Raw genomic sequence first — 56,251 nt, forward strand, 5'->3', positions numbered from 1 at the left:
GCGGACCCAGGAGACGGACTCGTCGGTGGGGAGCAACGCGAGCAGGTCGCCGTTGGCCGGGAGGTCAGCCAGGTCGATCGGCACCGTGCGGATCGTGAGGTCCGCGGCCGGCGCCTCGTCGCGTCCGGCCGGCGGCGCACTGGTGCTCATGAGGGCCCAGCCTACGCCCGGGTGGTCCGGGCGTAGGTCCAGAGGGCGTACGTCGGGTCGCGGCCGAGCGCGACTCCCACGCCGCCGTGGAGAGGCACGCCTCGGGAGACCTCAGGTTCCAGCTGCGCAGATGGCCAGGCGCGCCGCGTCAGCTCCAGTAGACGATCACCTTGTCGCCGACCCGCACCTGGTCGAAGAGCCACTTGATGCCCTCGTAGTCGCGCACGTTGACGCATCCGTGGGAGGCGCCGTTGTAGCCCCGGGCCGCGAAGTCCGACGAGTAGTGCACTGCCTGTCCGCCGGAGAAGAACATCGCAAACGGCATCTCCGAGTCGTAGAGCGACGACACGTGATCACGTGACATCCGATCCACCGAGAAGGTGCCTTCGCGCGTCGGGGTGGAGGTGGAGCCGAAACGCACCTCGAGAGTGGTGGTCACCTTCCCGTCCACGACCCAACGCACGGTCCGGCTGGTCTTGTCGATGCACAGTGCGCGGCCGGTGGTGCAGCGGGAGTCGAGAGCCGCATCCGTCGTGGCCGACGGGGAGCGATGTTGTGCTTCGCCTCGTGGGTCGGCGCGTTGGTCATCGCATGCAGCCGGTTGAGGGTGCGCTGGTCGACCTCGCCGGTCACTGGGATCTCCCGCTTGGCCTGGAAGCCGCGCACGGCGGTCTCCGTCGCCTCGTCATAGACCCCGGTGACGGTGCCCGAGAGCCAGGCGATCTGCTTCAGCCGCGCCTGCAGGTCGCGGATCCCCTCGCCCTTGTCGCCGCTCGAGTGGAGGGCGGGACCGGGGTGAGTTCCGGCTTCTCCGGCTTCTCCGGTGCCGTCGGCTCATCGGCTCGACCGTCGCCCGGTTCCCCGCTCGGGGTGCCCTCCGCGTCGGAGTCGTCGGTGCCATCGGGTGACCCGGTCTCCCCGGGGTCCTCCGAAGCCTCACTCGCCGGGTCGTCCTCCGGTGCCGCGGTCGGCTCCGGCGTGCGCGAGGCGGTGGTGTGCGACGGAGTCCTGTCTGATTCGCCGTGGTCGAGATGCTGCACGGCATAGCCCGCACCGTAGGCGGTGGCGCTGAGCAACGCACCGACCAACATCGTCATGAGCACGATCCGCAAAGCGCGCATGGTTCCCCTCCTGCTGTCCTTGCCCGAGAAGCCCTCCACGAGGGCCAGACACCATGTAGACGCTCCACCGGCAGATTGGGTTGCATCCGGGTTTTCGCAAACCTGACCGGCCGCCCGCCGGCTCGCGCGTGCGTCGTAGGGTTGACCGCGTGACCCGAGCCGACCTCGACAAGGATCCCCGCGACGTACGTCGGATGTTCGACGCCGTGGCACGGCGCTACGACATCACCAACGACGTGCTCTCGCTCGGTCAGGACCGGCGCTGGCGCAAGGACGTGATCGAGGCGGTCGCCCCGAAGCCCGGCGAGCGGATCCTCGACCTCGCTGCCGGCACGGGTACGTCGAGCCAGCCGTTTGCCGACGCCGGTGCGGTCGTCGTCCCCTGCGACTTCTCCCTCGGCATGCTGCAGGTGGGCAAGAAGGCCAAGCCGGCACTGCCCTTCACGGCTGGTGACGGAACCAAGCTTCCGTTCGCCGACGCCACCTTCGACGCCGTCACGATCTCCTTCGGTCTGCGCAACATCGTCGACACCCTCGCCGGACTGCGCGAACTGCGCCGGGTCACCAAGCCGGGCGGCCGGATCGTGGTGTGCGAGTTCAGCCATCCGACCAACCGCGCCTTCCGTACCGTCTACATCGAGTACCTCATGAAAGCGCTGCCGGCAGTCGCCCGCGCCGTCTCCTCGAGTCCGGACGCCTATGTCTATCTGGCCGAGTCGATCCGTGCCTGGCCCGACCAGCAAGGGCTGGCCCGCCAGATCCACACGGCCGGCTGGGCCAACTGCGAGATCCGCAACCTCACCGGCGGCATCGTCGCCCTGCACCGCGCCTGGGCCTGATCGCGCCCGAGTGCCGGACGTGATCGGCGAGGTGCTTGCCTCGCGGTCGTCCGCGCACCTTCGCGCGCCCTCGGGTGCGATCCGGGCGCTCTCGTCATCCATCGGGGCGCTCTCGTCGCCCATCGGGGGCTCTCGACGTCCCGCGACATTTTCGGCACATCGGTGTGTGCTAAATCCGCAGGTCAGCGCGGGAATTGTCGACACGACACGTCGATGGAACCCCCTTCATTTCTGTGATCCACAACTCATACACTGTGAGGAGCGCCACTCGTGAATACATTCACAAGCCCACAATCGGAAGGACGGACCGCCTCCATGACGACCTCCGCGCAGAGTCCCCGGGAGGACTTCGACGCGCAGGTGATCGTGGTCGGAGCGGGTCCCGCCGGAGCGGCCACTGCGCACCACCTCGCCACGGCCGGTGTCGACGTGCTGCTGTTGGAGAAGGGCACCTTCCCCCGCGACAAGATCTGTGGTGACGGGCTCACTCCCCGTGCGGTGCGCCAACTGCTCGCCATGGGCTTCGACCTCGATCAGCCCGGATGGCAGAAGAACAAGGGTCTGCGCATCGTCGGGGCCGGTCACCGGATCGAGCTTCCCTGGCCGGAGCTCTCCGACTTCCCGTCGTTCGGCATGGCCCGGGCGCGCATGGAGCTCGACGAGATGCTCGCGCGGCACGCACAGAAGTCCGGCGCTCGCCTGCAGGAGCAGATCTCGGTCACCGGCCCGGTGATCGACGACCGCTCCGGCCGGGTGGTCGGCGTGACCGCCCGTCGCACCGACGAGCGCGGACGCAAGGTCGGTGACGAGCTCACCTACCGGGCGCCGCTGGTGGTCGCCTGTGACGGCGTCAGTGCCCGCATCGCGACCGCACTCGGCCTCACCCGGCGCGAGGACCGGCCGATGGCCGTCGCCTGCCGCGCCTACTACAACACCCCGATGCACGACGACCCGTGGATGGAGTCGTGGCTGGAGCTGTGGGACGGCAAGCCGGGGAGAGCAACAAGCTTCCCGGCTACGGCTGGATCTTCCCCTTGGGCGACGGCACCGCCAACGTCGGGCTGGGCATCCTCAACTCGAGCTCCTTCTTCCAGCAGATGGACTACAAGGAGTCGATGAAGACGTGGCTCGGCCAGCTCGATCCCCAGCTCGGCTTCCACGACGGCAACCTGACGGCCCCGATCCGGTCGGCCGCGCTGCCGATGGGCTTCAACCGCAAGCCTCACTACACCCGCGGGACCCTGCTGGTCGGTGACTCGGGCGGCATGGTCAACCCGTTCAACGGTGAGGGCATCGACTATGCCCTCGAAGCCGGCCACATGGCTGCCGACGTGATCGTCCAGGCCCTGGCGCGGCCCGAAGGCCCCGCCCGCGAGCGGGTGCTGCACAGCTACCAGGCCCAGCTCGACGACGCTTACGGCGGTTACTTCACCCTGGGTCGGTGGTTCGCCAAGCTCGTCGGCAACCCGACCTTCATGAAGCTCGCGACGACCTACGGGCTGCCTCGCAAGCACCTCATGGCGTTCACGCTCAAGCTGATGGCCAATCTCACCGACGCCCGCGACGGTGACGCGCACGACCGGATCATCAACGCGCTGGCGAAGGCGGTTCCGGATGCCTGACGCAGAGGAGAAGGAGATCTAGATGGAGCTCTACACCCCCGTCCTGGCGCTGGCCCTGCTGGCGGCCGGGTTCGCCGTGTTCTCGGTCGTGATGAGCACGGCGGTCGGACCTCGCCGCTACAACCGGGCGCAGTCGGACGCCTACGAGTGCGGCATCGAGCCGACACCGCGGGCAATCGGGGGTGGGCGCTTCCCGGTGAAGTACTACACGATCGCGATGACGTTCATCATCTTCGACGTCGAGATCATGTTCCTGGTGCCGTGGGCCGTGCACTTCGACGCCCTCGGCTGGTTCGGCCTGTTGGCCGTCTTCCTCTTCCTCTTCAACATCACGCTCGCCTACGCCTACGAATGGCGTCGCGGCGGCCTGGACTGGGACTGAGCGCCGCCATGCACGCACATCGTCAGCACGCTCAGATGGGAGACGCAGATGGGTCTTGAGGAGAAGTTGCCCTCCGGGGTGCTGTTGACCACGGTCGAGGGGGTCGCCGGCTACATGCGCAAGGCGTCCTTCTGGCCGGCCACCTTCGGTCTGGCCTGTTGCGCCATCGAGATGATGACGTCGGGTGGTCCCAAGTACGACCTCTCCCGGTTCGGCATGGAGGTCTTCCGGGCCAGCCCGCGCCAGGCCGACCTGATGATCGTCGCGGGTCGGGTCAGCCAGAAGATGGCGCCGGTCCTGCGCCAGATCTACGACCAGATGGCCGAGCCGAAGTGGGTGCTCGCCATGGGGGTGTGCGCCAGCTCCGGGGGCATGTTCAACAACTACGCGATCGTGCAGGGCGTCGACCACGTGGTGCCGGTCGACATGTATCTGCCCGGCTGTCCGCCGCGTCCGGAGATGCTGATCGACGCGATCTTGAAGCTCCACGACGAGGTGCAGCACACCAAGCTCGGGAAGAACCGCCGCGACCAGATCCTCGAGCTCGAGAGTGCCGGCCTCAACGCGTTGCCGACCTCTGAGCAGAAGGGCATGTTGCGGTGAGTGAGAAGGAGAAGCCCGGCGGCGAGCAGCAGGACCGGGCGACGGGTGAACCCACCGACAGGGGAACCGAGGAGAGTCAGAACACGGCTGTCGTCCGCGCCGGTGGCCCTGCCGGGGCTCGCGCGATCGGACAACGCACCGGCATGTTCGGCGTGCAGGGCTCCGGAGACACCAGCGGGTACGGCGGCCTCGTGCGGCCGACGGTCTACCCCGGTGCCGCGCAACGTCCCTACGGCGGTTGGTTCGACTCCGTCGCCGACGGCCTCGACGGTCTGATCGAGAAGGTGGTCATCCACCGCGGAGAGATCACCTTCCACATCCACCGCGACAACCTCGTCGAGGCGATGACCCGGTTGCGCGACGACGAGCACCTGCGCTTCGAGTTCTCCTCCGGAGTGAGCGGGGTCCATTATCCCGACGACACCGATCGCGAACTGCACGCGGTCTACAGCCTGCTGTCGATGACGTGGAACCGGCGGATCCGGGTGGAGACCAGCTGCCCCGACTCCGACCCGCACCTGCCCAGCACGGTGGGGCTCTATCCGACCCACGACTGGCACGAGCGCGAGGTCTGGGACTTCTTCGGCGTGATCTTCGACGGCCACCCGGCCCTGGTCCGGATCCAGATGCCCGACGACTGGCCCGGTCACCCGCAGCGCAAGGACTACCCGCTGGGTGGCATCCCCGTGGAATACAAGGGCGCCACCGTGCCGCCGCCCGACCAGCGCAGGAGTTACAGCTGATGGATGTCTCGACAGGCTCGACCACCGGGGGCGGCTCGACCACCGGGGGCGGCTCGACCACCGGGGGCGGCTCGACCACCGACCCGTACGCCGGTACTGCAGAGACGACGTCGGGTCGGGTCTACACGGTCACCGGCCAGGACTGGGACACCCTCGTCCAAGGCGTCGAGGAGCATGCCGACGAGCGGGTCGTGGTCAACATGGGGCCGCAGCACCCCTCGACCCACGGCGTACTCCGACTGATCCTCGAGCTCGAGGGGGAGACGGTCAACGAGGCCCGGTGCGGCATCGGCTACCTCCACACCGGCATCGAGAAGAACATGGAGTTCCGCACCTGGACGCAGGGCGTCACGTTCTGCACCCGGATGGACTACCTCTCGCCGTTCTTCAACGAGGCCACCTACGTGCTCGGCGTGGAGCGACTCCTCGACATCGAGGACGACATCCCCGAGAAGGCACAGGTCATGCGGGTGCTCCTCATGGAGCTCAACCGCATCTCCAGCCACCTCGTCGCCATCGCCACCGGCGGCATGGAGATCGGTGCCCTCACCGTGATGACGGTCGGCTTCCGGGAGCGCGAGCTGGTGCTCGACCTCTTCGAGTTGATCACCGGGCTGCGCATGAACCATGCGTTCTTCCGCCCCGGTGGTGTCGCGCAGGACCTCCCGGCTGGATCCCTCGACGAGGTCCGTGACTTCGTGAAGCTGATGAAGAAGCGGCTTCCGGAGTACGCCGCCCTCTGCAACGCCAACCCGATCTTCAAGGCGCGTCTCGAGGGCGTCGGGCACCTCGACCTCGCCGGCTGCCTGTCGCTCGGCATCACCGGCCCGGTGCTCCGCTCGACCGGCTATGGCTGGGACCTCCGCAAGACGGAGCCCTACTGCGGCTACGAGGACTACGAGTTCGACGTGCAGACGTGGGACACCTCCGACTCCTACGGCCGTTTCCGGATCCGGCTCAACGAGATGTGGGAGTCGTTGCGCATCGTCGAGCAGGCGGTCGACCGTCTGGCGGGCCTCGAGGGAGCGCCCGTGATGGTGGCCGACAAGAAGATCGCCTGGCCCAGCCAGCTGTCGATCGGCCACGACGGCCTGGGCAACAGCCCCGATCACATCAAGCACATCATGGGCGAGTCGATGGAAGCCCTGATCCACCACTTCAAGCTGGTGACCGAAGGATTCCGGGTGCCGCCCGGCCAGGCCTTCGTGCCGGTGGAGTCACCCCGTGGCGAGCTCGGTGCCCACGTCGTCTCCGACGGCGGCACCAAGCCCTTCCGGGTGCACTTCCGCGACCCTTCCTTCACCAACCTGCAGGCCACGAGTGTGATGAGCGAGGGCGGCATGGTGGCGGACGTGATCGTGGCGATCGCCTCCATCGACCCGGTGATGGGAGGCGTTGACCGGTGAGTCTCGAAGCGAAGACGATCGACGAGCTCAAGCAGATCGCGGCCCGCTATCCGCAGCCGCGCTCGGGCCTGCTGCCGATGCTTCACCTCGTGCAGAGTGAGGAGGGCCGGATCACGCCCGAGGGCATCGAGACCTGCGCGGAGATCCTCGACCTCAGCCCCGCCGAGGTCTCGGGCGTCGCGACCTTCTACACGATGTACAAGCGCCGGCCGGTGGGCGACTTCCACGTCGGGGTCTGCACCAACACGCTGTGCGCCGTGATGGGCGGCGACGCCATCTTCGAGCGGCTCAAGCAGCACCTCGACGTCGGCAACGACGAGGTCGCCCAGACCCGTGAGGGTGACCGGGCAACGGTCTCCCTCGAGCACGTCGAGTGCAACGCGGCCTGCGACTTCGCGCCGGTCGTGATGGTCAACTGGGAGTTCATGGACAACCAGACCCCGGAGTCGGCCACGGAGCTGGTCGACGACCTGAGGGCCGGCGTACCCGTGGAGTCCACGCGCGGCCCGAGGTTGTGCACCTGGCGTGAGGCCGAGCGGGTGCTGGCCGGCTTCGAGGACGGCCTCGCCGACGAGGGCCCGGCTGCCGGACCGGCGTCGCTGGCCGGACTCGAGATCGCGCGCGAGAAGCAGTGGACGGCTCCGAGCACCGGTGTGGGAGAGGGTGAGTGAGATGGTCTCGACAGGCTCGACCAACGGGGCAGGCTCGACCAACGGGGCAGGCTCGACCAACGGGGCAGGCTCGACCAACGGGGCAGGCTCGACCAACGGGGCAGGCTCGACCAACGGGGCAGGCTCGACCGGCAGCGTGTTGACTCCGGTCCTCACCGACAACTGGGACGTCGAGCGCTCCTGGACGCTGCCGGCATACGAGGGCACCGGTGGTTACGCAGCGCTGCGCAAGGCACTCGCCTCGCTGCAGCCCGACGAGATCATCACGATGGTGAAGGACGCCGGACTCCGCGGTCGTGGCGGCGCCGGGTTCCCGACGGGGATGAAGTGGAGCTTCATCCCCCAGGACCTGCCCAAGCCCAAGTACCTGGTGGTCAACGCCGACGAGTCGGAGCCGGGGACCTGCAAGGACATCCCGTTGATGATGGCCAGTCCGCACACGCTCGTCGAAGGCGTCATCCTCAGCTCCTACGCGATCCGCGCCAACCACGCCTTCATCTATGTGCGCGGCGAGGTCCTCCACGTGGTCCGTCGGTTGCGGGCGGCGGTGCGGGAGGCCTACGACGCGGGTCACCTCGGCAAGGACATCCATGGCTCCGGCTACGACCTCGACCTGGTGATCCATGCCGGTGCCGGTGCCTACATCTGCGGTGAGGAGACCGCGCTGCTCGACTCTCTCGAGGGCCGTCGCGGCCAACCACGCCTGCGTCCGCCCTTCCCTTCGCAGTCGCTGGCCTCTATGCGAGCCCGACGGTGATCAACAACGTCGAGTCGATCGCCTCCGTGACTTCAGGGAACAAACCAAGTTACGTCGTTTTTCGTGCGCCGCTTCATCCGGGCTTCTTCACGTGCCCCGAAAGGCTGTAGATCACGTAGCCCTTGGACTTCTCGGTGCCCATCGAGGCGAACCAGTCTGCGCCGTGGGCGACGATGCTGGGCACGGAGGCGATCGACTCGACGTTGTTGATCACCGTCGGGCTCGCATAGAGGCCGGCGACTGCGGGGAAGGGCGGACGCAGGCGTGGTTGGCCGCGACGGCCCTCGAGAGAGTCGAGCAGCGCGGTCTCCTCACCGCAGATGTAGGCACCGGCACCGGCATGGATCACCAGGTCGAGGTCGTAGCCGGAGCCATGGATGTCCTTGCCGAGGTGACCCGCGTCGTAGGCCTCCCGCACCGCCGCCCGCAACCGACGGACCACGTGGAGGACCTCGCCGCGCACATAGATGAAGGCGTGGTTGGCGCGGATCGCGTAGGAGCTGAGGATGACGCCTTCGACGAGCGTGTGCGGACTGGCCATCATCAACGGGATGTCCTTGCAGGTCCCCGGCTCCGACTCGTCGGCGTTGACCACCAGGTACTTGGGCTTGGGCAGGTCCTGGGGGATGAAGCTCCACTTCATCCCCGTCGGGAACCCGGCGCCGCCACGACCGCGGAGTCCGGCGTCCTTCACCATCGTGATGATCTCGTCGGGCTGCAGCGAGGCGAGTGCCTTGCGCAGCGCTGCGTAACCACCGGTGCCCTCGTATGCCGGCAGCGTCCAGGAGCGCTCGACGTCCCAGTTGTCGGTGAGGACCGGAGTCAACACGCTGCCGGTCGAGCCTGCCCCGTTGGTCGAGCCTGCCCCGTTGGTCGAGCCTGCCCCGTTGGTCGAGCCTGCCCCGTTGGTCGAGCCTGCCCCGTTGGTCGAGCCTGCCCCGTTGGTCGAGCCTGTCGAGACCATCTCACTCACCCTCTCCCACACCGGTGCTCGGAGCCGTCCACTGCTTCTCGCGCGCGATCTCGAGTCCGGCCAGCGACGCCGGTCCGGCAGCCGGGCCCTCGTCGGCGAGGCCGTCCTCGAAGCCGGCCAGCACCCGCTCGGCCTCACGCCAGGTGCACAACCTCGGGCCGCGCGTGGACTCCACGGGTACGCCGGCCCTCAGGTCGTCGACCAGCTCCGTGGCCGACTCCGGGGTCTGGTTGTCCATGAACTCCCAGTTGACCATCACGACCGGCGCGAAGTCGCAGGCCGCGTTGCACTCGACGTGCTCGAGGGAGACCGTTGCCCGGTCACCCTCACGGGTCTGGGCGACCTCGTCGTTGCCGACGTCGAGGTGCTGCTTGAGCCGCTCGAAGATGGCGTCGCCGCCCATCACGGCGCACAGCGTGTTGGTGCAGACCCCGACGTGGAAGTCGCCCACCGGCCGGCGCTTGTACATCGTGTAGAAGGTCGCGACGCCCGAGACCTCGGCGGGGCTGAGGTCGAGGATCTCCGCGCAGGTCTCGATGCCCTCGGGCGTGATCCGGCCCTCCTCACTCTGCACGAGGTGAAGCATCGGCAGCAGGCCCGAGCGCGGCTGCGGATAGCGGGCCGCGATCTGCTTGAGCTCGTCGATCGTCTTCGCTTCGAGACTCACCGGTCAACGCCTCCCATCACCGGGTCGATGGAGGCGATCGCCACGATCACGTCCGCCACCATGCCGCCCTCGCTCATCACACTCGTGGCCTGCAGGTTGGTGAAGGAAGGGTCGCGGAAGTGCACCCGGAAGGGCTTGGTGCCGCCGTCGGAGACGACGTGGGCACCGAGCTCGCCACGGGGTGACTCCACCGGCACGAAGGCCTGGCCGGGCGGCACCCGGAATCCTTCGGTCACCAGCTTGAAGTGGTGGATCAGGGCTTCCATCGACTCGCCCATGATGTGCTTGATGTGATCGGGGCTGTTGCCCAGGCCGTCGTGGCCGATCGACAGCTGGCTGGGCCAGGCGATCTTCTTGTCGGCCACCATCACGGGCGCTCCCTCGAGGCCCGCCAGACGGTCGACCGCCTGCTCGACGATGCGCAACGACTCCCACATCTCGTTGAGCCGGATCCGGAAACGGCCGTAGGAGTCGGAGGTGTCCCACGTCTGCACGTCGAACTCGTAGTCCTCGTAGCCGCAGTAGGGCTCCGTCTTGCGGAGGTCCCAGCCATAGCCGGTCGAGCGGAGCACCGGGCCGGTGATGCCGAGCGACAGGCAGCCGGCGAGGTCGAGGTGCCCGACGCCCTCGAGACGCGCCTTGAAGATCGGGTTGGCGTTGCAGAGGGCGGCGTACTCCGGAAGCCGCTTCTTCATCAGCTTCACGAAGTCACGGACCTCGTCGAGGGATCCAGCCGGGAGGTCCTGCGCGACACCACCGGGGCGGAAGAACGCATGGTTCATGCGCAGCCCGGTGATCAACTCGAAGAGGTCGAGCACCAGCTCGCGCTCCCGGAAGCCGACCGTCATCACGGTGAGGGCACCGATCTCCATGCCGCCGGTGGCGATGGCGACGAGGTGGCTGGAGATGCGGTTGAGCTCCATGAGGAGCACCCGCATGACCTGTGCCTTCTCGGGGATGTCGTCCTCGATGTCGAGGAGTCGCTCCACGCCGAGCACGTAGGTGGCCTCGTTGAAGAACGGCGAGAGGTAGTCCATCCGGGTGCAGAACGTGACGCCCTGCGTCCAGGTGCGGAACTCCATGTTCTTCTCGATGCCGGTGTGGAGGTAGCCGATGCCGCACCGGGCCTCGTTGACCGTCTCCCCCTCGAGCTCGAGGATCAGTCGGAGTACGCCGTGGGTCGAGGGGTGCTGCGGCCCCATGTTGACCACGACCCGCTCGTCGGCATGCTCCTCGACGCCTTGGACGAGGGTGTCCCAGTCCTGGCCGGTGACCGTGTAGACCCGACCCGACGTCGTCTCTGCAGTACCGGCGTACGGGTCGGTGGTCGAGCCGCCCCCGGTGGTCGAGCCGCCCCCGGTGGTCGAGCCGCCCCCGGTGGTCGAGCCTGTCGAGACATCCATCAGCTGTAACTCCTGCGCTGGTCGGGCGGCGGCACGGTGGCGCCCTTGTATTCCACGGGGATGCCACCCAGCGGGTAGTCCTTGCGCTGCGGGTGACCGGGCCAGTCGTCGGGCATCTGGATCCGGACCAGGGCCGGGTGGCCGTCGAAGATCACGCCGAAGAAGTCCCAGACCTCGCGCTCGTGCCAGTCGTGGGTCGGATAGAGCCCCACCGTGCTGGGCAGGTGCGGGTCGGAGTCGGGGCAGCTGGTCTCCACCCGGATCCGCCGGTTCCACGTCATCGACAGCAGGCTGTAGACCGCGTGCAGTTCGCGATCGGTGTCGTCGGGATAATGGACCCCGCTCACTCCGGAGGAGAACTCGAAGCGCAGGTGCTCGTCGTCGCGCAACCGGGTCATCGCCTCGACGAGGTTGTCGCGGTGGATGTGGAAGGTGATCTCTCCGCGGTGGATGACCACCTTCTCGATCAGACCGTCGAGGCCGTCGGCGACGGAGTCGAACCAACCGCCGTAGGGACGTTGCGCGGCACCGGGGTAGACCGTCGGCCGCACGAGGCCGCCGTACCCGCTGGTGTCTCCGGAGCCCTGCACGCCGAACATGCCGGTGCGTTGTCCGATCGCGCGAGCCCCGGCAGGGCCACCGGCGCGGACGACAGCCGTGTTCTGACTCTCCTCGGTTCCCCTGTCGGTGGGTTCACCCGTCGCCCGGTCCTGCTGCTCGCCGCCGGGCTTCTCCTTCTCACTCACCGCAACATGCCCTTCTGCTCAGAGGTCGGCAACGCGTTGAGGCCGGCACTCTCGAGCTCGAGGATCTGGTCGCGGCGGTTCTTCCCGAGCTTGGTGTGCTGCACCTCGTCGTGGAGCTTCAAGATCGCGTCGATCAGCATCTCCGGACGCGGCGGACAGCCGGGCAGATACATGTCGACCGGCACCACGTGGTCGACGCCCTGCACGATCGCGTAGTTGTTGAACATGCCCCCGGAGCTGGCGCACACCCCCATGGCGAGCACCCACTTCGGCTCGGCCATCTGGTCGTAGATCTGGCGCAGGACCGGCGCCATCTTCTGGCTGACCCGACCCGCGACGATCATCAGGTCGGCCTGGCGCGGGCTGGCCCGGAAGACCTCCATGCCGAACCGGGAGAGGTCGTACTTGGGACCACCCGACGTCATCATCTCGATGGCGCAACAGGCCAGACCGAAGGTGGCCGGCCAGAAGGACGCCTTGCGCATGTAGCCGGCGACCCCCTCGACCGTGGTCAACAGCACCCCGGAGGGCAACTTCTCCTCAAGACCCATCTGCGTCTCCCATCTGAGCGTGCTGACGATGTGCGTGCATGGCGGCGCTCAGTCCCAGTCCAGGCCGCCGCGACGCCATTCGTAGGCGTAGGCGAGCGTGATGTTGAAGAGGAAGAGGAAGACGGCCAACAGGCCGAACCAGCCGAGGGCGTCGAAGTGCACGGCCCACGGCACCAGGAACATGATCTCGACGTCGAAGATGATGAACGTCATCGCGATCGTGTAGTACTTCACCGGGAAGCGCCCACCCCCGATTGCCCGCGGTGTCGGCTCGATGCCGCACTCGTAGGCGTCCGACTGCGCCCGGTTGTAGCGGCGAGGTCCGACCGCCGTGCTCATCACGACCGAGAACACGGCGAACCCGGCCGCCAGCAGGGCCAGCGCCAGGACGGGGGTGTAGAGCTCCATCTAGATCTCCTTCTCCTCTGCGTCAGGCATCCGGAACCGCCTTCGCCAGCGCGTTGATGATCCGGTCGTGCGCGTCACCGTCGCGGGCGTCGGTGAGATTGGCCATCAGCTTGAGCGTGAACGCCATGAGGTGCTTGCGAGGCAGCCCGTAGGTCGTCGCGAGCTTCATGAAGGTCGGGTTGCCGACGAGCTTGGCGAACCACCGACCCAGGGTGAAGTAACCGCCGTAAGCGTCGTCGAGCTGGGCCTGGTAGCTGTGCAGCACCCGCTCGCGGGCGGGGCCTTCGGGCCGCGCCAGGGCCTGGACGATCACGTCGGCAGCCATGTGGCCGGCTTCGAGGGCATAGTCGATGCCCTCACCGTTGAACGGGTTGACCATGCCGCCCGAGTCACCGACCAGCAGGGTCCCGCGGGTGTAGTGAGGCTTGCGGTTGAAGCCCATCGGCAGCGCGGCCGACCGGATCGGGGCCGTCAGGTTGCCGTCGTGGAAGCCGAGCTGGGGATCGAGCTGGCCGAGCCACGTCTTCATCGACTCCTTGTAGTCCATCTGCTGGAAGAAGGAGCTCGAGTTGAGGATGCCCAGCCCGACGTTGGCGGTGCCGTCGCCCAAGGGGAAGATCCAGCCGTAGCCGGGAAGCTTGTTGCTCTCCCCGGCTTGCCGTCCCACAGCTCCAGCCACGACTCCATCCACGGGTCGTCGTGCATCGGGGTGTTGTAGTAGGCGCGGCAGGCGACGGCCATCGGCCGGTCCTCGCGCCGGGTGAGGCCGAGTGCGGTCGCGATGCGGGCACTGACGCCGTCACAGGCGACCACCAGCGGCGCCCGGTAGGTGAGCTCGTCACCGACCTTGCGTCCGCGCTCGTCGGTGCGACGGGCGGTCACGCCGACCACCCGGCCGGAGCGGTCGTCGATCACCGGGCCGGTGACCGAGATCTGCTCCTGCAGGCGAGCGCCGGACTTCTGTGCGTGCCGCGCGAGCATCTCGTCGAGCTCCATGCGCGCCCGGGCCATGCCGAACGACGGGAAGTCGGAGAGCTCCGGCCAGGGAAGCTCGATCCGGTGACCGGCCCCGACGATGCGCAGACCCTTGTTCTTCTGCCATCCGGGCTGATCGAGGTCGAAGCCCATGGCGAGCAGTTGGCGCACCGCACGGGGAGTGAGCCCGTCACCACAGATCTTGTCGCGGGGGAAGGTGCCCTTCTCCAACAGCAGCACGTCGACACCGGCCGTGGCGAGGTGGTGCGCAGTGGCCGCTCCGGCGGGACCCGCTCCGACCACGATCACCTGCGCGTCGAAGTCCTCCCGGGGACTCTGCGCGGAGGTCGTCATGGAGGCGGTCCGTCCTTCCGATTGTGGGCTTGTGAATGTATTCACGAGTGGCGCTCCTCACAGTGTATGAGTTGTGGATCACAGAAATGAAGGGGGTTCCATCGACGTGTCGTGTCGACAATTCCCGCGCTGACCTGCGGATTTAGCACACACCGATGTGCCGAAAATGTCGCGGGACGTCGAGAGCCCCCGATGGGCGACGAGAGCGCCCCGATGGATGACGAGAGCGCCCGGATCGCACCCGAGGGCGCGCGAAGGTGCGCGGACGACCGCGAGGCAAGCACCTCGCCGATCACGTCCGGCACTCGGGCGCGATCAGGCCCAGGCGCGGTGCAGGGCGACGATGCCGCCGGTGAGGTTGCGGATCTCGCAGTTGGCCCAGCCGGCCGTGTGGATCTGGCGGGCCAGCCCTTGCTGGTCGGGCCAGGCACGGATCGACTCGGCCAGATAGACATAGGCGTCCGGACTCGAGGAGACGGCGCGGGCGACTGCCGGCAGCGCTTTCATGAGGTACTCGATGTAGACGGTACGGAAGGCGCGGTTGGTCGGATGGCTGAACTCGCACACCACGATCCGGCCGCCCGGCTTGGTGACCCGGCGCAGTTCGCGCAGTCCGGCGAGGGTGTCGACGATGTTGCGCAGACCGAAGGAGATCGTGACGGCGTCGAAGGTGGCGTCGGCGAACGGAAGCTTGGTTCCGTCACCAGCCGTGAAGGGCAGTGCCGGCTTGGCCTTCTTGCCCACCTGCAGCATGCCGAGGGAGAAGTCGCAGGGGACGACGACCGCACCGGCGTCGGCAAACGGCTGGCTCGACGTACCCGTGCCGGCAGCGAGGTCGAGGATCCGCTCGCCGGGCTTCGGGGCGACCGCCTCGATCACGTCCTTGCGCCAGCGCCGGTCCTGACCGAGCGAGAGCACGTCGTTGGTGATGTCGTAGCGCCGTGCCACGGCGTCGAACATCCGACGTACGTCGCGGGGATCCTTGTCGAGGTCGGCTCGGGTCACGCGGTCAACCCTACGACGCACGCGCGAGCCGGCGGGCGGCCGGTCAGGTTTGCGAAAACCCGGATGCAACCCAATCTGCCGGTGGAGCGTCTACATGGTGTCTGGCCCTCGTGGAGGGCTTCTCGGGCAAGGACAGCAGGAGGGGAACCATGCGCGCTTTGCGGATCGTGCTCATGACGATGTTGGTCGGTGCGTTGCTCAGCGCCACCGCCTACGGTGCGGGCTATGCCGTGCAGCATCTCGACCACGGCGAATCAGACAGGACTCCGTCGCACACCACCGCCTCGCGCACGCCGGAGCCGACCGCGGCACCGGAGGACGACCCGGCGAGTGAGGCTTCGGAGGACCCCGGGGAGACCGGGTCACCCGATGGCACCGACGACTCCGACGCGGAGGGCACCCCGAGCGGGGAACCGGGCGACGGTCGAGCCGATGAGCCGACGGCACCGGAGAAGCCGGAGAAGCCGGAACTCACCCCGGTCCCGCCCTCCACTCGAGCGGCGACAAGGGCGAGGGGATCCGCGACCTGCAGGCGCGGCTGAAGCAGATCGCCTGGCTCTCGGGCACCGTCACCGGGGTCTATGACGAGGCGACGGAGACCGCCGTGCGCGGCTTCCAGGCCAAGCGGGAGATCCCAGTGACCGGCGAGGTCGACCAGCGCACCCTCAACCGGCTGCATGCGATGACCAACGCGCCGACCCACGAGGCGAAGCACAACATCGCTCCCCGTCGGCCACGACGGATGCGGCTCTCGACTCCCGCTGCACCACCGGCCGCGCACTGTGCATCGACAAGACCAGCCGGACCGTGCGTTGGGTCGTGGACGGGAAGGTGACCACCACTCTCGAGGTGCGTTTCGGCTCCACCTCCACCCCGACGCGCGAAGGCACCTTCTCGGTGGATCGGATGTCACGTGATCACGTGTCGTCGCTCTACGACTCGGAGATGCCGTTTGCGATGTTCTTCTCCGGCGGACAGGCAGTGCACTACTCGTCGGACTTCGCGGCCCGGGGCTACAACGGCGCCTCCCACGGATGCGTCAACGTGCGCGACTACGAGGGCATCAAGTGGCTCTTCGACCAGGTGCGGGTCGGCGACAAGGTGATCGTCTACTGGAGCTGACGCGGCGCGCCTGGCCATCTGCGCAGCTGGAACCTGAGGTCTCCCGAGGCGTGCCTCTCCACGGCGGCGTGGGAGTCGCGCTCGGCCGCGACCCGACGTACGCCCTCTGGACCTACGCCCGGACCACCCGGGCGTAGGCTGGGCCCTCATGAGCACCAGTGCGCCGCCGGCCGGACGCGACGAGGCGCCGGCCGCGGACCTCACGATCCGCACGGTGCCGATCGACCTGGCTGACCTCCCGGCCAACGGCGACCTGCTCGCGTTGCTCCCCACCGACGAGTCCGTCTCCTGGGTCCGCCAGGGCGAGGGCTTGGTCGGCTGGGGCGTCGCCGCCCAGGTGCACACTGCCGGCCCGACCCGGTTCGCGGACGCCGCCAAGTGGTGGAGCGAGCTGATCTTGCGAGCCGCGATCGACGATCAGGTGGACGAACCCGGCACCGGCCCCGTCTGCTTCGGCAGCTTCGGCTTCGCCGACGAGCCCGGCCACTCCACGCTCGTGCTCCCCGGGTCGTCGTCGGGCGCCGCGGCCAGCAGGCCTGGCTCACGACCGTGGGGGAAGAGGCGCCGACGCTGACTGCCGCCGCTCCTGCCGTCGCGCCGGTGGTGACCTTCGCCGATGGCGCCCGCAACGGTGACGAGTGGATGGGCGTCGTTGCCGAAGGCGTGGCCCGGATCAACCGCGGTGACCTCGAGAAGGTGGTGCTGGCCCGTGACCTGATCGCGACGGCGCAGACCGATGTCGACGTGCGGTGGCCGTTGCAACGCCTTGCCGCCGACTATCCGATGTGCTGGACCTTCCACGTCGACGGCATGTTCGGCGCCACCCCGGAGATGTTGGTACGGCGCGAACGTGGCTTGGTCACCTCGCGCGTCCTCGCCGGCACGATCCGACGGACCGGCGACGACGAGCACGACCTCGCCCTGGCCGCTGCCCTGGCCCGGTCGTCGAAGGACCTCGAGGAGCACGAGTACGCCGTGCGCTCGGTTGCCGAGGCCTTGGAGCCGCACTGCTCGGGGATGAACGTGCCCGAGACGCCCTTCGTCCTCCACCTGCCCAACGTGATGCACCTGGCCACCGACGTGGCTGGTGTCGCGCATGACGGCCCCGCCGACACCGTGTCCGCCCTGCGCCTGGCCGAGGCGCTGCACCCGTCAGCCGCCGTCGGCGGCACCCCGACGCCGGCCGCCGTGGCGTTGATCGCCGAGATCGAGGGCATGGACCGCGGTCGCTACGCAGGCCCCGTCGGCTGGATGGATGCCGACGGCGACGGCGAGTGGGGCATCGCCCTGCGCTCGGGCGAGGTGGCGGGCAACGCCGTACGCCTCTTCGCCGGCTGCGGCATCGTCGGTGACTCCGACCCCCAGGCCGAGCTCGCGGAGTCGCAGGCGAAGTTCGTGCCGGTCCGCGACGCGCTCAGCTGAGACAGGCGCCCACGGGCACGGCACAAGTCTCAGAGGTCGAGATCGCTGCCGTCCGGGATCCGCTGCCAGCTCTGTCCGCGGGCCAGCAACGCATCCATCTGCGACTGCAGCACGCCGTGAGCGGCATCGGTGTAGATGCGGTCATGGATGGCGAGGTTGCGCGGGGCCGCGACAGCGCGATGCGAAGTCGACGGCCTCGCTGGACTTCAGCCACGGCGCGCTGGAGGGCGCGAGCAGCACGTCGACGCGGGTGCCGGGCAGGGTGAGCGCATCGCCCGGGTGGTAGACGACCGTCGTCGCCGAGCCCGAAGAGGAACCCGCTGTTGGTGATCCGCGGGAGGTCGGGGTGGATGATCGCGTGCATCTCACCGACGACGGTGACCGGGAAGCCGAGGTCGAGCTGCTCGTCGGGGGTGACCACGCGCACCCGCTCGACCAGGTCGGGGGCGTCCTTGGCGATCTGCTGGGCGACGCCGTCGATCGTGATGATCGGGGCATCGGTCGCGCGCAGCTGGTCGGACGAGTAGTGGTCGAAGTGCTCATGGGTGATGAGCACCGCGTCGGCGCCCGCGGCCACGGCGGCCTCGGTGAAACCGCCCGGGTCGACGACCAACCGGACCCCGTCGTGCTCCAGCGCCACGCAGGCATGACCGAACTTGGTGATCCTCATGGTGCCATGATGGCTGATCGCCGGTCAGCAGCCGCTGCAGTGGATGACCGCGCCCGACGTGGTTGCGGACAGGGTGCGGCTCTGTCCGCTGCCGTTGACGACCACCACGATCGTCGGTGCGTCCTCCCCGGGGTTCCTGACGTACGACGACATAGCGCGTCTCGACGTCGGCGATCCCCTTGCTGGCCTTCCTGAGGAGAACCCGGACGGTCTTCAGCTCGATGTTCTCCAGGGCGACGGGCTGCTCGGAGCCGAGCGTCTCGGTCAACTCCGGCCAGCTCCCCGTCGTAGCGATGAACCACCGAACGACCCTTGCCGGCCGGCACGAAGAAGAGCGCGTAGTCGTCGTAGATCGTCGCCATCCGCACCTTGGTCGATCCGGTCTGCGCAGCCAGGTCGGCCAGCATGGACTCCCATCCTGCGGGGTGAGGAGCTCCACCGACTCCGGCCCCGCCTCCTCCCCGAAGAGCGTCGTACCGCTGTCGCTGTCACCCGTGAAGACCGACGTGAACCCGATCAGGCCCACGATCGGGAGGAAGCTCATCGCCGCGAGGAGTACGAGGACCCCGACGATGCAGCCCGCCCTGTTCCCCGCAGCGGGGGCAGGCCGAGCGTGCGGCTGTTCCTGGAAGACCGGCAGGTTCTTGTACCAGTCGGGAGCGTTCGCCGGTGGTTGCGGGATCGGCGGGGGCTCCCACCCGGCGTCGCCGTGCGGAGCGCCGGAGGCCGCCGACGCGGGGCGGGCTCGTCGTACTCCCGCTGGCTCGTGTGCGGGGAGTCCTCGGACCGGTCGGCCGGCGACGGCGCCCAGGCCGGTGCTGCGGCCTGGCCAGGAGCCGTCCCAGGGTGGCGGAGGTCGCGGACGAAGCTCTCGATCTCCTCGGGGCTGCCGGCATACTCGAGCTCCTGCAGGCGACGGTCCCGGTCGAGGGTGGTGATGCGTCCCTCCGCCGCCGCGTTGCGCACCAACACCCTGGCGTTGTCGCGTTCTGCCTGGTGCTTTCGTCCACCGAAGATCACCCGGTCACGCTACCTGCATCATGGCCCGCAGATCGGTGCGTCTCTCCTGTGCGAGGGCCATCGTCGCCCTCGGCATGAGAGGGGGAACCGTGTCAGCACAGTTCGCGCACGAGCCGGTGGCGTCATCGAGCCGGCTGCGCGCTGGCCACCCCGGCGTCACCGGCTACCGAGCGCCGGCCGTTGCCCTGAAGTCGGCGCAGCGGTTCGACGCTCGACGCACCGGCATCAGTGCCCAAGCGATGGCGCTCGTCGACGAGCAGTTGCGCAGCGAGCTCGAGACCGTGCTGCGCCACGTCGTGGACCTCACCGGCTTCCACGTGGCGGCCGTGTCCCGGCTGCGTGAGGACGCGCACCTGCAGATGATCGCGCAGGTGGGCGCTGACATCTCGCCGCGGCAGATGGAGGAGTCCGCCATCCCCCGCGACATGTGGCTCGCCACCGTCGGGCAGACGTCGGACTGGGGTGTGTGGCAGTACTCCTCCGCCCACGATGCCACCGGCGAGATCCTCGCCCACACCTGGATCCCGGACCTCCCCATGCGGTCGCCGAGGACGACTGGGATCCTCGTGCCGAGTTGGACTGCCCGATCCACGACGCTCGCGGCCGGCTCATCGGCTGTCTGCAGATCGACGCGCCCGGAGACGGCAAGGTCCCGGGACCGGAACGCCACGCCTTCCTCAACCTCGTGGCCTCACTGGCCTCCGCCGCCATCTTGGCCATCATCGAGCGGGGCGAGGCGCGCCGGCGTCTACGGCTGCTCGACGCCGTACGCGCCGCGGGAACGCCGAGCACCGGAGCACTCTTCGCCGACACGGTCCGCGCCGCGACCGCAGCGCTGCGGGACGGGGTCGTTGCCGACCGGGTCGCCGTGGCCTGGTTCGAACCCGGGCTGGAACCCGAACGGGCGGTGTCCACGCCGGGCGAGCAGCATGCGCCGACCTGGCCCGACTCGGTGATCGACCGGAGCCAGGTGAGCGACCTGTGGTGCCATGACGAGGCTTGGCGGGTGCCGCCATACCAGGGCGCCGACGGCGCCGTCCACGACGGGCTGCTGGTCGTGCCGATCGGCACCGATCGCAGCTGCTTGGGTGCCGTCGTCCTCGAGCGCAGCAGCATCCGCGCCCCGTGGGTTCGTGCCGAGGTACGGGGAGCTCGCGAGTTCGCGGCCGCGCTGGCCCGGGCCGCCCAGGGTCACCTGGAGCGGCGCGAGGAGCAGGAACTGGTCGACGAGCTGCGTGAGACGGTCGCCGAGCATTCGAGGGTCGCTGCCGGCGTACGCCACGACCTCGCCGCTCCGTTGGGCGCGATCCGCAACTATCTCGACCTGCTCACCACCGCCGAGGACAACCCGCAGCTCCACCAGCGGATCCTGCAGGGGCTGCGAGTGGGCGCCTCCGAGGTGCAGGAGGTCGCACAGGTGTTGAGCGTCTTCCGCAACCACAGCGAGCAGGAGGAGGTCATCGACATCGTGACCCTGCTCCGGGAGACGGTCGAGCTGTACACCGCCCAGGCAGAGAACGCCGGCGTCGGGTTCACCCTCGACGTCGAGCCGGGTACGGTCGCGCTGGTCGCCGGCCCCAGCACCAGCCTGCGCCGGATCCTGAGCAACCTCACCTCCAACGCGGTGAAGTACACCCTCGCCGGAGGCCGGGTCACGATCATCGCGCGGCACGCGAGCAGCGGTGCGGTGACCCTCGAATGGCGTGACACCGGCATCGGCATGGCCGAGGAGGACCTGGCCCGGTTGTGGGACGACTTCTACCGAAGTCCCGACCCGCGCGTTCGGGCCCGCCCCGGCGCTGGGATCGGGCTGCCCATCGTCGCGCAGCTCCTGGACGAGGTCGGGGGGCAGATCGAGATCACCTCCACGCTGGATGCGGGCACCACGGCGCGCGTCGAGCTGCCCACGGTCTGACCGAACCCGGCTCAGCTCTCGACGGCGTCCCCGTGCGCCAGGGCGCGGATCCGGGCGTCGAGGTCGCGACGGTTGTCGCGGCGAACCCGCACCTCGACGACCTCGATGCCACCGTTCGGCGAGGCGAGTGCCTGCTCGAGCTCGGCGCGGGACTCGACCCGCCAGTGCGGCGTCCGCGTGGCTGCGCAGAGCGAGCCGATGTCGACACCGTGCGGGGTGCCGAAGACCCGGTCGAAGCTGTCGGCGAAGCCCTCGTCGCCCTGCTCGAGCACCGCGAAGATCGAACCGCCGTCGTCGTTGACCACCACGATCGTGAGGTCGGGGCGGACCTCGTCCGGGCCGAGCACGAGGCCGCCCGAGTCGTGGAGGAACGTGACGTCGCCCATGAGCGCGAAGCTGCGAGTGGAGTCGCGACCAATGGCTGCGCCGATCGCCGACGAGACCGTGCCGTCGATGCCGGCGAGGCCGCGATTGGCGAGATACATCCGGCGTTCCCCGACGGGGTGCGGCCGCGCGACGAGCTCGAGGTCGCGGATCGGGCTGGAGGCGCCGACGAAGAGCAGACCGCCCGGGGGCACGGCATCATTGACGGTGGCCGCGACCTGGTAGGGCGTGAGCTCCTCCTCATCCGCCAGGAGCTTCGCGATGCGCAACGAGAGCTTGCGGTCGGCCTCCTTCCAGCTGGCCAACCAGGCCGGGTCGGCGACGCCGACAGGGGTGAGGGCTTCGGCGTGCCTGGCCACCGAGAAGGGCCGCTCGGTCCAGATGCCCTGCGCCGGCAAGGAGACGACCTCGACGTCGTCGCGGGCCATCAGCGCCATCACCGGCCGCGACAGCGTCGGGTGACCGCCGACGACGACGCGCTGCACCTGCTCGCCGAGTTGGGTCGCGAGCAACGGCCGATAGCTGCGGATGGCGTTGTCGCCCGTGCGGGATCCACTGGTGGGTTCGGCCAGGAGCGGCCAACCAGCCTTCTCGGCGAGGCCGCGCACCGCTGGGCCGGCGTCGTCACCGGCCACCACGACGGTGCGCAGCGCCGTGTCGATCTCCTCGGGCTCCGCGGTCGGCCACGACATGCGACGCCGCGGGAGCGCCGGTTGGAAACGAGACTCCCAGGGACCGTCCGGCACGAGCGGCGGGGCGAACTGGGCGTTGACGTGCACCGGCCGGTCGGCCGACGAGAGCGCTTCCCGCAGGTCGTCCCGATCAGTCCCGGCCGCGATGTCGAAACAGAGTGCGGCCTCCGCGAAGATGCCGACCTGGCCGGTCGTCTGGGCCGCACCGGTGCCACGCAGGGATGCGGGACGGTCGGCGGTGATCAGCACCAGGGGGACGCCGGCGTGGGCGGCCTCGAGTACGGCGGGATGCAGGTTGGCGACGGCGGTGCCGGAGGTGCAGACCACCGCCGTCGGGTGGCCGACCTTGCCCAGGCCGACCGCCAGGAAGCCGGCGGAGCGTTCGTCGATGCGGGTGTGCAGCCGCAGCCTGCCGTCGCGGTCGGCCTGCCAGACGGCGAAGGCCAGCGGGGCGTTGCGGGAGCCCGGCGCGAGCACCACATCGGTGATCCCCGCGGCCACGATCTCCTCGACGAGCTCCCGAGCGAGACGGGTGGACGGGTTCACGGGCGGCGGGATCATCGGGGTGGATTCTCCCCGATCGACGCGGCGGCACGGTAGTCGAGGACGTCCCGCAGGCGCCGCTGCCACCAGTCCTGGCGCTCCTGCGGGGCTCGGGCACCCTCGAGCAGCGCGCCGTCGGGGGTGATCCGACCGGGTCGGGTGACCCGCAGGAAGCCGTCCTCGGGGAGCACCCGGGTGGGGGTGATGTCGCTCCGCATCAGTTGCGCGGTGGCCAGGCCGCAGGCATGGGGCAACTCCGGCAGCGCCGCCGCGAGGGCGACGCCGGCAGCCAGGCCGAGGCTCGACTCGAGCGCGCTGGAGACCACGACGGGGAGTCCGATCTCCTCGGCGATGCGCAGGCACGCACGCACCTCGCCGAGCGGCTGCACCTTGAGCACAGCGATGTCAGCGGCCTCGAGCTCACGTACCCGATAGGGGTCGGCGGCGCGGCGGATCGACTCGTCGGCGGCGATCGGCACGTCCACCCGCTTGCGCACGGCTGCCAAGGACTCGACGTCGGGGACGGGCTGCTCGACGTACTCCAGGCCGCCGGCGGCGCGGTCGAGGACCGCGATGGAGGCGACGGCCACGTCGACGTCCCATCCGCCGTTGGCGTCGATGCGGATGATGCCGCCGGGGCCGAGCGCGTCGCGGACGGCCTCGATGCGGGCGATGTCATCGGCGATCCCCTGGCCGCGTTCGGCCACCTTGACCTTGGCGGTGCGGCAGCCACCACCGGTGGCAATGGCGTGTGCGCGCTCGGGATCGGTTGCGGGCACGGTGACGTTGACCGGGACCACGTCGCGGACCGGCTCGGGCCAGTCTCCAGCGGCTGCCTCCTCCGCGCAGCGCAGCCACGGCTCGACCTCGGCGACGTCGTACTCCACGAATGGGCTCCACTCACCCCAGCCGTGCTCGCCGCGGACGAGCGCCCCTCGCGGACCGTGAGGCCGCGGAAGCGGGTGTGGAGTGGGAGCTGCCAGGCGACGAGATCGATCATGCGTCCGCCTCGGCGAGCCGACGCAGGGCCAGCCGGTCGACCTTTCCGTTGTCGAGCAGCGGAAACGTCTCGACCACGACCACCTGCCGCGGCGCCCAGCGGTGGTCGAGACCCGCACCTCCGGCAACCCACTCCCGCCACATCGAGGCCTCGCTCCCTCCGCCGCCGGGACCGGCTGCGTCCTCGACCAGCCGCACGAAGGCGACCACCCGGTGTCCCCACTCGTCGTCGGGCACACCGAGCACGTGGCACTCGGCAACCGCCGGGTGCTCGCGCAGGCGGGCGGCCACGGCGGGCGTCGGCACGTTGAGGCCTCCGCTGATGACCACGTCGTCCACTCGGCCCAGCACCTGCAACCGACCGTCGGTGAACCTGCCCAGGTCGCTGGTGACGAACCAGCCGTCGACGAGGGTCTCGGCGGTCAGCGCGGGGTCGCCGTCATAGCCGTCGAAGAGGGTCGGGCCGCCGATCCGGATCCGGCCGTCGGCATCGATCGCGATCTCCACCGCGTCGAGCGGGACGCCGTCATAGACGCAACCGCCACTGGTCTCGCTGGAGCCGTACGTCGCCACGACGTTGAGGCCCTCGGCCTCGGCGCGGGCGCGCAGCTCCAGGTCGACGGGGCCACCGCCGAGCAGCACGGTGTCGACGCCTCGCAGCGCCTCGAGGGACGCGGGATCGTCGAGGAGACGGTGCAGTTGGGTGGGGACGAGGGAGGTGTGGAGCCGCTCGGCGGTCGCCTGCTCGATCGCCGCCCGCCAGTCGCCGCCGACGACCTCGATGGGCGGCTGGCCGGCTCGCAGCGAGCGGACCGCAACCTGGAGACCTGCGACATAGGTGATCGGGAGCGCCAGCAGCCACTGGCCGGGCCCGGTCAGGCGCCGGTGGGTGGCGTCGGCCGAGGCCAGGAGTGCTGCCCTCGAGAGCAGCACCCGCTTGGGCCGGCCGGTCGATCCGGAGGTCTCCACGATGAGGGGGCGGGCTCGGCGTGCTGCGCCAACCACGGGGTGAGGGCAGCGACGACAGCGGGGGTCGACCCGCTCAGCGGCCTCAAGTTGCTCACCGGTCAACGCTATCCCTCACCCCTCGGTGCCGGGCGGCGGGCTGCCGAGGCGTTGCTCGAACGGCTGGTCGGGACCGCTTGGTTGAATGGACCGATGCACACCTGGTCCGACCTCGCCGCCGCGGAGCTCAGCGCTCCCCAACTGCACGACCTGCTCCAACTGCGCAACCGAGTCTTCGTCGTGGAGCAGGAGTGCGCCTATCTCGACATCGACGGACTCGACCTGCTCCCCACCACGCGCCACGTCCTGGCATCGAGCGCCGACGGCCTGGTCGGATGCGCCCGGTTGCTGGTCGACGACGGGTTCGTGCGGGTCGGGCGCATCGTGGTGGCACCGGGCGCGCGCGGCACCGGAGTGGGCCGGGAGGTCGTCCGCCGCAGCCTCGCCGCCTGCTCGGCGCACTGGCCCGGGCAACCGATACGGATCGCGGCCCAGGCACACCTGGAGCGGTTCTACGCCGAGTTCGGCTTCGCGGTGCGTGGCGAGCCCTACGAGGAGGACGGCATCCCGCACGTCGACATGCAGCTGGGAAGTGCACGTGCTTGAATCGTCCGCCATGGCCACCCCTCGCAGTGGATCGCCGGCGCTCGCCCCCGGACCCTTCCCGCAGCCCTTGCGCCGGTGCTCGCCGGCACCGGTGTTGCCGCCCATCACGGCGACGAGGTGTGGTGGAAGGCCCTGCTGGCGTTGGTGGTCTCGCTGGCGCTGCAGGTCGGCGTCAACTACGCCAACGACTACTCCGACGGCATCCGTGGCACCGACGAGGACCGGGTCGGCCCGCTACGGCTCGTCGGGTCCGGGCTGGTCGAGCCGGGGCTGGTCAAGCGGGCAGCCTTCTTGAGCTTCGGCGTCGCCGCCGTCGCCGGCCTGGTGCTGGCTGCCACGACCGCGTGGTGGCTGGTGGCTGTCGGAGCCGTGTGCGTCGTCGCCGCCTGGTTCTACACCGGCGGCTCGAAACCCTACGGCTACCTCGGCCTGGGCGAGGTCATGGTCTTCGTGTTCTTCGGCCTGGTCGCGGTCATGGGCACCACCTATGTGCAGACCGAGTCGAGCGCCAGCGAGGTCGTCATCCAGTCGCTGTGGGCCTCCGTCCCCATTGGCGCGCTGGCCTGCGCAGTGCTGGTGGGCAACAACCTGCGCGACATCTGGACCGACACCGAGAGCGGCAAGCTGACCCTCGCCGTACGTCTGGGCGAGCAGCGCACCCGCCTGTTCTTCGCCGGCCTCGTGGCGCTCGCCGCAGCTGGCGTGGTCGGCCTCGCTGCCACGACGACCTGGTGGGCACTGACCGGCTTGGTGCTGGTGCCGATGTGCGGACGGCCGCTGCGACGGGTGTTGGGCGGCAAGCAGGGTCGGGCCCTCATCCCCGTCATCCAACAGGTCGGGTTCGCCGAGATCGGCGCGGCGGTCGCGATCTTCGTGACGCTGGTGGTCACCGCCTGAGCAACGGCACCCACCCGCGGAGGCCGGCGGCCTGCTGCAACAATCGCTGCACCCTACAAGCGAGGAGTGACCCGTGGAGATTGCCTTCTTCCACCGCGACGGCGCCCAGTTGGTGCCCACCGACGTGGCCCGGAGCCTCTGGTCCGACGACCAGATGCACGGCGTGGCGATCAGCGGCGCGCTCGGACAGGCCGCGGAGGACAGCCTGCGTGGGCTCGGTCGCGGCGACCTCGTCCCCAGCCGCCACACCGTCGATCTCTTCCGCCCGGCCAAGATGGCGCCGTGCGACCTGGTGACCGATGTCGTCCGCGAGGGAAACCGGCTGGTGTTGGTCGATGTCCGCCTGGAGCAGGAGGGCGAGCTGATGGCCCGCGCCTCGGCACTGTTCCTGAGGGCCACCGAGGAGCCCCCGGGTGAGGTGTGGAAGCGCACCGAGCTTCCCGAGCCGCCCCCGTTCGACGTGGCGCCGCCCAACTCCGGCCCGCGTCCGCCGCTCTTCCACAGCGCCGAGGGATGGTCGCCCGACTTCCTGGCCCACCAGAACGCCGAGCACAAGGTCATCTGGAACACCGTGCCGTGGATCGTCGCCGGCGAGGAGCCCAGTGGCTATGCGGCGGCAGCCGCGGTTGCCGACTCGACCACGCTGGTCACCAACTGGGGCACGCGGGGCGTCAACTACATCAACGCCGACGTGACCTTGACCCTCGCACGCCGCCCCGTCTCCCCGAGATCGGTCTCTACGCACTCGACCACACGTCCTACGACGGGGTCTCGGTGGGCAGCGCGCTGGTCTTCGACCGCGAAGGCACCCTTGGCACCTCGATCGTCACGGCCGTCTCCAACGCCAAGCGCACCGTCGACTTCGGCAACGCCTTCAAGCGGCGGGAGGGTGACGGCGGCGCGCCCGCCGTCAGCGATCCCACCACTCGGGTCTGACCCGCGAACCTTCACTCAGATCGCGCGAACCTTCAGTCAGGCCGCTGGTACGCCGCTGCGTGAGCAGCGGACGGGCCTTCCCGTTGCGCGTAGGCTGGGGGCATGTTCTGGATCCTGCTGCTCATCGTGGTCGTCGGCTTCGTGGCCTACAAGTTCCGTGCGCCGATCCTGGCCAAGGTGCTGGGCCAGTCCCGCTCGCGCATCGACCGCCGGCTGAAGTAGGACAGGCAGGGGTCCTGCAACGCTGCCTCAGCGACCTCCCTGCCTGTCCTTCACCCGCCTGAGTGAAGGTTCGCGCGATCTGAGTGAAGGTTCGCGGGGGGTTTTGAGCGCAACGCCTCGGCTCCTGGTGTTGGATTGGCTCGTCCGATCCGCAGACCGCACCAGGGAGTCAGGCCAGATGAGCGTTCCCCGCAAGATCCTTCTCGACGAGTCGGAGATGCCGACCTCTTGGTACAACATCGTCGCGGACCTGCCGACACCTCCGCCGCCGCCCTTGCACCCGGCGACGCACCAGCCGGTCGGCCCTGACGACCTGGCGGCACTGTTCCCCCCGGAGCTGATCGCCCAGGAGGTCAGCTCCGAGCGCTACATCGAGATCCCCGAAGCGGTGCAGGAGGTCTACCGGCAGTACCGCCCCTCTCCGCTCTACCGCGCGGTCAACCTGGAGCAGAAGCTCGGCACGCCGGCGCGGATCTACTACAAGTACGAGGGCGTCTCCCCCGCCGGATCGCACAAGGTCAACACCTCGGTGCCGCAGGTCTACTACAACAAGATCAACGGCATCACCCGACTCACCACCGAGACCGGCGCCGGGCAGTGGGGCACCGCGCTCAGTTATGCCTGCTCGCTCTTCGACCTCACCTGCGAGGTCTGGCAGGTCGGGGCGTCGTACGACACCAAGCCGCAGCGGCGCACCCTCATCGAGGTCTTCGGGGGCAAGGTGCACCGCTCCCCCAGCCAGCTGACCGAGTCGGGCAAGGCCTTCCCGGTGGATCACCCGGGATCGCTGGGCATCGCCATCTCGGAGGCCGTCGAGCTCGCCGCGCAGGACCTGGGCGCGAAGTATGCGCTCGGCTCCGTGCTCAACCACGTGCTGCTGCACCAGACCATCACCGGCGAGGAGACGCTGAAGCAGCTCGCGAAGGCCGGTGAGTCCGGCGCCGACCTGGTCATCGGCTGCGCCGGCGGCGGTTCCAACTTCGCCGGCCTTGCCTTCCCGTTCCTGCGCGAGAAGCTCGCCGGCAACCAGGACCCGCGGATCATCGCGGTCGAGCCGGCAGCCTGCCCCACGTTGACGCGCGGTGAGTACCGCTACGACTTCGGCGACACCGCCGGACTCACGCCGCTCATGAAGATGTACACCCTCGGACACGACTTCGTGCCCTCGGCCATCCACGCCGGCGGCCTGCGCTACCACGGCATGGCACCGCTCGTCTCGCACACGGTGCACGAGGGTCTCATCGAGGCCACGAGCCTGCACCAGAACGAGTGCTTCGACGCGGCCGTCGAGTTCGCCCGCACCGAGGGCATCGTCCCCGCGCCGGAGTCCTCCCACGCCCTCGCCCAGGCCCGCCGCGAGGCGCTCGAGGCGAAGGAGACCGGCGAGGAGAAGGTCATCGTCGTCCTGCTCTCCGGTCACGGCCTCCTCGAGCTCGGCGCCTACGACTCCTACCTGTCCGGCAGCCTCGGCGACGACCCGCTCTCCGATGCCGACCTGCAGGAGGCGCTCGCCGCCGTACCGGTGGTCGAAGGCCCGTGATTTCTCGATAGTCCCTGACGAACTTGTAGTCAAACCGGACCTCCGACTACAAGTTCGTCAGGGACTACCCCCATTTCAAGCGAGTACGCCGGAGCGCAGGAACCGCTCCAGGACCGCGAGGTGGGGGTCGGGTCGAGGCCTTGTGAAGCGAGCCAGGCATCGTCGTAGTAGGTCTGGGCGTAGCGCTCACCGCCATCGCAGATCAGGGTGACGACCGAGCCGGTCTCGCCGCGGGCACGCATCTCGGCAATGAGCTCCAAGGCACCCCACAGCGCCGTGCCCGTGGATCCGCCAACCGCGCGGCCGGTGAGCTTGGTGCACCACAGGGCCGCGGCCACCGAGGCTGCGTCGGGTACCTGGAGCATCCGGTCGACCACCCCGGGCAGGAAGGAGGGCTCGACGCGTGGGCGTCCGATGCCTTCGATCCGCGATCCGGATCCACGCACGCCGACGTCACCCGAGACCCAGCTGTCGAAGAACGCCGACCCCTCCGGGTCGACGACGCACACCCGCGTGTCCAGCCGCCGATAACGCACGTAACGGCCGATCGTCGCCGAGGTGCCTCCGGTGCCGGCGCCGACGATCACCCAGTCCGGGACCGGGTGCGGTTCCCGAGCCATCTGCTCGAAGATCGACTCGGCGATGTTGTTGTTGCCCCGCCAATCGGTGGCCCGCTCCGCATAGGTGAACTGGTCGAGATAGTGGCCGCCGGTCTCGAGTGCCAGCCGCCGCGACTCCGCATAGATCGCGGAGGGGTCGTCGACCAGGTGGCATCGGCCCCCGTGGAACTCGATCAGCGCGATCTTCTCCTGCGAGGTCGTCCGCGGGATCACCGCGACGAACGGCAGTCCCAGCAGCCTCGCGAAGTAGGCCTCGGACACTGCGGTCGAACCGGACGACGCCTCGATGACCGTGGTGCCCTCGTGGATCCAACCGTTGCAGAGCGCGTAGAGGAAGAGCGACCGTGCCAGCCGGTGCTTGAGCGAACCGGTCGGGTGGACGCTCTCGTCCTTCAGATAGAGATCGATGCCCCACTCGGGAGGCAGCGGGAAGACGTGGAGATGGGTGTCTGCCGAGCGGTTGGCATCTGCCTCGACCTTGGCGATCGCGGCATGCACCCAGGCCCGGTCCCCCGCATCGTGGCGGCTCGCTCCGACACACGAGCCGGTCTGCTCCGGGACCGGAGCAGGCATCAGTCGGTGTCTTCCTTGGCGCGCTGGGCGTCCATCTTGTCGGTGATCCTGCCCGCGCGCTGCTCGACCTTCGCCGCGAACGCCTCCCGCGGCGAGTTGAGCATCGTCAGGGACGCGACACCGCTGATCAGGAACGCCAGGACCAGCGCCCACAGGACGGGGACCGAATCGGCAAGCTGGCTCCAGACGCCTGCGACGATGGCGAACGCACCGACGAAGAGGCCAAGACGCAAGAGGGTGTAGACGACGAACTCCTTCACAACGCCCAGTCTACGGCGCCGCACCATCCACCGACGAAACATCGTCTGCGGACGCTGGCCCACCCGACTACACTGGGGACGTGGGGAAGTTGCTGCTCCTTCTGTTGATCATCGCCGTGGTGGTCTACTTCGTGGTGCGCACGATAGAGACCCGTGGCCATCCCTTCCGGCGTACGCCGGGTGGCGGCGGCCTGCCCAACATCGCTCGCCCGAAGCGCCGCCCCACCCGCCCGGTCGCACCGGACGACGATCCGGAGTTCCTCCGCGACCTCAACCGGCGCAGGCCCAGGCGTTCGGACCCCGACAAACCCGAGTGAGTCGCGCCCTGCTCAGCCCTGCGGCGCGGTGCGGCGGCGCTTGACGAGGTTGCTCACCCGCAGCCAGAGCCCGAGCGCCGAGAAGAGCCCGAAGACGACACCGGCACCGGCAAGGACCCACGTGGTCCTGGTCGACGACTTCGCCGCCTTCTCCACCTTGGTGCTCGCCAGCCGCGCCTCGTAGGGGTCATCGGGGTTGACCAGCACGGTCACCTCGTCGCCGACCTGGAGACGGTCGCAGTCGTCGTACTCGACGAACGAGTACTTCTGGCCCTTCAGCTTGTAGGTCACGTAGGGGCAGTCGGCCGTGTAGGTCTTGGTGTGGCGGCTGCGGCGACCGCCAGAGCGGGTGGTGCGCTCGATGTCGCGGATCTCGGTGACCTTGGCCGGTCGCTCCACGCCGTGTGCGTGCAACGCCTCGAGCCGATCGGCCTTGCCCTCCCCGGGTTGATCGCGAACGCGGCATAGAGGAGCACGGCAGCAAGAACCAATCCGAGGACACTTCGCACCGCCGCAGTCTCCCAAACAGGCCCGACACCACCGCCCACGCCCCGCCGTACGGCGACCGGGCGCGTCCAGCATCGACCTCGCCCCGGGCGGCGCTCACCCCACGATGTCGGCGAGCAGCGCCACCTGCCGCGGGTCCGAGGAGGTCGGCACCAGCTGGACCTCGTCGGCGCCGGACGCGGCGATCGCGTCGAGCACCTCACGCAGCTCGTCAGCGGTACCGGCGAAGCCCGCCACCGTGGCCAGCGCGTCGACCGCGTCGGTCGGGATCCAGTTCATGTAGCGCCTCAGGTGCGTGTGCATCTGCGCCCGGGCATCCCCGCCCTCCGCGGTCTCGGTGAGGGCGAACCAGAACGAGGTCGTCAGGCGCGGCGTCGGACGACCGGCCTCGGACCAGGCGGCCCGCGCCCCGTCGAAGAGCTTTGCCATCTGGCCCAGGTCGAGATCGAGACTCATCCCCGCCAGCCCGTCAGCCCACGCCGAGGCTGCCCTCAACGTCTTCGGTCCGAGCGTGCCGACCAGGAGCTCAGGACCACCCGGCTGCACCGGCGACGGACCGACCGGCAACCGCCCTCCCGTGACGTCCTCCCCGGCCCAGACCCGCCGCATGATCTCGACGCGCTGTGTCATCCCCGCGATGGTTCGGGTGCCCGGATCGGCACCGACGGCGCGGTAGTCCTCCGTGCGCCCGCCGACACCGACACCGACCGTCAGTCGGCCGTCGCACAGCAGGTCGCCGGTCGCCAATGACTTCGCCAGCCGCACCGGATCGTGCAGTTGCGGCACCACGACCGTCGTGACCACCCGGGCCCGCCTGGTCCACGCCCCGACCGCGCCGAGCAGCGTCAACGTCTCCGGGTTGTCGAAACAGATCCGCTCGCCGAAACAGATCGACGACCATGGCCCGTCATCGATGTCACGGGTCCAACGTTCCAACATCGCCCGGTCGAGGGCGGGCTCCATCACCGGCAGGGTCATCCCGATCTGCATGGGCGCCACTGTGACAGATCAGCGCCCGGCGCGACCCACGACTCGCGTCAGGCGGGAGTGCCTCAGGCGTACGACGCAGCTCGCGCCCTGCCGTACCGGCACCCGCGGGTTCACGCGGGCTACTCCAGGATGCGGACGACAGCCGCGGGGCGATCGGCGTAGGAGTGCTGCGAGCCGCCGCCGAAGAAGTAGTTGATGCCGATGAAGTTGAACAGCAGCGTGGCGAGGCCGACGAGCGCGAGGATCGCCGCGTTGCGGCCCTTCCAACCGGCGGTGGCGCGGGCGTGGAGATAGGCGGCATAGACGACCCAGGTGATGAACGCCCAGACCTCCTTGGGGTCCCAGCCCCAGTAGCGCGACCAGGCCTGGTGTGCCCAGATCGGCCCGGAGATCAACACCGCGAAGGTCCACACCGGGAACGCGAAGGCGTGCAATCGGTAGGAGAGCCGGTCGAGGGACTCCAACGCCGGGATCCGGGCCAGGATCCCGGTGCGGGCCGGCGCGTCGGCACCAGCGCCCGCGCTGCCGGCGGCGACCAGCTCACGCTCGACGGCCTCCTGCTTGGCCTCCGAACGCGCCTTCACCAGGTAGAGGATCGACACCAGGCCGGCAAGGAAGAAGACGCCCGAGGCCAACACGGCCGAGACCACGTGGATCACCAGCCACGGCGAGCTCAGCGACTCGGTCAACGGCGCCACCTGCTCGTAGAGCCAGATCACCGCGACCATCATCGCCACGAAGACGAACCCGACCACCCACGGCGCGAGCCAGCCGAGTGAGTACTTCTTGTAGAGCAGCAGGTAGGCGAAGGCCACCACGAAGGTCGCGCTCAGCGTGAACTCATACATGTTGCCCCACGGCACCCGGTTGGGGTCCGCCGCCAGGCCGCGCCCCACCAGCGCCACGAAGTGCGCGGTGACCGCGAGGCCCGTGAGCAGCACGCCGAAGCGGCCGAACGTGGCCACCTGACCGGACTGCGGGGTCTCGTCGGCGGGCAGCTTGCGGAGCCAGGCCCACTGGGCCGAGTGCGCCAACAGCGCCAGGAAGTAGAGAATCCCGGCCGCCGTCACCGATTGGTTGCTGAGCGTCTCCCACGATGCGTTGCTCACGATTCCTCCGTCCCGCGGCCACCCTTGACCAGGGCCACGATCTCATCGATCTCTTCGGTGCCGTCGCCACCGTTGCTGCGTTCGAGTCCACCGATCTCGACCAGTGTCTCCTCATCCTCCCGGCGGACCCGCACCCAGACCCGGCGGGGGCGCAGGAAGAGCGACCCCAGCAGGCCGAGCAGGGCGAAGATCATGCCGCCCAGGGCGATCTCCTTGCCGGGCGTCTTGCTGACCTGGACCCGGACCCACGGGGTGATGTCGTCGAAGGTGACCGACCCGGCGCCGTCCGGCAGCTCCACGGTCGACTCCTTGCACGCCGCATTCTCGACACCGTCCACCTTGGCCGCGCACACGTCGACCCGGAACAGCCCGCCGTCCTCGCCCTCGAGCAGCTCCATCTTGTCCTTGTCGAGCACGTAGACCGACTGCGAACCGTCGCCCAGGCCCAGGTCGCCGACATAGGCCTGCATCGAGATGAGCGGGTTGCGGTCGTCACCGAAGATCGACATCGGGACGCCGTCGAGCATGACGAAGGTCGGGAACAGCAGCCCCTCGAGACCGATCTGCGGATCGGCGCCGGGTGCCTTCACGACGCCGAAGGAGCGGAAGGTCGCCTGGTCCTCCGGAAGGAAGACGGCGGGGCCGGTGAAGGCGACGTCACCGTTGGCGTCGCGCACCGTGATGTGCGGCGCGTAGCCGTGGCCGATGAGGAAGACGTCGGTGCCACCGATCGACAGCGGGTGGTTGACCCGGAGCGCGTACTTCTTCTCCTCGCCCCCGGCTCCTCGGTGTAGCGCAGGTGGGCGGCGAACTTCTGCGCCATGCCCTGGCGAGGCCCGCTCTCGAGCCACTCGATGTCGAAGGAGTCGAAGGCGAAGTGGAAGGGTTCGAGGTCCTCGGCGTCGACCATCGAGCCGGGCACGAAGTCGTCGTACTGCGAGATCGTGTTGGAGAAGCCGCCGCCCTGCACCACGACGACACCACCTTGGTAGCCCCACAGGGATCCCATGGCAAAGCCCGCGAGCACCACGAGGATCGACAGGTGGAAGACCAGGTTGCCGGCCTCACGCAGGTGTCCCTTCTCCGCAGAGACCGTGCCGGCCTCCTCGTCGACGAGCACCCGGTAACGACGCTTGCGCAGCGCCTTCTCGGCCCGGGCGAGCACCGCGTCCTGCGCCTCGTCGGAGCTGTACGTCGCATGGTGCGGCAGCCGCGACAGGTTGCGCGGGGCGGCAGGCGGCTTGGCGCGGAACGCCGTCCAGTAGACCTTGGTGCGTGGCAGGATGCAGCCGACGAGCGAGACGACCAGCAGCAGGTAGATCGCGCTGAACCACACCGAGTCGAAGACCGAGAACAGCTCGAGCTTCTCGTAGATCGGGGTGAGGTCGGGGTGCTCCTCCTTCCAGCGCTGCACCGCGAAGGCGTCGGTGTCCTCCTGGGGGATGACCGATCCGGGGATCGCGGCGAGCGCGAGCAGCAGCAGCAACACCAGCGCGGTGCGCATCGAGGTGAGTTGACGCCACGTCCAGCGCAGCATCTCGCGGAAGCCGAGTTCGGGAGCTGCCATCACACACTCACCGTGAAGTCGTTGACCATGTGCACCTGGATCCAGTTGACCATCCAGCCCCACCAACCGGTGACGAGCAGCAGGCCGACGAGCACCATCATGAGGCCGCCGAGCCGTGTCACCCACACTTGGTGACGCCGGATGAATGCGAACGCGCCGAGCGCCCGCCGATAGGCGAGCCCGGCGATGATGAAGGGAAGCCCCAGGCCCAGGGCATAGAAGCCTGCGAGCACCGCGCTGCGCGGCACCGTCGCCTCGTTGACGCCCAACAGCAGGATCGCGCTGAGCGTCGGGCCGACACAGGGAGCCCAGCCGAGCCCGAAGAGGAAACCGACGAGTGGGGCGGCCGCCAGGCCGACGGCCGGCAGCTTGTGGATGCGGACGTCGCGTTGCAGGAACGGCAGCAGTCCGGCGAAGACCAGACCGAGCGCGATCACCACCCAGCCCAGCCAGAACTGCAGCTGATCACGTTGGCGCACCATGAACTCGAGCGAACCGAAGTAACCGCTCAGCGCGCCCAGGCAGACGAAGACGAAGCCGAATCCGAGCACGAAGAGGAGCGAGCCGGCCAACATCCGACCACGCTTGGCGTCGGCGAGATCGGCGCCCGAGAGCCCGGTCGCGTAGGAGAGATAGCCCGGCAACAGCGGGATCACGCACGGGGAGAAGAACGACACCAGACCGGCCAGCACGGCGATCGGCAGCGCCACCACCAGGGAGCCGGACAGCACCGTCTCCCGGAAGAAGTCAGTCATCCTCGGCGACGACCTTCTCGATGATCGACACCAGCGTCTGCTTGCTGGGGAGCACCCCGATCACGCTCGCGGCGACGCGGCCCTCGCGGTCGAGGACGACCGTGCTCGGGACGACCAAGGCACTGAGGATGCCGTGGAACTCGAGCAGCAGCTCGCCGGACGGGTCGTAGAACGAGGGGAAGGGCACGTCGTACTGACGTTCATAGCTGGCAGCGTTGTCACGGCTCGCGTCACGCACGTTGATCCCGAGGAACGCGACATCGTCGCCCTGGGTCTCCACGGCGGCGTCGACGACGTCCTCGGCCTCCATGTGGCACTCACCGCACCACATGCCCCAGACGTTCATCACCACGACCTTGCCGCGCTGCTCCTCCAACGACAGCTTGCTGCCGTCGACGGCGTCGCCGGTGAAGGAGACCTTCTTGCCTCGGTCGCCCGGGTCGACCTCACGCACCGTGCCGCCGCCGGAGACGTAGCCCTTTCCATCGGTACCGTCCAGGCCACTGCACGCGGACAGCAGCAGGCCCAGCGTCAGCACGAGCGCGAGCGGGCGGGCAAGCAGCGAGGCGAGCGGGCGACGTACGCCCGGCTGGGAAGTGGACATGTCAGGGTCGGTTCTCCTCGGGCGCGTCGCCCGCTGAGAAGGGCGCGGCCTTGTCGCGAGCCGGGATGAGGTGACCTGCCGGTTCCGAGTAGGAGAGCGAGGTGAGGTTGTCACCCTCGAAGTGCAGCGAGGTGAGGGAGCAGAGGCTGCACTGGCGCTTGCGCGGGTCGTGGAGGAAGGAGCGCTTCTCCACGGCCAGGCGAGTGATCCAGATCGGCAGCTGGTGGGAGACGATCACGGCCTCGTGACCACGGGCTGCGTCACGGGCGTCGTAGGTCGCGGCGAGCATCCGCGCGGCGACCTCCTTGAAGGGTTCGCCCCATGACGGCCTGAGCGGGTTCCAGAGCTTGACCCACGACGAGGGCTGGCGCAGCGTCCGGGCGCCGGAACCGAACTTCTTGCCCTCGAACCAGTTGCCCGACTCGATCACCCGGTCGTCGGTGGTGATGTCGAGGCCGAAGACGCGGGCCAGCGGAGCCGCGGTCTCCTGAGCGCGCTCGAGCGGGGAGACGCGAAGGTGCGTGATGTCGCGCCCCCGATCGCCTCCGCGACGACCTCCGCCATCTCCTTGCCACGCGTCGACAGGTGGTAGTCGGGAAGTCGCCCGTAGAGCACGCCCTCGGGGTTGTGCACCTCGCCGTGGCGCAGCAGGTGGACGGTGGTCTGTTCGGTCATGCGGGCAACCTCGGGTTGTCGAGCGTCTGGGCGGCTGCCCTCGCGGCAGCAGGCAGGGCGTCGACGATCGCCTGGAGCGCGCGGTCGTCGTGGGCGGCGGAGAGGAACCACGTCTCGAAGGCCGAGGGCGGCAGGTGCACCCCGGCATCGAGCATCGCGTGGAAGAAGGCGGCGTACGCCGGCACGTGCTGCCGATTGGCCTCGTCGAAGTTGCGGACGGGGCCGGGGCCGAAGAAGACGGAGAACATGGTGCCAGTGCTCTGCACGACGTGGGGCACCCCGGCGGCGCCGAGCGCGTCGGCGACGGCCTGCTTCACGACGTCGCCGGCGCGGTGCAGGTGGGTGTAGACCTCGTCGGTGGCAAGTCGCAGCGTGGCGAGGCCGGCGGTCGTGGCGATCGGGTTCCCCGAGAGGGTCCCGGCCTGATAGACGCCGCCCTCCGGGGAGAGGTGGGCCATCACGTCGGCGCGGCCACCGAAGGCAGCAGCCGGGAAGCCACCGCCCATGACCTTGCCGAAGGTGAGGAGGTCGGGGGTCCAGCCCTCGACGGCGCCGTCGAGGCCCCACTGGCCCTGTCGCGAGGCGCGGAAGCCGGTCATGACCTCGTCCGAGACGAAGAGTGCGCCATGGCGGCGACAGGTCTCGGCGAGGAACTGGTTGAAGCCGGGCTCCGGCGGGACCACGCCCATGTTGCCGGCAGCGGCTTCGGTGATGAGACAGGCGATCTTGTCGCCATGCTCGGCGAACGCAGCCTCGACAGCGGCCCGGTCGTTGTAGGGCAGCACCAGGGTCAGTGCCGTGGCCGACTCGGGCACGCCGGGCGTGCCGGGCACACCCAGGGTGACCAAGCCGGAGCCGGCCTGGGCCAGGAGGGCGTCGACGTGACCGTGGTAGCAACCGGCGAACTTCACGACCATGTCGCGGCCGGTGAAACCCCGTGCCAGCCGGATGGCCGACATCGTGGCCTCGGTGCCGGAGGAGACGAAGCGGACCCGCTCCACCGGCGTACGCGCCACGATCTCCTCGGCCAGTTCGACCTCCGGGACCGTCGGGGTCCCGTAGGACGTGCCGCGACCGATCGCCTCCGTGACGGCCGCGCGGACCTCGGGGTGATTGTGGCCCAGCAGCATCGGTCCCCATGAGCAGATGAGGTCGACGTACCGCATGCCGTCTGCGTCGGTCAGCCAGGCGCCGTCGGCGGAGGTGATGAAGCGCGGGGAGCCGCCAACCGCGTTGAAGGCACGCACCGGCGAGTTCACGCCACCGGGGGTCACCGCCGACGCCCGGTGGAAGAGTTCTCTCGAGCGGGCAGGGTCGAGCCGGGACGAGCTGGTCACCGCGCCATTGTCGCCGACCGGGCAAGCAGGCGCACATCCGCGGCGCCCCGGTGCGGGAAATATGTGTCGCAGGTCGCGTCATGGGGCATCGGGTCAGACGTCCCATCATCGAGCGCGCCACCCGACACGCCCGTCTCGCGCAGGTAATTTCGCTTGAGTCTCGTGATTCGTAACTCACTGTGACAAGATTCGTTGAGCGAAGTGCCGGTGCTTGAGGGAGCGGGGCGCACAGTCAGTCACACGCACTTGGGGAGACCAATGAGCACCACACGTTTCGGACGCGGTCAGAAGGCAGTCGCGCTCGTCCCTCTGGCCCTGCTGTCCACCGCCTGGACCGCCAGCATCATCGGCGTCGGCGGGGTCGGTGCCGCGGTTGCGGGCGACGAGAAGCCCAGCGCCCTCCCCGACGGAACCTCGGTGCCCTCCTCCGCCTTCGAGGACCCGGCCAGCTACTCGCGTCCCGGCAGCATCGGACTCGGCGTTCCCGAGTCGCAGGCCAAGTCGATCGTGCAGACCTCCTCGACCAACGGCATCCCGTCGGCAGCCCTCGCGGCCTATCAGCGTGCTGCAACCGTCATCAACTCCGCCGACAAGTCGTGCAACATCGACTGGCAGCTGCTCGGGGCCATCGGCCGCGTCGAGTCCGACCACGGGCGCTTCGGCGGCAACACGCTCGGCACCGACGGCATCTCCCGCCCGGGCATCTACGGCATCCCGCTCGACGGCACCAAGGGCACCAAGAAGATCTCCGACACCGACGCAGGTCAGTACGACAACGACCAGGTCTATGACCGCGCAGTCGGCCCGATGCAGTTCATCCCGTCGACCTGGGCGGCCGTGGGCGTCGACGCCGACGGCGACGGGAAGCGAGACCCGCAGAACATCAACGACGCTGCCCTCGCCTCCGCGGTCTACCTCTGCTCGGGAGACGACGACCTCGGCACCGACTCCGGCCGACGGGCAGCAGTCCACCGCTACAACAACTCCGACAAGTACGTCGACCTGGTGTTGCGGATCCGCGACGCCTACCTGTCCGGCGACTACTCCTCGGTGCCCAACAACACCACCTCGGCCATCAGCTTCACCCCCGACTACACGCTGGCCTCGCCCAACTTGGGCAGCCAGGTCGCAACCGCCCCGCCCAAGGCCGACAGCCCCGTCGACCCGGGCACGAGCACGAGCCCGGGCGACAACGGCTCCTCCGACAACGGCGACAACGGCACCAGCACCGGCAACGACGACTCGCCGACGACCAGCACCCCCAAGATTCCCGACGTCACCAAGCCGCTCAAGGATGTGACCAAGCCGCTCAAGGACGTCACCAAGCCGCTCGTCGACGGCGTCGTCAAGCCGGTCGACAACCTGATCTCCTCCACGCTGGCGAAGCTCATCTGCACTCCGCTCACGCTGCTCGACAAGAACAAGCAGCAGCAGTGCATCAACACCCTCACCGGCGCCCAGAACGACTCGGGCATCATCACCCAGTTGCTCGTGGGCCTCGGCCTCGCCTGACCCACCCGTCCGCTTCACCCCGAAGGCCCCAGAGTTCCCACTCCGGGGCCTTCGCCCTTTCTTCCGGGTCGAGTCGTGATCGTCCCCAACAGATTTGTAGATCCCGGCTGAGAATCTACAAATCTGTTAGGGACGATCCAGGCTCGCCCGATCAGCGAAGGAGGTGGACGGCCTCGGCGGCCCAGTAGGTGAGGATGACGTCGGCGCCGGCGCGTCGGATGGAGGTGAGGGTCTCCACGATGGCCTGCTCCCGGTCGAGCCAGCCGTTGGCGGCTGCTGCCTCGACCATCGCGTACTCACCCGAGATGTTGTAGGCAGCCACAGGTACGTCGACGACGTCGCGGACCCGACGAATCACGTCGAGGTAGGCGAGGGCCGGCTTCACCATCACGATGTCGGCACCCTCCTCGATGTCGAGCAGGACCTCGCGGACACCCTCGAGGGCATTGCCCGCATCCTGCTGGTAGGTACGCCGATCCCCGACCAGCTCGGAGTCGACGGCTTCACGGAAGGGGCCGTAGAAGGCAGAGGCATACTTCGCCGAGTAGGCGAGGATCACGACGTCCTGGTGGCCGGCAGCATCGAGCGCCTTGCGGATCACCGCGACCTGGCCGTCCATCATCCCCGACGGCCCAACCACGGCGGCCCCGGCTGCGGCCTGCGCGACGGCCATCTCGGCGTACACCTCCAACGTGGCGTCGTTGTCGACCGCGCCGGCGGGGTCGAGCAGCCCGCAGTGGCCGTGCGAGGTGAACTCGTCGAGGCACAGGTCGGCCATCACCGGCAACGCGTCGCCGACCTCGGCGGCGACGTCGGCGAGGGCGACGTTGAGGATTCCCTCGGGGTCGATGGCGCCGCTGCCACGCTCGTCGCGCACCTCGGGGACACCGAAGAGCATGATGCCGCCCAGCCCGAGCTCGGCTGCCTCAGTGGCCGCCTGCTTGAGGGTCTCGCGGGTGTGCTGAACGACGCCCGGCATCGAGCTGATGGGCTTCGGCTCGGTCAGCCCTTCGCGCACGAACACCGGCAACACCAGTTGGCTGGGCCGCAGTGTCGTCTCGTTGACCAACCGTCGCAGGGCCGGAGTACGGCGTAGGCGACGCGGGCGGATCACTGGCTGTTCCATGACGTCCATTGTCGTCCCGCTCTGAAATGACACCACCCGGGGCCCGCCTGCTGGCAGGACCCCGGGTGGTCAGAACTGATTCCTAGCCGCGCAACCAGCGCAACCTCGCCGCGCATGAGTGCTACCTCGACGTGGCCTTCCGGCGGGCGGAGGGCTTGCGGTCAGAGGGCTTGGTGACCGGCTGGCCGGCCTCCACGAGCGCGGAGCGACGGGCAGCACCGAAGTCGGCCAGCGCCTCAACGAGGTCTTCAACCGACGGGTTCGGCGCCATCACGTCGACCCGCAGGCCGTGCTCCTCCGCGGTCTTGGCCGTGGCCGGACCGATTGCCGCGATCACCGTGGTGGCGTGCGGCTTGCCCGCGATGCCGACCAGGTTGCGCACGGTGGAGGACGAGGTGAAGACCACAGCGTCGAACTTGCCGGTCTTGATCGCGTCGCGAGTCGGCGCCGGCGGCGGGGTGGCCCGCACGGTGCGGTAGGCGGTGACGTCGTCACACTCCCAGCCGAGGTCGATCAGACCGGCAACCAGGTTCTCGGTGGCGATGTCGGCGCGGGGCAGGAAGACCCGGTTGATCGGGTCGAGCACCTCGTCGTAGGGCGGCCAGTCCTCGAGCAGGCCGGCGGCGGACTGTTCACCGGACGGCACCAGGTCGGCCCGCAGTCCCCAGTCGGCGATCGCCGCGGCGGTCTTGTCGCCGACGGCCGCGATCTTGAGACCGGAGAAGGCACGCGCGTCGAGACCGTACTCCTCGAACTTCTCGCGCACCGCCTTGACCGCGTTGATCGAGGTGAAGGCGATCCACTCGTAGCGCCCCTCGACGAGACCGCGCACGGCCTTGTCCATCTGCTGCGGGTTGCGCGGCGGCTCGACGGAGATGGTCGGCACCTCCTCGGGAACGGCGCCGTAGTGGCGCAGCCCCTGGGTGAGCGACGCGGCCTGCTCCTTGGTGCGTGGCACCAGGACCCGCCAGCCGAAGAGCGGCTTGGTCTCGAACCATGACAGCGTCTCGCGCAGGTTGACCACGTCACCGATGACGGTGATCGCCGGCGGCGACATCCGGGCTGCGCGGGCGTCGGCACCGATCCGCTCCAGCGTCGAGGTGATGGTGCGCTGGTTGGTCGTGGTGCCGGTCTGGGTCATCGACACCGGCGTCTCGGGCTTGCGCCCGGCCTCGATGAGCGCGGCGGCGATCTCGCCGATGGAGCCCACCGCGGACAGCAGCACCAAGGTGCGGTTGTCGGCGTAGTGCTTCCAGTCGACCTTCTCGCCGCACGTCACCACCGACAGCTCCCGGTGGTTCTTGGTCGTGAGCGGCACCCCGGCGTACGCCGGCACCGCGGTCGCGGACGAGACACCCGGCACGATCTCGAACGGCAGCTGGGCCTTCGCACACGCCTGGGCCTCCTCGGGGCCAGAGGCGTAGACGAAGGGGTCGCCGTTGATGAGGCGCACCACGCGGAGCCCGCGCTTGGCCTGCTTGACCACGACCTTCGCGCGCGAGGCGTGCGTGAGCGGCTGGCCATCCTCGCCGAAGCCGCCGTCGACGAACTCCGGTCCGCCGGACGGCACCGTCGTCTCGTTGCCGTCCTCGTCGACGGTGACGACGGGCTCGGGGAGGCCGAGCACCGTCCGCACCATGGGCTCGTGCTCGGGGAGCTCGGTCACCACCACGTCGGCTTCGCGCAGCAGGTGGGCCGCGCGCACGGTGAGCAGGTCCGGGTCGCCCGGGCCACTGCCGACGAAGGCGACCGAGCCCTTGGCCCGGGTGCTGGCGTCCGCGGTGGTCTTGGAATTGCGTCCAGTCATCAGTGCTGCCTTCTCAATGGTGAATCGATCAGTTCTGCCGCGCCCTCGTGAAGCATCCCGTTTCCGAGCCGGGTGCCTGTCTCCACAGCTTCGGCGATGGGGCCCGTCGCCGACCTGCGCATGTCCACGGATCCGTCCTCCGAGAGCACCACGGCTCTCAGCCAGACCTCGAAGCCTCCGTCGGTGTCCTCGGCGACCTCTGCCAGCGCACCGACAGGAGCCGAGCACCCGGCTTCCAGGGTGCGGAGCACGGCCCGTTCCGCGGTCACCGCCGCCCGGGTGGTCTCGTCATCGAGGTGGGTCCGCAACGCCTGGGCCAACTCCGCGTCGCTGCTGCGGCACTCCACCGCGAGCGCGCCCTGTCCGGGGGCCGGAAGCATCTGGATCGGGTCGATGGTCTCGGTGACCAGGTCGGTCTTGCCGGTGCGTGCCAGGCCGGCCCGGGCCAGGACGACAGCGTCGACCTCACCGGACGTCACCTTGCCGAGACGCGTATCGATGTTGCCGCGCAGCCCGACGACCTCGAGACCGAGCCCGAGCGCACGCAGCTGGGAGGCACGACGCAACGAACCGGTGGCCACGACGCTGCCCGGGGGCAGCTCGCCGAGGGTGAGGCCATCACGCGCCACGAGCACGTCTCGCGGGTCCTCCCGCGGCGGTACGGCGGCCAGCTCGATGCCCTCGGCAGGCTCCGTCGGGAGGTCCTTGAGGGAGTGCACGGCCAGGTCCACGCGACCGTCGAGCAGGGCGTCGCGCAGTGCGGAGACGAAGACCCCGGTGCCACCGAGCTGCGCCAACGGCTGATCGCGGTTGACGTCACCGTGGGTACTGATCTCGACCAGCTCGACCTCCACTCCCATGCGGGCGCGGATGTCGGCGGCGACGTGGCCGGCCTGCGTGGTGGCCAACAGCGAGGCTCGGGTGCCGAGTCGCAGGATCGTGGAACTCATGAGCGCCCTCCCGGACGGGTGACCGCGTCGACCGCATCGGGGTCGAGCGAGAAGAGTTCGGCAAGTGCCGCCGCGTAGGAGACGGCGCCGGTCTCGTTGGCGAGCTCCTTCACGCGGGTGGTCGGCTGGTGCAGCAGCTTGTCGGCGACCCTGCGGATCGCTTGCTCCACCTCGCCGCGTTGCAGGTCGTTGAGCCCGTCGAGCCGGGTGAAGACCCGCTCGATCTCGGCGTCCACGACGGAGGTGGCCATGCTCCGCAGGGCGACCACCGTCGGGGTGACACTGGCTTGGCGGCGGGCGCTGAGGAAGGCCTCGATCTCCTCGGTGACGATCTCACGGGCCCCGGCCACGTCCTTGGCGGCAGTGCTGTCGGCGAGCTCCTCCGACAACTTTCGGAGGTTCTCCAGCCGCACTCCGGGGAGCACGCCCACGGCGTCCTCGACGTCGCGCGGCAACGCCAGGTCGATCACGGTGAGCGGATCGGTGATGCCGGCACGGGCCGCCTCGACCTGGTCGGCGGTGAGCACGATGCCGTTGGCACCGGTGCAGGAGACGATCACGTCGGACTCTCGCAACGCCTGGTCGAGCTCAACCAACGGACGCACGGTGGCGGCGTACTCGTCAGCGAGGCGCACGGCGCTCTCCGAGGAGCGGTTGACCACCGTCAACGACGCGACCCCTCGGCGGGCAAGGGTGGCAACGGCGACCGAGGCCATCGCCCCGGCCCCGATGACCAGGGCACGGCGACCGGCGACCTCACCGGTCAGGTCGAGCGCGGCGCCGATCAACGACGGGGCGGCACGGTCGATGTCAGTTTCGGCGTGGGAGCGCTTGCCGACCCGCAGGGCCTGTTGGAAGAGCAGGTTGAGGGCCGCGCCGACGCTGCCGTTCTCCTGGCCCATCCGCAGCGCTTCACGGGCCTGCCCGAGGATCTGCCCCTCACCGATGACCATCGAGTCGAGGCCGGCGGAGACGTTGAAGAGGTGCGCGACGGCAGCGTCGCCGTAGTGCACGTAGAGGCTGCCGAGCAACGCCGGGTCGACCGGGTCGTCGGGCCCGACGGCGCAGACCAGCCGCGACAGGGTCTCGACGGTGCCGTGGAAGCGCTCCACCTCGGCGTAGATCTCCAGGCGGTTGCAGGTGGACAGCACGGTTGCCTCGGTGACGTGCTCGGTGTCGGCAACAGCGGTCATCAGCTTGCCGACACCGTCGGTGTCGAGCGTCAGCTGCTCGAGTACGTCGACACTGGCGGTCCGGTGCGACACCCCGACCACGAGAACACTCATAGCGCCTCCCCTGCCATGGCCGGCGCGGAATCGTCGTCCCCGCCGTGGTGAGGACCCTTGCGCTGCTCGTGGTAGGCGAGGATCTGCAGTTCGATGGAGAGGTCGACCTTGCGGACGTCGACGCCTTCCGGGACGGTCAGCACGCTGGGTGCGAAGTTGAGGATGCTGGTGATGCCGGCCTCGACCATTCGGTCGGCGACGTCCTGGGCCGCCACGGCAGGGGTCGCGATGACGCCGATCGCGACGCTGTGCTCAGCGACGACCGCGTCGAGGTCGGCGAAGGGCTGGACACCGAGACCGGCGACGAGACGCCCGTGCAGGGCCGGGTCGGCGTCGAGCAGGGCGACCACGCGGAACCCCCGGGTGCGGAACCCGGAGAAGTTGGCCAGGGCGTGCCCGAGATTTCCGATGCCGACGATGATGACGGCCCAATCCTGGGTCACGCCGATCTCGCGGGCGATCTGGTAGCGCAGGTAGTCGACGTCGTAGCCGACACCGCGAGTGCCGTAGGAGCCCAGGTAGGAGAGGTCCTTGCGGAGCTTGGCGCTGTTGACCCCTGCTGCGACGGCGAGTTCCTCGCTGGAGCAGGTGGTGGTGTCGTGCTCGAGCATCGTGTTGAGCGCGCGGAGGTAGACGGGGAGCCGGGCCACCGTGGCCTCGGGGATCTCGCGACCGGAGACACGGGCCGTCACGTCCCCACCGGGGCCGGACACGTCGGGTCCGCCTTCAGCCGATCTGGGTGCGTTCACGTCGCTCTTCTCGTCTCCGGACATGCCACAGGGGCGCCCTACAACGCCGGCGCCGGAGTGCGCGGCGAGTCCTCCGTGGCGCATTCACTGTAGGAGTTTGTGAACGTGAGAACAAAATGGCGAGCGTTCTGCCTAGCACAGGTGACTTGTCTCACCCGCCGCGGGGGCCGGTGATTCGGCCGCACAACGGGTGCGCGAGCACCCGGTGTGCAGTCAGTCGCGCAGCGCGGCCCGGAGCCGGTCGGGGTCGACGCGCCAGAAGTCGTGCTGCTTCCCGTCGACCAGAGTGACCGGCACTTCGTCGTCGTAGCGCGCCGGCAGCCCGACTGCGTCGTCGACGTCGATCTCCTCGAAGCTCTCCCCAGCTCGGCGCAGACGGCCGCGATCACGGCCTTGGCCTCCTCGCAAAGGTGGCAGTCGCTGCGGGTGTAGAGGGTGACGCGGGCGGTCACGAACGCTCTGCTTCGAGCAGGGCCGGGCCGCGGCGTCGTACGGCGCGCAGGCGCCCCTTTGCACCTTGCCGGTGGCGGTGTGGGGCAGCGCGGGGAGCACGTGGACCTCGGTCGGTTGTTTGAAGCGGGCCAGGTTGGCGGCGCAGAAGTCGTCGATCGCCGCGAGCACCCTCTCCTCGTCGCCGTCGATCACGACGTAGGCGACGACCGTCTCACCGGTCTCGTCGTGCGGGGCCCCGATGACGGCCGCCTCCCGGACACCGTCGACGTGCCGAAGCACTTCTTCGACCTCGATCGGATAGACGTTGAACCCCGAGACGATGACGAGCTCCTTGACGCGGTCGATCAGGAAGAGGTCGCCGTCGTCGTCGAGGAAGCCGACGTCGCCGGTGCGCCACCAGCCCTCGTCGTCGGGCCCGTCTGCGCCGTCGGGCCAGTAGCCGGAGAAGAGGTTGTCGCCCCGGATCTCGATCTCCCCGGGATCGGACCCCTCGGGCGGGAGGCCGTCCTCATCGATCAACCGCATCTCGATGCCGGGTATCGCCGACCCCACCGAGCCGGACTCCGCATCGGAGCTGCACAGCGTGGAGGTGACCACGGGCGCCGCCTCGGTGAGCCCATAACCCTGGTGGACGGGAACACCGGTGATCTCCACGAAGCGATCGACCACGTCGGCAGCCAGTGGTGCCGATCCCGACAGCACCAGCCGGACCGGGCCCAGGCGCAGCGCGAGGTCATCCATCGGCAGCCAGTGGGCAAACACCGGAGGGGCGACCGGTACGACGCTGATCGCCTCGTCGTCGACGAGGTCGAGGGTGCCCTCGGGCGAGAAGGTCTCGGCCAGCACCAGCTTCGCGCGGCGATGCAGGATGCCGCCGAGGACGGCGTTGAGGCCGTAGACGTGGAAGAGCGGCAGCACCCCGAGCACGACGTCGGTGGAGGTGAGCATCGGCGGATCCACCGACGCGACCTGGTCGATGTTGGCCAGCAGTGCCCGGTGACTGAGCATCGCGCCCCGCGGAAGCCCCGACGTACCGCTGGTGTAGAGGAGCACAGCAGTGGCCTCGGGGTCGCGGCGCGTCGGGAGCGGGCGGGCCGTGGCGGCGGCGAGGGCCTCGTAGGCGAGCTCACCGGCCGAGGGGTGCCGACGACGGCGATGTGCACCTCGCTGCTCCCGACCGCCTCACGCACGACGGCCGCGGTGCTGTCGTCGGTGACGACGAGACGCGCACCGCAGTCGACGAGGATCCGGTCGAGCTCACTGGTGGTGGAGCGCGGGTTGACCGGCACGGCGACGAGTCCAGCCCGCAGGGTGGCCAGATAGACGGTGACGAACTCGATGCGGTTCGGCAGCGCGATCACGACGCGGTAGCCGGCGACGAGTCCAGCCTCGCCGAACCCGGCAACGACGCGGTCGACCTCGGCCTCGAGCTCCGCCCAGGTCCGGCTCCGACCGCTGGCGGCCTCGACCAGCGCTATGTCATCGGCCTGGGCCGCAGCTGCGGCGGAGAGCAGTTCGGCGACGGAGTTCGTCATGCAGCGATCCTTCCACATGCCCGGGCGGGTCAGGCTGGAACTGGTCAGCTGGCCACGACCCACGACCGCTCCGAGACAACCGCCCGCGAGGAACCCGAGGGGTCCCGACGTTTTAGAACGTGGCTCCGAGCAGACAATCAGGAGTGTGACCCGTTTCAAGAAGCTGAGGCGGCTGGCCTCGCTCATCACCATGTCCATCCTGCTGGCTGGCCCCGCCCACGCGGCGTCCGACGCCACCGACAGCCAGGTGGCCGAGGTGCAGGCAACGCTGGGCGAGCAGCTGAGGGAGGTTCCGGGCGGCACCGTCGAGGGGAACCGCATCCTCTACGCCGACGGTTCCTACTTCGCCGCCGTCGAGGCCGGAACGCTCTCGATCGGCCAGTGCGACAGCGGCTACTTCTGTGGCTGGGCCCAGTCGAACTACACGGGGAGCTTCTTCGCAGTCTCTGGTTCAGCAGTCACCAGGAACCTGACCTGGTCGACCCGCTCCTACCGGAACCGGCGCTCCACCACCGCGAAGCTGTTCAACAACGGCGGGACGACATCGACCTGTTTCGCCGCCAACGAGAGCCGAGCGACGATCGGCTCGACCTACCACTCGCCGGCAAAAGTACGATTGACCGCCAAGGGCAGTTGCTGATGCACCATCATGGTCGCTGTTGAGGAGCTGCGCTCACCACAGACAGGGACCGACGTGGACAAGAAGGAGTACGAAGAGTTCTTTCGTGCTGCCTACCCCCTCCTCGCTCGCTATGCGCAGCGCCGGTTCACGCCTGAGCTGGCCGAGGAGCTCGCCTCCACGACCCTGTTGACGATGTGGAGCAAGGATCTCGCTGCTCCTGAGGATGACGGCCAGGTGCGCTCCCTCTACGCCTTCGCCTACCGGATCCTCGACGGGCACATGAAGAACAAGGTGCGGGCCGAAGCCAGTCGGCGCAAGACGATCCATCGCGTCATCGACCAGCCGGTGACTCCTGATGTGGCCGACGAAGTCCTGTCCACGCGGTGGCCGGAGTGGGTGACACCGCTGCCGTTGACGGACCTCGACCTCATCGAGCTGGTCGTCGACGGCTACAAGGTCGCTGAGATCGCCTTGATCCTCGACTGCCCACCGGCTGCGGTGAGCATGCGGTTGCAGCGGGCGAAGAAGAAGGCGCGACTGCTCTGGCAGAAGGAGGTGGACCGTGGACGCCAACGAGAAGCTCGCTGACGAGCTGCGTGAAGCACTCCTTCGCGACGGCGCAGAGCCACGCGACCTCACGCCGTTGCCCGGACAGCAGGAGCGCATGGAGGGCGCACTCGCGGCCATCCTGGCCACCCCCAGGGGCGGCGCGCCCACGCCACCGGCCCCGACCTGGAGCGCTCGGCGCAAACGCCGTCTGACCGTCCTCTCGTTGTCGGGCCTGACCGCGGCGGCCGCTGCGGTGACAGCCGTGGTGGTGGCCCTCCAGTTCGCCGGCCCCACCCCACCAGCGCGGGCGGACACACCTCCGATGCTGACGTTCGAGCTCGTGCCCGACGGGCAGCTCCCCGGCGCTGGAGAGCCAGCAGCACCGGCGCTGGAGAGACTCGCCTCGGTCCGCGCCGCCCAACGCATCGCCCAGACCGGAGACGTCCAGCACGTCGCCATCGATGCGTGGTGGACGACTTCGATCGATGACGGAGACCCGGCCGGCACCACCTCACGCCTCGAGCCGGTGCACACCGACTCCTACTTCCATCCGGACGCCATGATGCGGATCGTCGAGCGACGCGGCTCGCCGCTGAAGTCCGACGGCCGCATCGCCGACGAGCGATCGGATCTCGCCGACCGGCCCGCGACCCATGACGACTCGTTCCCGAGCCCGGAGCCCGGCCCCACCTTCGCGGCCACGCTGCCGACCACAGCTGCCGGCGTACGCGCGGCGCTCGCCGGCGACGACGATCCCGAGATGTGCCGTGGCCACGAGGCCGGGTGCCTCGTCGCCGACATGGTCGACCTCCACCGCAGCTACGTCGTCCCCACCGACGTGGGAGCTGCGCTGTGGTCGGCCCTCGCCGACGAACCTGCGGTCATCTACTTGGGTACGACGACCGACCGCGTCGGTCGCGACGCCGTCGCCTTCACCGTCCCGTCGTACGACGACGTCAGTCAGCTCATCGTCTTCGCCGATCCCGAGACCGGAGCCTTCCTGGGCGACGAAACCGTCCTGGTCGCCCCCTCCGAGGCCTACTCCTTCGAACCGCCTGCGGTGACGTCGTTCACCGCCATCGTCGAAGCCTCCTTCGTCGAGCCGGACGATCTTCCACGGACGAAGAGATAGACGGGCCGTTTTCGCGCAGAGGATCCGAAGACGGGCCCCACTCGGGATGAAGCAACTAGGGTGGAGACGTGGACCACGACTACCGCCCCGGGCCCCGGCGGATCGACCTGCGCCGGCGCTCGATCATGGCTGGCGAAGCAGCGGCTGCCGAGGCGGAGGTCGAGGCAGCTCTGGCGATGCCCGAGGACCGCGAGACGGCGGCATTCTTCGACGTCGACAACACGATCATGCAGGGCGCGAGCATCTTCCACCTGGCGAAGGGGCTCTACAAGCGGAAGTTCTTCACCACCCGCGACATCGCCGGCGCCGCCTGGAAGCAGGCCTACTTCCGGATCGCCGGTGTGGAGGACCCGGAGCACGTCGCGGAGGCCCGTGACGGAGCGCTGAGCTTCATCGCCGGTCACTCCGTGGCGGAGCTCGAGGAGCTCAGCGACGAGATCTTCGACGAAGCGATGGCCCACCGCATCTGGCCGGGCACCCGAGCGCTCGCCCAGCTCCACCTCGACCGTGGCCAGCGGGTCTGGCTGGTCACCGCAGCGCCGGTCGAGATCGCCAACATCATCGCCAAGCGACTCGGGTTGACCGGGGCCATGGGCACCGTCGCCGAGTCGGTCGACGGCATCTACACCGGCAAGCTCGTCGGCGAGATGCTGCACGGACCGGCCAAGGCCGAGGCGATCAAGGCGCTCGCCGCTCGCGAGGGGCTCGACCTCTCCCGCTGCTCCGCCTACAGCGACTCCTCCAACGACCTGCCGATGCTGAGCCTGGTCGGCGACGCCGTCGCGATCAATCCCGACTCCAAGCTGCGCGAGCACGCCCAGGCCAACGGCTGGCAGATCCGCGACTACCGCACCGGACGCAAGGCTGCCCGGGTCGGCTTCGCTGCGGCAGCGGGCGCCGGCGCGCTCGCCGGAGCCGTGGCAGCGGCCAGCACCGTACGCCGCAGCTTCCGCTCCTGACCCGGGCCCAGCACGGGCGTACCGACGGTATCGGCAAACCCTTCCCACCAGCCTGCATCCGCCGTATCCTCATCGGAAGTCCTGAGGGGGGCTTGAGGGAGGGACGTCGTGTCGAGGGAGCAGACTGCGCTGGACCGCGGCATCGTCGCGCTCCGAGAAGCTGTGGCTGCCCTCCTGATGATGGAGGCCGTGCCGGCCGCCGCCGGCGACGTGGCCGTCTCCGGCGGCCCGCTGATGGCCGAGGCCGCCCGCAAGCTCGAGCCCGGTCCCGAGCGCTACGACGACTCCGACCTTGCCGCCTCCTCGGAGGAGGACGCCGGCGAGCGGGAGCGGATGATCGCGCTCGTCGAGCTGGCCCGCGGCGGCGACACCGAGGCCTTCGGAATGCTCTTCGACCACTACCACCCCTCGGTCTACCGATTCCTCTACTACCGCACCCGCTCGCACACGCTGGCGGAGGACCTCGCCTCGGAGACCTTCTTCCGGGCCCTGCGGTCGATGAACAACTTCCGGTGGCAGGGCAAGGACTTCGGCGCCTGGCTGATGACCATCGCCCGCAACCTGACCACCGATCACTTCAAGGCCGGGCGCACCCGGCTGGAGCAGACCACCGAGGACATGGGCGTCCACGACGACGCCACCGAGGGCCCCGAGACGGCCGTGCTGGCCGCCCTGACCAATGACATCCTCCTCGAGGCACTGACGAAGCTGCCCAAGGAGCAGCAGGAGTGCCTGGTCATGCGCTTCCTCCAGGGGATGAGCATCGCCGAGACCGCTCAGGTGCTGCAGCGCTCCGACGGCGCGATCAAGCAGCTCCAGCTGCGCGGCGTGCGCAATCTGGCGAAGCTGCTGCCCGAGGGGATGCGTGACCGATGACTCATTTCTGCCTCGTAACCCCGCTGTCGCCCCGCTCGTTGTCCCTGCGTACGGGTGAACAGCCGTTCGCCCGCTCCCACGAGCAACCCAGGAACGCGTCATGATCTCGCTGACTCCCAACGGCCGTCGCGCCGAGGAGTTCAACGCCCTTCTCGAGGGTGCCGACTCCGCCGGTCGTGAGCGGGATGCCAGGTTGCTCGAGGTCGTCGGCGCGCTGCGGGCCACTCCTGAGGTCGAGCCGCGACCGGCGTACGCCGCCGACCTGCGTGAACGCCTCATGGCCGAGGCCGAGGTGGTCCTGAGCCAGGTCGAAGTGGAGCGCAAGCTCAGTCTCCCCGCCGGCAAGCAGGGGCGCCGCGACCGGCGCGTCGCCATTGCCGCCGGTGCGATCGCCTTGGTCGGCGTCTCGTCATCGGTCGCCTTCGCCTCCCAGGGGCGCTCCCGGGAGACACGCTCTATCCGATCAAGCGTGCCATCGAGGGCGCGAGCACCTCGCTCACGTTCGACGACGCCTCGAAGGGTGACCGGCTGCTCAACAACGCCTCGGGTCGTCTGGCCGAGGTGGAGAAGCTGGCCCAGCGCTCCTCGACCCCTGCGGAGCAGTTCCGCGACACCCTCGGCACCTTCACCAGCCAGTCCGAAGAGGCTGCCGACCTGCTGCTCGAGGACTACTCCAGCACCGGCAGCAGCCAAGGCGTCGAGAAGTTGCGGGAGTTCGCCGGCGACAGCATCGAGAAGCTGTCGGCGCTCAGCAGCAAGTTGCCCGCCGAGGCGCTCGGCGCCCTGGAGGACGCGGTCAACTCGCTGACCGCACTCGACAACCTGGCCCACGAGATCTGTCCGGGGTGCAGCGGCGGCATCACCGAGCTCCCGCGCAACCTGGCGCAGCTGACCGCCACCGACATCCCGGTCGTCGAAGTGCCCGAGGCCGACACCGCGCCGCCCGCCAGCGAGCGCACCTACACCGATGAGGGTGCTGAGGAGCCGCCGGCGAGCGACCAGCAGGGCTCGACGCAGTCCGATCCGACGCAGCCCCAGCCGACGACCGAGCCCTCCGAGAAGCCGGGCAAGAAGTCAGACAAGAAGAACGATCAGCCGCAGCTCAAGGACGCAACGAAGGGGCTGACCGACCTGCTCGTGGGCGATGAGGGCCTCCTCGGCGAGGAGGGTCTGGTCGGTGGCCTGCTCGGCGGACTCCTCGGACCCGATGGCCTGCTCCGCGGTGGTTCCTCCGACGACTGATCGGTCGACCGGATCCCGGCTCAGCCGAAGACGGACTTGCGGTCCATGAGCAGTCGATAGAGCGACTGCTGGATCGTCTCTCGCACCTGGTCGGTGAGGTCGAAGACGAGCATCGGGTCGTCCGCGGCGCTGGACTCGTAGGCGTCGGTGCGAATGGGCTCCCCGAACTCGAGGATCCACTTCGACGGCAAGGGCACCAGACCGAGCGGCCCGAGCAACGGGAAGAGCGGCGTGATCGGGATGTAGGGAAGTCCCAGCAGTCGCGCCAACGAGGGAATGTTGCCGACCAACGGATAGATCTCCTCGGCACCCACCACCGACAGCGGGATGATCGGCACGCCGGTGCGCATGGCAGCACTGACGAAGCCGCCGCGACCGAAGCGCTGCAACTTGTAACGCTCGGAGTAGGGCTTGCCGATGCCCTTGAAGCCCTCGGGCCAGACTCCGACGAGCTCACCCTTGCGCAACATCCGTTCGGCGTCCTCGGTGCAGGCCAGGGTCGCGCCGCCCTTGCGGGCCAGGTCGCCGATGAGCGGCAGCTTGAAGACCAGGTCGGCGCCGAGGGGCGCAGGGCCCGTCCGGCGTGATCGTTGAGGGTCACCATCGTCATCAGGCCGTCGACCGGGATCGTGCCGGAGTGGTTGGACACCACGAGCGCGCCGCCATCGGTGGGGATGTTCTCCAGCCCACGAACCTCGATGCGGAACCACTTCTGCGCGATGGGGCGCAGCACCGCCATGAAGAAGTTCTGGGTGAGCTCCTGGTCGAAGCCGAACTCGTCGACCTCGTAGTCACCGCTCACCCGGCGGCGCAAGCTGGCGAGGAGCTCCGCCAGCTTCGGTTCCCACTGTTCCCCGAAGGTCTCCCGAGCTGCGGCAGAGATCGCCTGCAGCCAGTCGCCGACCGGGATGCCGCGGTCCGGCGCCACGGCATCGGCGGGCTCGACCTCGGGACTCGCCTCCGCAGGGGTACGGCGTGGCTCGTCGGGCGGCGTACCGGCGCCGTCGACGGCGATCACCTCATCGCGCGGCGGCTCTGGGGCGGGAGGCGTCTTCTTCTTGCCGGCGAGGCCGCGGGCCGCGGCGCTCGGGCGGCGATTGCCCGTGCCCCGACCCGGCCTGCCGCCGGTGCCGATCGGGATGATGTCGGCGTCACCCACGGTCGCTCCTCCCCTCGACGAGGCCCGCCACGCCAGCGAGGACCGTGTCGGGTGAGGTGATGCGGCCGGGACTGATGGCACCCGGGCCGAGCGCCCGCGCGAAGTCGGCGAACGCCTCGGACGTGGTGAAGCGGGGCGCGAATCCGAGGACCTCGCGCATGCGCGTGGTGTCGATGCCCCGACCGAAGGTCAGGAACCGCTGCTGCTCCGGGGAGAAGTCGACCAGGCCGGCCGTGCCGAGCGTGGATCCCAGGCCGCTGAGCGCGAACCCGGGCACCGGAACACTGGGGCGGCCGAGTCGGCGCAGCGCCTGGGAGAGCGTGATGATGCCGTCACCGGCGACGTTGAAGGTGCCGGCGACGTCGGTGCGCACGGCGTGTGCGAGCACGGCGAGGAGGTCATCGCGGTGCAGGAACTGCAGGCGCGGGTCGAAGCCGAGGACTCGCGGGACGACGGAGAGCCGGAAGTACTGGGCCGTCGGGCTCTGCACGTCGGGTCCGATCACGTTCGCCGCACGCAACGTGGTGACCCGCACGTCAGGGCGACGGCGGGCAAACCCACGTACGTAACCCTCGACCTCGAAGGCGTCACGGGCGTAACCGGTCTTGGGCAGCCGCCTGGCTTCCATGTCCTCGGTGAACATCGCCGGATCGCGATTGGTCGCGCCGTAGACGGTCGAGGTCGACTTGACGACCAGGTGCTGCAGCCCGGGAGCGCGTTGACAGGCGGCCAGGAGCTGCATCGTCCCGATGACGTTGAGCTCCTTCATGGTGCCGCGCCCACCCACGTCTCCGGGGGTGGCGATGACACTCATGTGGACGACCGTGTCGACGTCCTCCTTCACGATGACCTTGGCGATCACCGGCGTACGGATGTCCGCACGTACGAAGGAGACGTCGCCGATGTCGCCCCGGGGCGGAACGATGTCGACCCCGATGACGCGATCCACGGCAGGGTCCTCCGCGAGTTGCTTCGCGAACTGTCGTGCCAGGTCCCGGGACACACCCGTGACCATCACGACCCTGCTCATGGCCGCCCCAGACGCCTTACTTGCCGAGCTTGCGACGCTGAACGCGCGTCTTCTTCAGCAATTTGCGGTGCTTCTTCTTCGCCATGCGCTTGCGGCGCTTCTTGATGACGGAACCCAATGTTCTTCCTTCCAGAGCCTGATGCCGTCCTCACGCGTCCACGCGGGCGACCGGCACAGCCTATCCGCACAGACACCGCCAGCAGAAACTCGCGTGCTCCTGCCCAGAATGCGACACGACTGCACGGACCGAATCGAAGGCGTCGGGGCCGTCGTGACCGAGCCTCAGCCGGCGTCGTAGAAGCTGCGCTCGAGATAGGCGTTGACGTCGCTCTCGGTGACACGGAAGGACCGACCCACGCGCACGGCAGGGAGCTCCCCGCTGTGCACGAGGCGGTAGACGGTCATCTTGGACACGCGCATCTGCGCCGCGACCTCGGCGATCGTCAGGAACTTCGCCCCGGAGATGCTGTCACCTGAACCAGCCATGAAACACCACTTTCGTGAGACCACGCACCGGCTTCCCCACCGGTGTTCACGCGGCCTCGTTCTCGTGAGAATAGGGCCTTGTGTGACCCAGGGGAAGGGTGGGACGAAAAAATGT

Annotated in this window: 58 protein-coding genes and 7 pseudogenes; 26 read left to right on the top strand and 39 right to left on the bottom strand. The window is 69.1% G+C overall.

Annotated elements, in window-relative coordinates; genetic code table 11:
• Positions 1-298: 298 nt before the first annotated feature.
• Genes L1066_RS16840 through L1066_RS16850 form a run of 3 tightly spaced genes read right to left on the bottom strand, consistent with a single transcriptional unit; the run spans position 299 to position 1,271 of the window.
• A complete protein-coding gene (locus tag L1066_RS16840; protein ID WP_235737419.1) occupies positions 299-589 on the bottom strand; it encodes a L,D-transpeptidase in 291 nt (96 codons plus the stop codon).
• Positions 586-903: a peptidoglycan-binding domain-containing protein gene (locus L1066_RS16845; RefSeq protein WP_312008116.1), complete on the bottom strand. Its 318-nt coding sequence runs from the start codon at positions 901-903 to the stop codon at positions 586-588. Before L1066_RS16845 ends, L1066_RS16840 begins: the two co-directional genes overlap by 4 nt.
• Positions 879-1,271: a hypothetical protein gene (locus L1066_RS16850; RefSeq protein ID WP_235737420.1), complete on the bottom strand. Its 393-nt coding sequence runs from the start codon at positions 1,269-1,271 to the stop codon at positions 879-881. Before L1066_RS16850 ends, L1066_RS16845 begins: the two co-directional genes overlap by 25 nt.
• Positions 1,272-1,420: 149 nt before the next feature.
• Between L1066_RS16850 and L1066_RS16855 the strand changes: the two genes are divergently transcribed.
• From L1066_RS16855 to L1066_RS16890, 8 genes and pseudogenes are all read left to right on the top strand, one after another.
• Positions 1,421-2,110 carry a demethylmenaquinone methyltransferase gene (locus L1066_RS16855; RefSeq protein ID WP_235737421.1) on the top strand — a complete coding sequence of 230 codons (690 nt, stop codon included), beginning with the start codon at positions 1,421-1,423 and terminating at the stop codon, positions 2,108-2,110.
• A gap of 315 nt (positions 2,111-2,425) precedes the next feature.
• Positions 2,426-3,732 (top strand): annotated as a pseudogene (locus L1066_RS16860) (geranylgeranyl reductase family protein).
• 22 nt (positions 3,733-3,754) lie between these two features.
• Positions 3,755-4,114, top strand: coding sequence for an NADH-quinone oxidoreductase subunit A (locus L1066_RS16865; protein WP_235737422.1), 360 nt, complete (start codon positions 3,755-3,757; stop codon positions 4,112-4,114).
• 48 nt (positions 4,115-4,162) lie between these two features.
• On the top strand, positions 4,163-4,717 hold the full coding sequence (locus L1066_RS16870; RefSeq protein ID WP_235737423.1) for a NuoB/complex I 20 kDa subunit family protein: 555 nt from the start codon (positions 4,163-4,165) through the stop codon (positions 4,715-4,717).
• A complete protein-coding gene (locus L1066_RS16875; protein WP_312008035.1) occupies positions 4,714-5,460 on the top strand; it encodes an NADH-quinone oxidoreductase subunit C in 747 nt (248 codons plus the stop codon). Before L1066_RS16870 ends, L1066_RS16875 begins: the two co-directional genes overlap by 4 nt.
• Positions 5,460-6,866: an NADH-quinone oxidoreductase subunit D gene (locus L1066_RS16880; RefSeq protein ID WP_235737424.1), complete on the top strand. Its 1,407-nt coding sequence runs from the start codon at positions 5,460-5,462 to the stop codon at positions 6,864-6,866. Before L1066_RS16875 ends, L1066_RS16880 begins: the two co-directional genes overlap by 1 nt.
• Positions 6,863-7,537, top strand: a complete 675-nt coding sequence (gene nuoE / locus L1066_RS16885; RefSeq protein ID WP_235737425.1) for an NADH-quinone oxidoreductase subunit NuoE — start codon at positions 6,863-6,865, stop codon at positions 7,535-7,537. The genes L1066_RS16880 and nuoE (L1066_RS16885) overlap by 4 nt, the downstream gene beginning before the upstream one ends.
• Positions 7,538-7,673: 136 nt before the next feature.
• Positions 7,674-8,329, top strand: a pseudogene (locus L1066_RS16890) (NADH-quinone oxidoreductase subunit F); the annotation flags it as partial.
• Positions 8,330-8,370: 41 nt separating this feature from the next.
• On the opposite strand, the pseudogene L1066_RS16895 reads toward L1066_RS16890, so the two are convergent.
• The 9 genes and pseudogenes from L1066_RS16895 to L1066_RS16930 all read right to left on the bottom strand — a co-directional run.
• Positions 8,371-9,123, bottom strand: a pseudogene (locus L1066_RS16895) (NADH-quinone oxidoreductase subunit F); the annotation flags it as partial.
• A gap of 136 nt (positions 9,124-9,259) precedes the next feature.
• Complete coding sequence (nuoE, locus tag L1066_RS16900) at positions 9,260-9,934, bottom strand: NADH-quinone oxidoreductase subunit NuoE (protein WP_235737425.1); 675 nt, start codon at positions 9,932-9,934, stop codon at positions 9,260-9,262.
• A complete protein-coding gene (locus L1066_RS16905) occupies positions 9,931-11,337 on the bottom strand; it encodes an NADH-quinone oxidoreductase subunit D (protein WP_235737424.1) in 1,407 nt (468 codons plus the stop codon). The genes nuoE (L1066_RS16900) and L1066_RS16905 overlap by 4 nt, the downstream gene beginning before the upstream one ends.
• Complete coding sequence (locus tag L1066_RS16910) at positions 11,337-12,083, bottom strand: NADH-quinone oxidoreductase subunit C (RefSeq protein ID WP_312008035.1); 747 nt, start codon at positions 12,081-12,083, stop codon at positions 11,337-11,339. Before L1066_RS16910 ends, L1066_RS16905 begins: the two co-directional genes overlap by 1 nt.
• Positions 12,080-12,634 carry a NuoB/complex I 20 kDa subunit family protein gene (locus L1066_RS16915; RefSeq protein WP_235737423.1) on the bottom strand — a complete coding sequence of 185 codons (555 nt, stop codon included), beginning with the start codon at positions 12,632-12,634 and terminating at the stop codon, positions 12,080-12,082. Before L1066_RS16915 ends, L1066_RS16910 begins: the two co-directional genes overlap by 4 nt.
• A gap of 48 nt (positions 12,635-12,682) precedes the next feature.
• Entirely contained in the window at positions 12,683-13,042 is a 360-nt protein-coding gene (locus L1066_RS16920) for an NADH-quinone oxidoreductase subunit A (RefSeq protein ID WP_235737422.1), read from the bottom strand.
• A 22-nt stretch (positions 13,043-13,064) separates the two neighbouring features.
• Positions 13,065-13,652 (bottom strand): hypothetical protein, encoded by a 588-nt coding sequence (locus L1066_RS29310; RefSeq protein WP_512699724.1) that lies wholly within the window; start codon positions 13,650-13,652, stop codon positions 13,065-13,067.
• The gene (locus L1066_RS29315) at positions 13,568-14,371 is read right to left on the bottom strand and encodes an FAD-dependent oxidoreductase (protein WP_512699725.1); all 804 of its coding nucleotides are present in this window, start codon (positions 14,369-14,371) and stop codon (positions 13,568-13,570) included. Before L1066_RS29315 ends, L1066_RS29310 begins: the two co-directional genes overlap by 85 nt.
• Positions 14,372-14,686: 315 nt before the next feature.
• Complete coding sequence (locus L1066_RS16930) at positions 14,687-15,376, bottom strand: demethylmenaquinone methyltransferase (RefSeq protein ID WP_235737421.1); 690 nt, start codon at positions 15,374-15,376, stop codon at positions 14,687-14,689.
• Between the two features lie 149 nt (positions 15,377-15,525).
• On the opposite strand from L1066_RS16930, the gene L1066_RS16935 reads away from it, so the two are divergent.
• The 5 genes from L1066_RS16935 (at position 15,526) to L1066_RS16955 (ending at position 17,920) form a co-directional block, all read left to right on the top strand.
• Positions 15,526-15,918, top strand: coding sequence for a hypothetical protein (locus tag L1066_RS16935; RefSeq protein WP_235737420.1), 393 nt, complete (start codon positions 15,526-15,528; stop codon positions 15,916-15,918).
• A gap of 5 nt (positions 15,919-15,923) precedes the next feature.
• Positions 15,924-16,211, top strand: coding sequence for a peptidoglycan-binding domain-containing protein (locus L1066_RS16940; protein WP_235737471.1), 288 nt, complete (start codon positions 15,924-15,926; stop codon positions 16,209-16,211).
• Positions 16,208-16,498: a L,D-transpeptidase gene (locus L1066_RS16945; protein WP_235737419.1), complete on the top strand. Its 291-nt coding sequence runs from the start codon at positions 16,208-16,210 to the stop codon at positions 16,496-16,498. The genes L1066_RS16940 and L1066_RS16945 overlap by 4 nt, the downstream gene beginning before the upstream one ends.
• Before the next feature lie 148 nt (positions 16,499-16,646).
• Positions 16,647-17,072, top strand: a complete 426-nt coding sequence (locus tag L1066_RS16950) for a hypothetical protein (RefSeq protein ID WP_235737426.1) — start codon at positions 16,647-16,649, stop codon at positions 17,070-17,072.
• Positions 17,048-17,920 carry an isochorismate synthase gene (locus L1066_RS16955; protein WP_235737427.1) on the top strand — a complete coding sequence of 291 codons (873 nt, stop codon included), beginning with the start codon at positions 17,048-17,050 and terminating at the stop codon, positions 17,918-17,920. The genes L1066_RS16950 and L1066_RS16955 overlap by 25 nt, the downstream gene beginning before the upstream one ends.
• Here the strand turns inward: L1066_RS16955 and L1066_RS16960 are convergent.
• Both L1066_RS16960 and L1066_RS16965 read right to left on the bottom strand, forming a co-directional pair.
• Positions 17,913-18,590, bottom strand: a complete 678-nt coding sequence (locus L1066_RS16960) for an MBL fold metallo-hydrolase (RefSeq protein WP_235737428.1) — start codon at positions 18,588-18,590, stop codon at positions 17,913-17,915. The two genes, L1066_RS16955 and L1066_RS16960, sit on opposite strands and share 8 nt — an antisense overlap.
• A gap of 1,142 nt (positions 18,591-19,732) precedes the next feature.
• Positions 19,733-20,125, bottom strand: a complete 393-nt coding sequence (locus L1066_RS16965) for a hypothetical protein (protein WP_235737429.1) — start codon at positions 20,123-20,125, stop codon at positions 19,733-19,735.
• 59 nt (positions 20,126-20,184) lie between these two features.
• Here L1066_RS16965 and L1066_RS16970 point away from each other — a divergent pair, with 59 nt between their 5' ends.
• On the top strand, positions 20,185-21,525 hold the full coding sequence (locus L1066_RS16970; RefSeq protein ID WP_235737430.1) for a sensor histidine kinase: 1,341 nt from the start codon (positions 20,185-20,187) through the stop codon (positions 21,523-21,525).
• An 11-nt stretch (positions 21,526-21,536) separates the two neighbouring features.
• Here L1066_RS16970 and menD read toward each other — a convergent pair whose 3' ends face one another.
• The 3 genes from menD to L1066_RS16985 form a co-directional block, all read right to left on the bottom strand.
• The gene (gene menD / locus L1066_RS16975) at positions 21,537-23,162 is read right to left on the bottom strand and encodes a 2-succinyl-5-enolpyruvyl-6-hydroxy-3-cyclohexene-1-carboxylic-acid synthase (RefSeq protein ID WP_235737431.1); all 1,626 of its coding nucleotides are present in this window, start codon (positions 23,160-23,162) and stop codon (positions 21,537-21,539) included.
• Positions 23,159-24,031, bottom strand: a complete 873-nt coding sequence (locus tag L1066_RS16980; RefSeq protein ID WP_312008039.1) for an o-succinylbenzoate synthase — start codon at positions 24,029-24,031, stop codon at positions 23,159-23,161. Before L1066_RS16980 ends, menD begins: the two co-directional genes overlap by 4 nt.
• 109 nt (positions 24,032-24,140) lie before the next feature.
• Positions 24,141-25,148 (bottom strand): AMP-binding protein, encoded by a 1,008-nt coding sequence (locus L1066_RS16985; protein ID WP_235737432.1) that lies wholly within the window; start codon positions 25,146-25,148, stop codon positions 24,141-24,143.
• A 153-nt stretch (positions 25,149-25,301) separates the two neighbouring features.
• Here L1066_RS16985 and L1066_RS16990 point away from each other — a divergent pair, with 153 nt between their 5' ends.
• From L1066_RS16990 to L1066_RS17005, 4 genes are all read left to right on the top strand, one after another.
• Positions 25,302-25,754: a GNAT family N-acetyltransferase gene (locus L1066_RS16990; protein ID WP_235737433.1), complete on the top strand. Its 453-nt coding sequence runs from the start codon at positions 25,302-25,304 to the stop codon at positions 25,752-25,754.
• Positions 25,755-26,651, top strand: a complete 897-nt coding sequence (locus L1066_RS16995; protein WP_235737473.1) for a 1,4-dihydroxy-2-naphthoate polyprenyltransferase — start codon at positions 25,755-25,757, stop codon at positions 26,649-26,651.
• A 73-nt stretch (positions 26,652-26,724) separates the two neighbouring features.
• Positions 26,725-27,804 (top strand): acyl-CoA thioesterase domain-containing protein, encoded by a 1,080-nt coding sequence (locus L1066_RS17000; protein ID WP_235737434.1) that lies wholly within the window; start codon positions 26,725-26,727, stop codon positions 27,802-27,804.
• A gap of 183 nt (positions 27,805-27,987) precedes the next feature.
• Entirely contained in the window at positions 27,988-29,349 is a 1,362-nt protein-coding gene (locus tag L1066_RS17005; protein ID WP_235737435.1) for a TrpB-like pyridoxal phosphate-dependent enzyme, read from the top strand.
• Positions 29,350-29,378: 29 nt separating this feature from the next.
• Here L1066_RS17005 and cds1 read toward each other — a convergent pair whose 3' ends face one another.
• Together cds1 and L1066_RS17015 are read right to left on the bottom strand one after the other, a co-directional pair.
• A complete protein-coding gene (cds1, locus tag L1066_RS17010) occupies positions 29,379-30,542 on the bottom strand; it encodes an L-cysteine desulfhydrase Cds1 (protein WP_235737436.1) in 1,164 nt (387 codons plus the stop codon).
• Positions 30,542-30,802, bottom strand: a complete 261-nt coding sequence (locus tag L1066_RS17015) for a DUF4229 domain-containing protein (protein WP_235737437.1) — start codon at positions 30,800-30,802, stop codon at positions 30,542-30,544. Before L1066_RS17015 ends, cds1 begins: the two co-directional genes overlap by 1 nt.
• Before the next feature lie 80 nt (positions 30,803-30,882).
• On the opposite strand from L1066_RS17015, the gene L1066_RS17020 reads away from it, so the two are divergent.
• Positions 30,883-31,119 (top strand): hypothetical protein, encoded by a 237-nt coding sequence (locus tag L1066_RS17020; RefSeq protein ID WP_235737438.1) that lies wholly within the window; start codon positions 30,883-30,885, stop codon positions 31,117-31,119.
• A gap of 12 nt (positions 31,120-31,131) precedes the next feature.
• On the opposite strand, the gene L1066_RS17025 is transcribed toward L1066_RS17020, so the two are convergent.
• The 9 genes and pseudogenes from L1066_RS17025 to hemL all read right to left on the bottom strand — a co-directional run bounded on the left by L1066_RS17025 (position 31,132) and on the right by hemL (position 38,663).
• Positions 31,132-31,533 carry a DUF3592 domain-containing protein gene (locus tag L1066_RS17025; RefSeq protein WP_235737439.1) on the bottom strand — a complete coding sequence of 134 codons (402 nt, stop codon included), beginning with the start codon at positions 31,531-31,533 and terminating at the stop codon, positions 31,132-31,134.
• 189 nt (positions 31,534-31,722) lie between these two features.
• Complete coding sequence (locus tag L1066_RS17030; protein ID WP_235737440.1) at positions 31,723-32,616, bottom strand: LLM class flavin-dependent oxidoreductase; 894 nt, start codon at positions 32,614-32,616, stop codon at positions 31,723-31,725.
• Between the two features lie 119 nt (positions 32,617-32,735).
• Positions 32,736-33,725, bottom strand: a complete 990-nt coding sequence (ccsB, locus tag L1066_RS17035) for a c-type cytochrome biogenesis protein CcsB (protein ID WP_235737441.1) — start codon at positions 33,723-33,725, stop codon at positions 32,736-32,738.
• Complete coding sequence (locus L1066_RS26940; protein ID WP_312008044.1) at positions 33,722-34,576, bottom strand: cytochrome c biogenesis ResB family protein; 855 nt, start codon at positions 34,574-34,576, stop codon at positions 33,722-33,724. The genes ccsB and L1066_RS26940 overlap by 4 nt, the downstream gene beginning before the upstream one ends.
• A pseudogene (locus tag L1066_RS26945) lies at positions 34,561-35,292 on the bottom strand (cytochrome c biogenesis ResB family protein); the annotation flags it as partial. The pseudogene L1066_RS26945 and the gene L1066_RS26940, both read right to left, overlap by 16 nt.
• The gene (locus tag L1066_RS17045) at positions 35,292-36,047 is read right to left on the bottom strand and encodes a cytochrome c biogenesis CcdA family protein (RefSeq protein ID WP_235737442.1); all 756 of its coding nucleotides are present in this window, start codon (positions 36,045-36,047) and stop codon (positions 35,292-35,294) included. The gene L1066_RS17045 and the pseudogene L1066_RS26945, both read right to left, overlap by 1 nt.
• A complete protein-coding gene (locus L1066_RS17050) occupies positions 36,040-36,651 on the bottom strand; it encodes a TlpA disulfide reductase family protein (protein WP_235737443.1) in 612 nt (203 codons plus the stop codon). Before L1066_RS17050 ends, L1066_RS17045 begins: the two co-directional genes overlap by 8 nt.
• A gap of 1 nt (position 36,652) precedes the next feature.
• Positions 36,653-37,326: pseudogene (locus L1066_RS17055) on the bottom strand (histidine phosphatase family protein).
• On the bottom strand, positions 37,323-38,663 hold the full coding sequence (gene hemL, locus L1066_RS17060; protein WP_235737444.1) for a glutamate-1-semialdehyde 2,1-aminomutase: 1,341 nt from the start codon (positions 38,661-38,663) through the stop codon (positions 37,323-37,325). The pseudogene L1066_RS17055 and the gene hemL overlap by 4 nt, the downstream one beginning before the upstream one ends.
• A 258-nt stretch (positions 38,664-38,921) precedes the next feature.
• On the opposite strand from hemL, the gene L1066_RS17065 reads away from it, so the two are divergent.
• Positions 38,922-40,175, top strand: a complete 1,254-nt coding sequence (locus L1066_RS17065) for a lytic transglycosylase domain-containing protein (RefSeq protein WP_235737445.1) — start codon at positions 38,922-38,924, stop codon at positions 40,173-40,175.
• A 151-nt stretch (positions 40,176-40,326) separates the two neighbouring features.
• Here L1066_RS17065 and hemB read toward each other — a convergent pair whose 3' ends face one another.
• From hemB to L1066_RS27930, 7 genes and pseudogenes are all read right to left on the bottom strand, one after another.
• A complete protein-coding gene (gene hemB, locus L1066_RS17070; RefSeq protein ID WP_376707695.1) occupies positions 40,327-41,301 on the bottom strand; it encodes a porphobilinogen synthase in 975 nt (324 codons plus the stop codon).
• Positions 41,302-41,422: 121 nt separating this feature from the next.
• Positions 41,423-43,108 (bottom strand): bifunctional uroporphyrinogen-III C-methyltransferase/uroporphyrinogen-III synthase, encoded by a 1,686-nt coding sequence (locus tag L1066_RS17075; protein ID WP_235737447.1) that lies wholly within the window; start codon positions 43,106-43,108, stop codon positions 41,423-41,425.
• Entirely contained in the window at positions 43,108-44,058 is a 951-nt protein-coding gene (gene hemC, locus L1066_RS17080) for a hydroxymethylbilane synthase (protein WP_235737448.1), read from the bottom strand. The genes L1066_RS17075 and hemC overlap by 1 nt, the downstream gene beginning before the upstream one ends.
• Entirely contained in the window at positions 44,055-45,344 is a 1,290-nt protein-coding gene (locus L1066_RS17085; protein ID WP_235737449.1) for a glutamyl-tRNA reductase, read from the bottom strand. Before L1066_RS17085 ends, hemC begins: the two co-directional genes overlap by 4 nt.
• Positions 45,341-46,036 carry a redox-sensing transcriptional repressor Rex gene (locus tag L1066_RS17090; RefSeq protein ID WP_235737474.1) on the bottom strand — a complete coding sequence of 232 codons (696 nt, stop codon included), beginning with the start codon at positions 46,034-46,036 and terminating at the stop codon, positions 45,341-45,343. The genes L1066_RS17085 and L1066_RS17090 overlap by 4 nt, the downstream gene beginning before the upstream one ends.
• A gap of 270 nt (positions 46,037-46,306) precedes the next feature.
• On the bottom strand, positions 46,307-47,599 hold the full coding sequence (locus tag L1066_RS26950; protein WP_312008050.1) for an AMP-binding protein: 1,293 nt from the start codon (positions 47,597-47,599) through the stop codon (positions 46,307-46,309).
• Between the two features lie 158 nt (positions 47,600-47,757).
• Positions 47,758-48,279 (bottom strand): annotated as a pseudogene (locus L1066_RS27930) (AMP-binding protein); the annotation flags it as partial.
• Between L1066_RS27930 and L1066_RS17105 the strand changes: the two are divergent.
• The 6 genes from L1066_RS17105 to L1066_RS17130 all read left to right on the top strand — a co-directional run bounded on the left by L1066_RS17105 (position 48,227) and on the right by L1066_RS17130 (position 53,461).
• Positions 48,227-48,721 (top strand): peptidase inhibitor family I36 protein, encoded by a 495-nt coding sequence (locus L1066_RS17105; protein ID WP_235737450.1) that lies wholly within the window; start codon positions 48,227-48,229, stop codon positions 48,719-48,721. The pseudogene L1066_RS27930 and the gene L1066_RS17105 overlap by 53 nt on opposite strands.
• 9 nt (positions 48,722-48,730) lie before the next feature.
• Positions 48,731-49,291 carry a sigma-70 family RNA polymerase sigma factor gene (locus L1066_RS17110; protein ID WP_235737451.1) on the top strand — a complete coding sequence of 187 codons (561 nt, stop codon included), beginning with the start codon at positions 48,731-48,733 and terminating at the stop codon, positions 49,289-49,291.
• Complete coding sequence (locus L1066_RS17115; protein WP_235737452.1) at positions 49,266-50,384, top strand: CU044_5270 family protein; 1,119 nt, start codon at positions 49,266-49,268, stop codon at positions 50,382-50,384. The genes L1066_RS17110 and L1066_RS17115 overlap by 26 nt, the downstream gene beginning before the upstream one ends.
• Before the next feature lie 68 nt (positions 50,385-50,452).
• Positions 50,453-51,343 carry an HAD family hydrolase gene (locus L1066_RS17120; protein WP_235737453.1) on the top strand — a complete coding sequence of 297 codons (891 nt, stop codon included), beginning with the start codon at positions 50,453-50,455 and terminating at the stop codon, positions 51,341-51,343.
• A 108-nt stretch (positions 51,344-51,451) separates the two neighbouring features.
• Positions 51,452-52,219 (top strand): sigma-70 family RNA polymerase sigma factor, encoded by a 768-nt coding sequence (locus L1066_RS17125; RefSeq protein WP_235737454.1) that lies wholly within the window; start codon positions 51,452-51,454, stop codon positions 52,217-52,219.
• A 411-nt stretch (positions 52,220-52,630) separates the two neighbouring features.
• A complete protein-coding gene (locus L1066_RS17130) occupies positions 52,631-53,461 on the top strand; it encodes a DUF5667 domain-containing protein (RefSeq protein WP_312008121.1) in 831 nt (276 codons plus the stop codon).
• Between the two features lie 20 nt (positions 53,462-53,481).
• Here L1066_RS17130 and L1066_RS17135 read toward each other — a convergent pair.
• The 4 genes and pseudogenes from L1066_RS17135 to L1066_RS17150 form a co-directional block, all read right to left on the bottom strand.
• A pseudogene (locus L1066_RS17135) lies at positions 53,482-54,620 on the bottom strand (lysophospholipid acyltransferase family protein).
• Positions 54,613-55,650, bottom strand: coding sequence for an NAD-dependent epimerase/dehydratase family protein (locus tag L1066_RS17140; RefSeq protein WP_235737455.1), 1,038 nt, complete (start codon positions 55,648-55,650; stop codon positions 54,613-54,615). Before L1066_RS17140 ends, L1066_RS17135 begins: the two are co-directional and overlap by 8 nt.
• Positions 55,651-55,666: 16 nt before the next feature.
• Positions 55,667-55,768 carry a 30S ribosomal protein bS22 gene (locus L1066_RS17145; RefSeq protein WP_008356322.1) on the bottom strand — a complete coding sequence of 34 codons (102 nt, stop codon included), beginning with the start codon at positions 55,766-55,768 and terminating at the stop codon, positions 55,667-55,669.
• Between the two features lie 164 nt (positions 55,769-55,932).
• Positions 55,933-56,136, bottom strand: coding sequence for a helix-turn-helix domain-containing protein (locus tag L1066_RS17150; protein WP_235737456.1), 204 nt, complete (start codon positions 56,134-56,136; stop codon positions 55,933-55,935).
• Positions 56,137-56,251: the final 115 nt, after the last annotated feature.

Source organism: Nocardioides alcanivorans, assembly GCF_021555175.1.
In the GTDB taxonomy this organism is placed as follows: Bacteria; Actinomycetota; Actinomycetes; order Propionibacteriales; family Nocardioidaceae; genus Nocardioides; species Nocardioides alcanivorans.

Bases quoted from the DNA above. Each gene is read 5' to 3' on its own strand.
- L1066_RS16850 (WP_235737420.1), bottom strand. From the start codon at position 1,271: ATGCGCGCTTTGCGGATCGTGCTCATGACGATGTTGGTCGGTGCGTTG.
- L1066_RS16865 (WP_235737422.1), top strand. From the start codon at position 3,755: ATGGAGCTCTACACCCCCGTCCTGGCGCTGGCCCTGCTGGCGGCCGGG.
- L1066_RS16870 (WP_235737423.1), top strand. From the start codon at position 4,163: ATGGGTCTTGAGGAGAAGTTGCCCTCCGGGGTGCTGTTGACCACGGTC.
- L1066_RS16880 (WP_235737424.1), top strand. From the start codon at position 5,460: ATGGATGTCTCGACAGGCTCGACCACCGGGGGCGGCTCGACCACCGGG.
- L1066_RS16905 (WP_235737424.1), bottom strand. From the start codon at position 11,337: ATGGATGTCTCGACAGGCTCGACCACCGGGGGCGGCTCGACCACCGGG.
- L1066_RS16915 (WP_235737423.1), bottom strand. From the start codon at position 12,634: ATGGGTCTTGAGGAGAAGTTGCCCTCCGGGGTGCTGTTGACCACGGTC.
- L1066_RS16920 (WP_235737422.1), bottom strand. From the start codon at position 13,042: ATGGAGCTCTACACCCCCGTCCTGGCGCTGGCCCTGCTGGCGGCCGGG.
- L1066_RS29315 (WP_512699725.1), bottom strand. From the start codon at position 14,371: ATGACGACCTCCGCGCAGAGTCCCCGGGAGGACTTCGACGCGCAGGTG.
- L1066_RS16935 (WP_235737420.1), top strand. From the start codon at position 15,526: ATGCGCGCTTTGCGGATCGTGCTCATGACGATGTTGGTCGGTGCGTTG.
- L1066_RS16950 (WP_235737426.1), top strand. From the start codon at position 16,647: ATGAGCACCAGTGCGCCGCCGGCCGGACGCGACGAGGCGCCGGCCGCG.
- L1066_RS16960 (WP_235737428.1), bottom strand. From the start codon at position 18,590: ATGAGGATCACCAAGTTCGGTCATGCCTGCGTGGCGCTGGAGCACGAC.
- menD (WP_235737431.1), bottom strand. From the start codon at position 23,162: ATGATCCCGCCGCCCGTGAACCCGTCCACCCGTCTCGCTCGGGAGCTC.
- L1066_RS16990 (WP_235737433.1), top strand. From the start codon at position 25,302: ATGCACACCTGGTCCGACCTCGCCGCCGCGGAGCTCAGCGCTCCCCAA.
- L1066_RS17005 (WP_235737435.1), top strand. From the start codon at position 27,988: ATGAGCGTTCCCCGCAAGATCCTTCTCGACGAGTCGGAGATGCCGACC.
- cds1 (WP_235737436.1), bottom strand. From the start codon at position 30,542: ATGCCTGCTCCGGTCCCGGAGCAGACCGGCTCGTGTGTCGGAGCGAGC.
- L1066_RS17030 (WP_235737440.1), bottom strand. From the start codon at position 32,616: ATGCAGATCGGGATGACCCTGCCGGTGATGGAGCCCGCCCTCGACCGG.
- L1066_RS17045 (WP_235737442.1), bottom strand. From the start codon at position 36,047: ATGACTGACTTCTTCCGGGAGACGGTGCTGTCCGGCTCCCTGGTGGTG.
- L1066_RS17050 (WP_235737443.1), bottom strand. From the start codon at position 36,651: ATGTCCACTTCCCAGCCGGGCGTACGTCGCCCGCTCGCCTCGCTGCTT.
- L1066_RS17065 (WP_235737445.1), top strand. From the start codon at position 38,922: ATGAGCACCACACGTTTCGGACGCGGTCAGAAGGCAGTCGCGCTCGTC.
- hemB (WP_376707695.1), bottom strand. From the start codon at position 41,301: ATGGAACAGCCAGTGATCCGCCCGCGTCGCCTACGCCGTACTCCGGCC.
- L1066_RS17075 (WP_235737447.1), bottom strand. From the start codon at position 43,108: ATGACTGGACGCAATTCCAAGACCACCGCGGACGCCAGCACCCGGGCC.
- hemC (WP_235737448.1), bottom strand. From the start codon at position 44,058: ATGAGTTCCACGATCCTGCGACTCGGCACCCGAGCCTCGCTGTTGGCC.
- L1066_RS17085 (WP_235737449.1), bottom strand. From the start codon at position 45,344: ATGAGTGTTCTCGTGGTCGGGGTGTCGCACCGGACCGCCAGTGTCGAC.
- L1066_RS17110 (WP_235737451.1), top strand. From the start codon at position 48,731: ATGGTCGCTGTTGAGGAGCTGCGCTCACCACAGACAGGGACCGACGTG.
- L1066_RS17140 (WP_235737455.1), bottom strand. From the start codon at position 55,650: ATGAGCAGGGTCGTGATGGTCACGGGTGTGTCCCGGGACCTGGCACGA.
- L1066_RS17150 (WP_235737456.1), bottom strand. From the start codon at position 56,136: ATGGCTGGTTCAGGTGACAGCATCTCCGGGGCGAAGTTCCTGACGATC.